This is a genomic window from Achromobacter sp. 01N37 (assembly GCF_056399725.1).
Map to the genome: position 1 here is coordinate 171345 of NZ_JBFTRX010000006.1, position 57332 is coordinate 228676.

The window sequence follows — 57332 nt, forward strand, 5'->3', positions numbered from 1 at the left end:
GGAACATTGTTGTCTCCAGGGTTGTGATGAGTGCGGCGTCTTCACAGGACGCCGTCATTCCCGCGAGGGGTGGGGCCGTTCAGTCAGACCCCAGTTGCAGCTTGTTGGGCTGGCGCTTTTCAATCGACCACTTGAGCAGCGCCGCCGAGCGGTAAATACCGTGCGCGAACTTGCCGTAAGGCAGCGTCAGGAACAGCGCCATCACTACGCCCAGGTGTATCGCCAGCAACAGCGCCATGGCGCTGCCATCCCGGCCTGCCAGCAAGGCCAGCCCCGTGGCGCTGGTCAAGAACAGCAGCAGGATGAAGCCGCGGTCCATGGGCTTTTGCGCGGCGTCGCCTTGCTGCGGGTGACGCTTGATGTTCAGCCACAGCAGGCCGGCCGGCCCGATCAACAGGCCGATGCCGCCCGCCGTGCCCAGCAATACCGGCGCGCTGAAGAACGGATACGGCGCCTGCTGGCCCAGCAGATAGTGATACCCCGTGGCCACGCAGGTGGCGGCAAAACACAGCATGAAGCCGTAGAAGGTGAAGTGATGAAAGCGCCGGCGCCACAAGGTGAAGGCGTCGTCCGCGTTGTTGCAGCCCTTGCCGTGGCCGCCGTCCAGGTAGCGCAGACGCAGCGCGTCGTGCGCCGCTTCGGCCACCGCCGCGCCGGATGCCGCCCCCGGGCTGACGTTGCGCCAGAAGCGCGTAACGCCCACGCCCAACGCCAGCATCGAAAAGCCGAACACCACGCCGAACATCAGCGCCAGCGTGTTGTGCGGGAACACCGCGTAGAAATTGCCGGCCATGGGCTCGTGAAAAAGCCCCCCCGCCATCAGCACAGCCAGCACCAGGAACAGCGCCAGGCCGCCTGCGGTAGCCAGCGACAAGGCCAGGCCGTTGCGCTTGTACAGCGTGCCCAGCGCGGCGGGCCAGGCGTAATCGGTGTAGGTCTGCATGCGGACCTTGGCCATGGCCTGCGGCACGTTCACCGCAAACTCGTGCGGTGGCGCGTACTGGCAGGCGTGCAGACAGGCGCCGCAGTTGTGGCACAGGTTGGCCAGGTAGTTCAGGTCGGCCTTGCCGAATTCCAGGCGGCGCGTCATGGCGGGAAACACCGCACAGAAGCCTTCGCAGTAGCGGCAGGCATTGCAAATCTGCATGACGCGCGCCACTTCGGTTTCATCGCCGGTCAACGCGTCTGCTTGCGGCTTGGCGTTTTTGCCCATCCATCGGACGGGTTGTTCGGTCATGGCGGGTTGGCCGCCGGATTGAGGTTGGGCGTGCCCCTGCGCATCCGCTTGGGAAAACGATTGCGCCTCGCGGGCCAGGGCTTCAAGCTGCTTCATGTGGTGCTCTTCGCAAGGGTCTGTTGGCGCGCAGCGGCGGCGGCGCGGGTGCCGGCAATGCGGCCGAACGCCGTGCCGATGGACATGCCCACGCCTGCCGTGTAGCCCTTGCCCAGCACGTTGCCGGCCATCATTTCGCCGGCCACGAACAGGTTGTTGCTAGGCACATCTTTAAAGCGCACGGCGGCGGTGTCGTCCACCTTCAGGCCCAGATAGGTAAAGGTGATGCCGGGGCGCAGCGCGTAGCCGTAGAACGGCGCCGTGTCGATGGGGCGCGCCCAGTGCGTCTTGGCGGGCGTGACGCCTTCGGTGTGGCAGTCGTCCAGCGCGGTGTGGTCGAACGTGCCGACGCGACAAGACGCGTTGTAGTCGCGCAAAGTCCTCTCGAACGTGGCGGCGTCCAGGCCCAGCTTTTCAGCAAGCTCGGGCAAGGTGTCGGCCTTCACGCCCGGAAACACCGGCGGCATGAAGCGGCCGACGGCCTTGGCGTCGATGATGGAATACGCGATTTGGCCGGGCTGCATCGCGGTCAGCCGGCCCCAGATGGCGTAGCGCTTTGGCCAGAAGTCTTCGCCTTCGTCGTAGAAGCGCACGGCGTCGCGGTTGACCACGACGCCCAGCGACACGCAATCAATGCGCGTACAGATGCCGCCGTCGTACAGCGGCGCGCGCGCGTCGATCGCCACGCAGTGGGATTGCGAGGGGTCGCCAATACTGTCCGCGCCTGCATCCAGCATGAATTTCAGCAGCACGCCCATGTTGAAGCGCGTGCCACGGATCAGGAAATTGTCGGCCGGCCATTCGCCGCGTTCGTTCTGGCCCCAGGCCTCGCGCAACCATTCGCGGTTGGACTCAAAGCCCCCGGCGGCCAGCACACAGGCGCGCGCTTCGATGCGTTCGTCGCCGATGCGCGCGGCCTTGAAGCGGCCGTCTTCCAGTTCCAGCGCATCAACCGGCGCGTTGTAGCGGATCTGCACGCCCAGCGCCTCGGCGCTGCGGTAGTACGCGTTGACCAGCGCTTTGCCGCCACCCATGAAAAACGCATTGGTGCGCGCCACATGCAACGCGCCCGACAACGGCGGCTGGAAGTTCACGCCATGGCGGCGCATCCAGTCGCGGCACGTCGACGATTCGCGGATGACCAGGCGCGCCAGATGCTCATTGGTCAGCCCGCCCGTGACCTTCAGCAGGTCTTGCCAATATTCTTCTTCGGGATACGCGTCGATCAGCACGTCCTGCGGCGCATCGTGCATGCAGCGCAAATTGCGCGTGTGCTGCGAATTGCCGCCACGCCATTCGCGCGGCGCGGCTTCCAGCAGCATCACGCTGGCGCCCGCTTCGCGCGCCATCAGGGCCGCGCACAGCGCCGCATTGCCCCCTCCCACCACCAAGACGTCCACCATGCCATCGTCCCCAATTCAAGAGGCCGACTGTACCCAGCGGGTGGCGCGCGCGATATCAGGCAGGCGTCAACGGGTCTTCACGATTCGTGAAGGGTAACGACCGCCCACTTGCCCTCGCGCGCCAGCGTGCGCGACACATCGGCCAGCACCAGGCGGGCGGCCAGCGCCGCGGGCGAGAGCTCGTCGTCCGACAAACTGGCCAGCAGATTGGGGCGGAACAGGTGCGCGTCTTCAATGCGCGCCATGTGCAGCTGGCCGGGCGCGATGCGCGCGGTGGCCGAGCTGGGCTGGATGGTGGCGGCGTTGCCCAGCTGCACTACGTCCATCAGCAATGACAAGCCATCCACTTCAGCCACCACGCGTGGCGTCTGGCCCAGTTGCTGGAACGCGTTGTTGACCAGCGCCCGCAAGCCATGGCGGCCGCTGGGCAAGACCAGCGGCAAGTGAGCGATGGCAGCCAGCTGCGTAGTGCCGCCCGACGCGCCGCCCGATGCGCCCCCCGATGTCGCCCCCGATGTAACCCCCGATGGCAACCCCGGCATGTCGCGATGCGCGCAGAGAAACAAGGGTTCGTCCAGCAAAGGCATCACGCTCCAACGGCGCGCGGATTCGGTGTGGAACACGATGGCCAGATCCAGCAGGCGGCCGTTGAGCATGTCGCTTAAATGGCCCGACAGCGCCTCGACCAGATGCAGCCGGATGTCGGGATAGCGCTCGTTCATGGCTTGCAGGAACGGCGCCCCCAGAATAGCGGCGGTGGTGGATGGCAGGCCCACGCTGACGTGGCCGGCCAGCCGCGCCTGCTGCGCGGCCTGCACGGCGTCATCGGCATGGCGCAGGGCCAGTTGCGCCTGGCGAAAGAACGCCAGGCCCGCATCGGTGGGCACCACGCCGCTGGCGCTGCGCTGCAACAGCCGCGTCGACAACTCGCCTTCCAGGCGGCTGATCTGCTGGCTGAGCGCGGACGTGACCATGCCGATGGACATGGCCGCCCGGCCGATGCTGCCCGCCTCAACGACGCGAACGAAGTAACGCAGTTGGCGCAGTTCCATGGCGGGCTCGGTGTTGCCGTTACGGCGCGGGCGGAATCGTCAGGCCGCGCACGACGGCCGGGCGGGCGACAAAGGCTTCCAGCACGCGGGCCACGTTCTTGAACTGCGAGAACTCGACGAGGTCACCCGCGCCATAGAAGCCGACCAGGTTGCGCACCCACGGCAGGATGGCGATGTCGGCGATGGTGTATTCGTCGCCCATGACCCAGTCGCGGCCTTCCAGGCGCTTGTCCAGCACGCCCAGCAGGCGCTTGGATTCGGCGGCGTAACGGTCGCGCGGACGCTTGTCTTCGTAGTCCTTGCCGGCGAACTTATGGAAGAAGCCCAGTTGGCCGAACATGGGGCCGATGCCGCCCATCTGGAACATCACCCATTGCAGCGTCTCGTAGCGCCCGGCCGTGTCAGCGGGAATGAACTGGCCCGTCTTGCTGGCCAGATAGATCAGGATGGCGCCCGACTCGAACAGCGCCAACGGCTTGCCGTCGGGGCCATTGGGGTCAAGGATGGCCGGAATCTTGTTGTTCGGGCTCAGCGACAGGAACTCGGGCGAAAACTGGTCTTGCGTATCGAAACTGACCCGGTGCACCTCGTACGGCAGCCCCATTTCTTCCAGCAGGATCGACACTTTCACGCCATTGGGCGTGGGCAGCGAATACAGCTGAAGGCGGTCGGGATGCTGGGCGGGCCACTTCTTGGTGATGTCGAACGAGGCAAGGGAGGTCATGCGGGGTTTCTCCAGGGGAGGCGGGAATTTGTGGCGTCAATCCTAGCGCAAATGCCCCACATCTCGATGAAATTCCGGGTCGGCGGGCGGGGTGAATGGCGGGCGGCGCCCCAGGGCGGCAGCCGGTTTCAGCGGGCGTTAGCGAGTTTCAACGGTCTTCACCGGACAAACACGCGGCGCAGCACCCACCGCGCCGCCGCCACGGCCAGGGCAATGGGCAGCACCAGGCGCCATTGCGCCAGAAACAATTCGCGGGTGGCCTCGCCGGACGCCCAGGTATTGCCGAACACCACCGGCGCGGGCGGGGCCAGGTACAGGGCGAGCAGCGCCGCGATGAACGTCAAGCCTAACCGCCAGGCCGGGTTCAGGCGGGGTGCGGAGAATCGCTCGGCCACCACCAGCACCAGCAGGCCGGCCAGCCCCGCCAGCACGGCGTCGGCGTAGAAGTCGCGCGGCGAGTAAATGTAGGGCGCATCGGGCACCGCCCAGCCGTAGTTGCCTGTTGTCAGCAACGAGGTCAGGCAGGCGCCAAAGAGCGCGGCCGCGCCCGCCAGCAGCAGGAAGTCGCAAACGCGGAGCAGGAGTTTCGGCATGAGACGCATGGGATAAGGGCGATGGAGTGCGGGCGGGGAAGGCGGCGGGGCGGGCCACAAGGGCCGGAGCATGCCACAGCTTGTGGCGACGCGCAGAAGGATGCAACGGCAAGGGCGACCAAGCGTCTAACGAAGAGGACAGCGAAGAAGCCAGCGAAGAAGCCAGCGAAGGAGTCAATGAAGGCGTCAGCGAAGCAGCCAGCGAAGGACTAGACAACGCGTTCAACGAAGGTTCACCCCGCTTCGCGCGCCTCGGGCTACAGTGTTCGGCGTTCCCTGCCTCCCTGCCCGCCATGCGCCCGCCCCGCTTACGCCATTCGCTGCTTGCCCTGACCTTGGCCATCGCCCTGCCCGCGCCGGCCTCTGCAGCCGCGCTGACGGACCAGCGCTATGGCCCCGACGCCGCGCAGATCGCCGACGTCTACCTGCCCGACGCCCCGCGCGCGCGTCCCGCCCCCATCCTTGTCATCGTGCATGGCGGGTCATGGAAGAACGGCGACAAGGCCGCGGCGGAAGTCGTCGACAACAAGCTCGCCCATTGGCTGCCCCAGGGCTACGCCATCGTGTCGGTCAACACGCGGCTCATGCCGCAGGCACGCCCCGAAGCGCAAGCCGAAGACCTGGGGCGCGCCATCGCCTGGATCACCCAACAGGCCCCAAGCTGGCAGGCGGACGCCAGCAACGTGATCGTCATGGGCCATTCATCGGGCGGGCATCTGCTGGCGCTGCTGGCCGCCGACGACGCCATGCGGCAACGCACCGGCGCGCCGCTCTGGCGAGCCAGCGTCATCCTGGATGGCGCTGGGTTTGATCTGCTGGACGTTATGCCCCGCCCACACGCCCCGTTCTACGACGAGGCCTTCGGCACCGACCCCGCGCGCTGGGCCGTGGCCTCGCCCGCCGCGCAACTGCGCGGCGGTCAACCGCCCGCGCTATTCGTCTGCTCGACCTTGCGCCCCGACCCTTGCCGGCGGGCGCAACGCTACGCGGATTTGCTGACCGCGCAAGGCGGCCAGGCCGAGCTCGTTGGCGTGGCGCGCAACCACGCGCAGATCAACGCGGACGTGGGCGCGGACAACGACGAAACCCGCGCGATCAGCGCATTCATCGATGCGCGGCTGGCGCGGTAGTGCGTTCGTGACACAATCGGGCTCGCCGACATAACCGGCCCCCTGGCACCGCCCTCCGCAGCTTCCATGACACCTTCGATGCAGCACCGCTTGACTCCGTTATTCCTGGCCGCCGCCGCCCTGCTGACGCCGATTGGCGCGCAGGCCGACACCGCCGCGGAACCACCCGCCGGCATGGCGCAATACGGCGCAGGGCCGCACGGCCAGACCCTGACGCTGACGCTGCTGAACAACCACGATGCCGCCCCCGCCCCCAACACGCCCTACCGTTTGTTCCTGACGGGCAAGCAGGAATCCATCCACAACACGCCCAGCCAGGACGGCATCCTGCATGGCGTGACCGATGCCGACGGGCGCACCGCCTGGGTCTGGACAGACAAGCCGCACAACCCCGACGACTTCACGCTGATCCGCCGCGTGGGCGACGGGGCGTGGGGCCATTTCTTCCAGCTGCACTCCTCCAGCCGCGAAAGGGAACCCGTACCCGCCTGGCCCTACGTTCTGACCATGCATCAGCGCTGGGGCGAGCAATGGGTAGACCTGGGCTACACCACGCGCCAAGGCGCGACCGCGTACTTCAGCCACGACGTGCCGGCCGTGCCGATATCGTTGTCGATTGAATCCGACGTCACCGACAACCGGAAGTGCTTCGACGAGCTGGACGCCATCAACCGCAAGTTCAGTCAGAACGATGCGGAAGGCGCGCAGCAGTTGATCAACACCATGCATTGCGCGGAGACACCCCTGCAGCAAATAAACGTGGCGCATCTGCTGCTGATGACCGGCCGCAAGGACGCGGCGCAAGCATGGCTGCTGCGTGCGCGGGCGTGGCGCTTCCCGGAATCGCTCAAACCCGTCGACACCGCCTTGTTGCGCGACCGGCTGGAACTTGAGCAGTTGCTGGGCATGCCGGACCTGGCGCTGGCCGATGCAGAAACGCTGCAACAACGCCAGAACAAGCGCGGGCGCGGCGCCCAAGCTGACGGCACCGACTGGGCCAACAACGTCGCGTACTACCTGGCGGATTTTCCCGACTATCTGCCGCAAGCCGAAGCCCAGGCGCGGCAGTCGATCCGGGTGCGGGGGCCTAACGCGTACAACCAAGGCACGCTGGGCTGGATCTTGAGCTTGCGCGGCGATGCCGACGAAGGCCTGCGTCTGCTGCACACGTCGTATCGCGACTTGTCGCGCAACGAGGAACTCGTGGCCGACTATGGCCTGGCGCTTTGGCGTAGCGGCCAGCGGGAGCAGGCCGTGCGGCTGTGGGACGAAGCCCAGGCGCAATGCGTGTGGGGCCGGCGCATGCACGACGCGATGCGCGACGTGCAGTACCCGCACCCCTACTTCCAATCGACAGAGTCCGACGCGGTGAAGGCGTATCGGCAACGCTGCGATCCGCCTAGAACGAAACGCAAGACGGTGGCGGGCGGCCCCGCGTAATCGCGGTTTCGGGCTCGCGGTTTCGGGCTCGCGTTCCGGGATCGCTTTTCCGGGATCGCTGGTCCTTGGGCGCGTCTCCGGGATTCTGTACCCGGAGCGCTTGCCCGTCACCGCCTTGCCGTCGCCGTGATTACTTCTCGTCCTTCATCTTTACTTCGCTGGCCGTGTCCGCCTTCAGGCCGCTGGTGTTGATCTTGCCCGGCGGCGGCGCGTCGATCTCGTCCAGGTTGGCGGCGGCCGGCGCGGGGGCCGCCACATCGTCCAGGTTGACGGCATCCGCCACGGGTGCGGCGGGCTTGGCCTTGGGCGGCGCTTTGGGACGCGGCTTGGCCGGCACGCGCGGCTTGGCGACTTCCAGCGGACGCGTGTACAGATTGCCGTCTTGATAAACCAGCATGTAAGGCTTGCCGACGGCGGGCTTCACGGTTTGACGCGCGGTCCACTGGCCATTGGCCACATTGAATGACAGCGGGCCTTCGCAGCTGCGATAGCTGTTTTGCCACTTGGACGATTGCGTGCCCGACACGCGGTACACGTGATAAACGTGGTTGCAGCCCAGCTCCGGAACGTCCAGCGTGATCAGCGTCGCGCCAGGCACTTCGGACACATTGGCCACCATCATGGCCGCGCCCTTGACCTCAAGCTCCATCACCTTTTTCTGGCCATACAGCTTGATGTCGTAGGAATCGTTGTAGTACTTGCGCAGCGCCGCGCGCTCGCCATTCACGGTGAACACCTGCTGCTCTTTGGCCAGCACTTCACCGAAATCCAGGCCCATCTTGCCCGAGCCGGTGCTGACGCACCCCGTCAGCGCCAATACAGCCGTGACGGAAACTATTGCGCCAAATGAACGGCTGACATCGGACCTGATTGCCAATTTCGTTGAAACCCATCCGACGAATGCTGAAGCCATTCACTAACCCCTTGATTTAGCGCGATATTTACCCGAATAGGAACATTCCTGACGGACGTATCATTTATTTCCAAATGATTCGCAATGTTATACTGTAAACCAATCCGTACAGGGCGAGGCTCGAAGCATGAAGAAGGTCTGCGTGGCCGCGGCAATCGCCGCCAGTGTTGGCAGCCTGCCAGCGCACGCCGAGGCGTATCGCCTGGCATATTCCAAAGCCGAAAACATCGAAATATTCATCGACCACGCCACGGGTACGCCCTGGTGCGGTCCTCACCTTGATCTGCGCGCCGTGTACGGCGCCGCCCCAGACGCCGCCGCATTGGGCCGTTTGCTGCCCAAGATCGGCGTGCTGCTCAGCAAGCAATGCCCCCAAGCCGTCGACCTGCGCTGGACCAGCGTCAACAACGCCGGCGCACGCGTGGCCGACGGCACCAGCACGAAGGCCAATGGCTGGGCGATGCAGGTGGCGGCGGCTGCGGTAGCGCCCGTGGCTGCGGCTCCGGTGGCTGCGGCTCCCGTCGCACCTGCTCCCGTTGCACCTGCTCCCGTTGCACCAGCTCCTGCTGCCGCGGCGACCGCTCCCGCGATTGCCGCCCCGGCCGTCACCGCCCCTGAAGCGGCGCCCGCAATTGCTCCCACGGCTGTGTCGCCGCAAGCGCCGGCGCCCGTCGCCGCTGCGCCGCTAGCCGCAGCGCCTGCGCAAGTGGAAACGCCAGCGCCCACGGCATCCGTTCAAGCTCCCGCCAGCGTCGCGCCCATCGCGCAAGCGCCGGTGGCGCCGGCCCCAGTTTTTGAAGCGCAACCTGCCGCGGCCCCGACTCCGGCCCCGACTCCGGCCCCGACTCCGACTCCGACTCCGACTCCGGCCCCAGCTCCAGCCCCTGCCGCCGCTGAACCCGCCGCGCCGGCGCTGGCGGCTGCCCCTGCCCCTGCCCCTGCCCCCGCTACGGCCCCAGCCCCGGCTCCAGCCCCGGCTCCAGCGCCTGCGCCCGCCCCCGCCGTCCAAACCGCCTTTGCGGTCAGCGGCTGGACGCCACCGTCGCCCGCCGCCGCGTTGGCCAGCACCCAGATGCTGAAGACCATGGCGGATCAGAACGGCTGCAAGGTCGTCTCGACCTTCCGCCTGGGCGAAGGCGCGCAATACATCACGTTGAAATCCGACGGCTTGACCTGCGGCCCCGACGGCTACGCCACGGGCAAGGGCCGGTTGCGCCTGGAACGTTCCGACGGCGCGCGCATCGGGCAGAGCAATGACGTGTGGGTCGTGTCGGGCATTCCGTTCACATCACCCGTCGCCGCTGCGCGCCTGGCCTATGTCAACGACGAAGGCACGCTGTGGTTCCACCTGGACAGCGACCCCGCCAGCCGCTCGCACTACCTGATGCGCGCCGAACGCATGTCGTACGGCAGCGGCCTGGACGTGTGGCGCGTCAGCCGCATCGATGTCGTCACCGAAAGCGCGAACGTGTTCCGCAATGCCACTGACATCAAGGTTGCCGTGGACGGCGCGCTGCGCGTGCTGGAACGCACCGCACTGCCCGACGCCGGCAATGCCCGCATCGTGTTCTCGGACGACTTCCAGCAAGGCGCCATTGGCGACCAGATGGAGCACTTGCTCTACGTGATCACCGCCGACCGCCCGACCGACTGGCGCACCGGCAAGCCGCGCGGCGAATGGCGCTACAACCTGCAATACGCGCAGAACTACCTGTTCAAACGCGACGAAATGCTGGCCCGTAAAAAGCGCGAAGAATTGATGCGCCTGGCCAACAAGGAACGCGACCACCTGCGCCAATACCAGAACCTGGTGGAGCAGGCCAAGAGCGATCCCAAGGGCATCCTGGGACGCATGCAACGCGACGTGCACTACGACTTGCTGACCGGCGGCGACTACCGTTCGCTGATGGCCGGCCGCAAGGCGGCGGTGCGCATGGTCGTTCACGTGGACGATCACAAAGACAACGACGCCATCGCCGACTGGCCCTACGAAATGCGCCTGCCCGGCCAGAAGGCCATGAAGGAAGGCTGGTATCTGGTGCCGGGTGAAATCACGCTGGACGCCAAGCGCCAGGACGACAAGGGCCTGCCGCTGACCCTGCTGACGCTGGGCCAGGCCGCGCCCGTCGCGTGCCAAAAGGAAGGCTGCGCCGACCTGAACGACCCGCTGGTGGGCGCCCGCATGATGCTGGGCCTGCCGGACTGGACGCCTGAAAAGGCCCAGGCCGTGATCGACCAAGCGACCCAACCCTAACCGCCAGACGAGCAACGCAATGATCAAACAAAAGAATGGCCTGATCGCAGGCGGTGTCGTGGTGGTGCTGGTTGCTGCCTGGTGGGGCTTGGGCGCGTATGCGTCCGGCAAGGCGGAAGACGAAATCGTGGCGCTGCTGGACAAGACCGGCCAACGCGACATGGTGCGCTGGGAAAGCATTTCGGCGTCGCCCTTCGGGTCCGCCAAGTTGAAGCAGGTGACGATCGGCCCGGCCGGATCACCCATCGCGCTGATCGACACCGTGAAGATCAGCGGCCTGCGCAACACCGCCGACCGCCGCAGCGGCGACGTCACGATTGAAGGCGCCGCGCTGCCCAACGGCTACAGCGTGCTGAGCCAGACGGATCTGGCCCGCCAAGGCGGCAAGCTGGACCTGCCGCCCGCCAACCTGCGCGTGCGCTGGGACTATGACCGCGACGATGACGACGCCGAAGTTCATCTGAACCTGGAACAGCCCGACGCGCTTAGCGCGGAACTGTCGCTGAACCTGGACCGCGTCAACGCCGCGGTGGCCATGGCCGAAGACGGCTCGGCGCTGGCCGCCGCAGGCATGATGGGTTTGATGGGCATGGGCCGCCTTGACCGCACGCTGGCCCCGCTGGCCGAAATGCGCATCAAGACGGGCAGCCTGTCGGTGAAGGACGACGGCCACGTCAAACGCAGCATTGAACTCTTCAAGCGCTACAACCTGACCGCCACGCCCGGCGACGGCAACCCCGACAAACAGCGCGCCAAGCAATTCGACAAACTGGTCAGCGACAGCAAGAAGCGCTGCTATGACCAAAAGTCGTTCGCCGGTTTCAAAGACAACGACGACGCCTGCAAGGCCGCCGCCAATTTCGCCAGCGGCGACAAGCGTTCGATCACGCTGACGCTGAACCCGCGCAATGGCGTATCGATGGCGGAATTGCTGTCAAACGCGAACAATCAGGCCAAGGCATTTGCGCTGCTGGCGCCTGCGCTTGAGAACTGAGCCGCGCCTATAATCTCCTGCATACGCTGCGCACGACGCGCCTGCTGAGGGGCAGCCGCAGGAGACCTCCATGACATTCACGTTGAAGCATTTGCTTGCCCTGCTTGCCACCGCTGTGTTGCTCAGCGGCTGCGCGCCCGGTAACGGCGGCCCGCCCCACCCGGGCGCGGTCAATCCGTACAGCAGTGGCGGCTTTAATGACGCCGGGCCAAACTACCCGGATACCGGCCGCTGACCTCACCGCGCCCCGCCTGCCACGTGCAGCCGGGGCGCGGAACGCATAACAGCTTTGCGCGCCACGCGCATCCCGCCCAGCCTTTGAAATCCTAGACTACCTGCACATCACAGGCGTCAAGGAGAAGGCTTTGCAGCCGCTGTTATCAAACGTGAAAGTGCTGGACCTGAGCCGGATTCTGGCCGGCCCCTGGGCCAGCCAGATCCTGGCCGATCTGGGCGCGGACGTCATCAAGGTCGAGCGGCCAGGCCTGGGCGACGACACCCGGTCATGGGGCCCGCCGTTCCTGAAAGACGAACAGGGCCAGGACACCACCGACGGTGCCTATTTCATCGCCACCAATCGTGGCAAACGCTCCATCACGCTGGACTTGCAGACGCCCGAAGGCCAGGCGCTGGTCAAGGAGCTGTGCCGTGACGCGGACGTCGTGCTCGAAAACTACAAGGTCGGCACCCTGGCCCGCATGGGCCTGGATTACGAATCGCTGTCCAAAATAAACCCGCGTCTGGTGTATTGCTCGGTCACGGGTTTTGGCCAGACGGGCCCGCGTGCAGCAGAACCCGCCTACGACTTTCTGATCCAGGCCATGGGCGGCCTGATGAGCGTCACGGGCGAACGCGACGACAAGCCCGGCGGCGGGCCGCAAAAGGTGGGCGTGCCGATTGTGGACCTGACCACGGGCGTCTACGCCGCGCTAGGCATCGTTGCCGCGCTGCTGCGCCGTTCGCAAACGGGCCAAGGCGAACACATCGACGTCGCCATGCTGGACGTGCAGGTCGGCCTGCTGGCCAACCAGGCGATGAACTTTCTGTTGGGCAATCGCGTGCCGCGCCGCACGGGTACCGCGCATCCCAACATTCAGCCTCAACGCACCTTCGCCTGCGCCGATGGAGACATTGTGATCGTCGTGGGTAATGACGCGCAGTTCGCCACGCTGTGCCGTTTGCTTGGCCAGGATGCGCTGGCGCAAGACCCGCGCTATGTCACCAACAGCCAACGCGTGAAGAACCAGGCCACGCTGGACCCCATCCTGGACGCAATCTTTGCCGCGCAACCGCGCGCGCACTGGCTGGCGGCGCTGAAGCAGGCGGGCGTGCCGGCGGGGTCGATCAATACGGTGCCGGAAGTGTTTGAAGATCCGCAGGTCGTGCACCGCGCCATGCTGCGCCGGCTGCCGCATCCCGCTGCCGGTTCGGTGCCGCAAGTGATGAACCCCTTGCGCTTCGCGTCATCGGATTTGCGCGTGGATCGCGCGCCGCCGCTGTTGGGCGAACACACAGAACAAGTGCTGGAGGAACTGGGCATGAGCGCCGAGCAGATCCAGGATTTCCGCGACCGCAAGATCATATAAATCAAACGGAGATTGCCTTATGAGCTACCCGGAAAATCTCGCCGGCCCCTACACCGCGCTCGACGTCACGATAGACGGCGGCGTCGCCATCATCCTGCTTGCCAACCCGCCGGTGAACGCGTTGAGCACCGAGATGATGAACGAACTGTCGTGGGTGCTGGACCGCATCTCTGAAACCCCTGAGGTCCGCGCCGTAGTGCTGTCGGGGCAAGGCAAAACATTCTGCGCGGGCGCCGACTTAAAGACCCGTGCCGCCACCATCAAAGGGCCGGGTGATCTTCCGCAGCACTCGCGCCGTACCCGCGAGTGCTTTCACGCCATCCGCGAATGCACCAAGCCCGTCATCGGCGCCATCAACGGCGCGGCGCTTGGCGCGGGCCTGGCCATCGTGGCGTCGTGCGACATCCTGCTGGCCGCCAACACGGCGGTGGTGGGCCTGCCGGAAATCAATGTGGGCCTGCTGGGCGGGGGCCGCCACGGCATGCGGCTGTTCAGCCATTCGCGTCTGCGCAGAATGATGCTGACCGGTTTGCGAATCGATGGCGACGAACTCTACCGGCTGGGCATCGTTGAAGCCTCCGTTCCCGCCGACGCACTGATGGACCGCGCCATGGAACTGGCGCGCGAACTGGCGTCCAAGAGTCCGCTGGCAAGCGCGCTGGCCAAGCAGACGTTGAACGCCATCGAAGACATGAGCCTGCGCGACGGCTACCGGTACGAGCAGGACATGACGGCCGCCATCGCCAAAACCGAAGACGCCCAGGAAGCGCGCCGTGCGTTCCTGGAAAAGCGCGCGCCGGTCTTTCAGGGCCGCTAAGGAGACAACATGACCCGTGCGCTAGAAGGCGTAAAAGTCCTGGACCTGAGCCGCGTGTTCTCCGGCCCGTGGGCCGCGCAAATGTTGGCTGACTTTGGCGCTGACGTGATCAAGGTGGAACGCCCGGGGCGCGGTGACGACGTCCGGCATCAAGGCTATCCCATGCCCGGCCGCAACGGCGAACCCAGCCCGCAAACGTCGTCTTTCGTGGCGATGAACCGCGGCAAAAAATCATTGACGATCGATATCTCGCGGCCCGAAGGCCAGGCGCTGGTACGCCGGCTGGCGCAGACCGCCGACATCGTGATCGAAAATTTCAAAGCGGGCGACCTGCGCCGGTATGGGCTGGACTACGCGTCGCTGTCGGCGTTGAATCCCCGGCTGGTGTATTGCTCGATCACCGGCTTTGGCCAAACGGGGCCGTACAGCCACCTGCCCGGCTACGACCCGATCTTTCAGTCCATGAGCGGCCTGATGAGCGTCACCGGCGTGCCCGATGGCGAGCCGGGTGCGGGGCCGGTGAAGGCCGGCTATTCCGTGTCGGACTTGACCGCGGGCTTCTATGCGGTGGCCGCCATCCTTGCTGCCTTGCATCACAGGAATCAGATTTCGGGGGTGGGTCAGCATATTGATCTGGCGCTGCTGGACGCACAGATTGCCGCCATTTCGCATATCGGCATGAACTATCTGGCCAGCGGAAAACTGCCTGCGCGCATGGGCTCGGCGTCACAGATCACCGCACCTTTTCGCGCGTTCGCATGCAGCGATGGCCATCTGATGGTGGCGGTGGGCAACGACTCACAGTTCCGCAGCTTCTGCAAAGTCATCGGGCTGCCCGAGCTGGCCGAGGACGCGCGCTTCCTGACCAACCCCTTGCGCGCCGCGGCGCAAGCCGAGCTGTCACGCCTGATCGAACCGGCGATGCGCCTGCGCACCGCCCACGCGTGGAACGAAGCGCTGGCCGCCGCCAACGTGCCTTGCGGCCCCATCTACACGATGGACCAGGTGTTTGAAGACCCGCAGGTGCGGCATCGCAAGGTGCTGGGCAGCGTTGACCACCCCGAGCTTGGCGCCATGCCGGTTATCAACAACCCCATTCATTTTTCCAACACGCCCATCACGCCGGGCCTGCCCCCGCCGCTGCTGGGCGAACACACGGCGGCGGTGCTGCGCGCGGAATTGGGCTTGTCCGACGACGAGATCGCCCGCCTGCACGCGGAGGGCATCGTATGAACGCCGTTGACCACGACCTTATCGAAGCCATTCGCGACAGCGCACGCGACTTGCTTTCCAGGCGCGATCAGCGCCAAAGAAAGCGGGCCGCGCGCGCCGCAGACCGGGACTACTGGCAAGAGATCGCCACGGCCGGCTGGGTAGGCATGAGCGTGCCAGAAGCGCTTGGCGGCCTGGGCTTGGGCTGGCACGCGATGGCGGCCGTAATGGAAGAAGCGGGACGCGCGCAATTGCCCGAGCCGCTGGTGGGCGCGGGAGTGCTCGCCACCGCCCTGCTGACGCGCATTGATCCGGCGCCGGGCTCAACGCTGCGCGATCAGCTGCTGCAAGACCTTTGCGCCGGCACACGCATCATCGGCGTGGCCTGGCAAGAAACCGAAGGCCAGTTGGAAGCCGGCGAGGCGGCGGGCGCGTTTGGCGTCAGCGTCACGGCGCGAGAAGGCGCATACGTGCTGAACGGAGAAAAGCGCCACGTCATTCCCGGTGCGGGCGTGGACGGTTGGCTGGTGACGGCCGACGGCGAACACGGCACCGCGCTGTTCTATGTGGAAGCCGGCACCCCCGGCATCACGGCACACATGCACACGCGCGCCGACGGCACGCCGGCCTGCCACCTGAGCATTGAGTCCGCCACGGTGCCCGCCGACGCGCTTGTGGCGCGCCATGACGTGCTGGACGCGGTTGACCACGCGTTGGACTACGGCCGGTTGATGCAGTCTGCAGAATTGATCGGGGTGGCGCGGCAGGTGCTGGCCGACACCGTGGCCTACCTGAACACGCGCCAGCAATTCGGCAAACCCTTGTCGTCGTTTCAAGCGTTGCAGCACCGCGTGGTCGACGCCGCAACGCAAATTGAACTGGCGGCAAGCAGCCTGCAAGACGCGCTGAACGCGTTGGCTGACACGCCCGACGCCATCACCGTGCGTAAGGTCGCGGCCAGCCGCGTCAAGGCGCGCGCGGCGCGTGCCGGGCTGGAGGCGTCGCGGCTGGCTGTCCAGCTTCACGGCGCCATCGGCTACACGGAAGAATGCGATGTCAGCCTGCACTTCCGTAGCGCCCTGCACTTGTCCGCCTGGTTGGGCAACGCCACCGCCCACCGCCAGCGCTATGGCGCATTGGCGGACGACCCCGCCCCGCTGGCGGATGACGCAGACGAACCGGACAACGCGGCCGAGCCCTTTCCCCGGGATGCCGACTGGAATGGCATGCCCGAAGCGGACTTCCGCGCGCTGTTGCGCCGCTTCTTCCGCGCGCACTATCCGGCGCACCTGCGTCACGTTCCCTGGCGGCTGCATTGGGACGAGATCAAGGCGTGGTACTTAACGCTGTCGCGCCAGGGTTGGATCGCCCCGTCCTGGCCCCGCGAACACGGCGGGATGGCGCTATCGCCCGCCCGCCAGATTGCATTCATCGAAGAGGCCGAACGCTACGGCGTGGCGCGCGCACCGGATCAAGGCCTGGTGATGCTCGGCCCGATCCTGATCCGCTACGGCACCGACGAACAGCGCGCCCGATTTCTGCCGGGCATTCTGTCGGGCGAGGCCGTGTGGGCGCAGGGGTATTCGGAACCCAACGCCGGTTCCGATCTGGCGTCGTTGCGTTGCGAAGCGGTGACAGACGGCGATGCGCTGATCGTGACCGGGCAAAAGACCTGGTCAACGCTGGCGCAAGACGCCACCCACATGTTCATGCTTGTCCGCACCGACAAGAGCGTGAAGAAGCAGGCGGGCATCAGCTTCCTGCTGGTGGATCTGAACCGTCCCGGCATCAGCCGCCGGCCGATTCGAACCTTGTCCGGGCATGAAGAATTCTGCGAAGTGTTCTTTGATCAGGTCCGCGTGCCGCGTGCGAACGTCGTGGGCGAACTGAATGCCGGATGGGGCATCGCCAAGGCGCTGCTGGGGTTTGAACGGCTGTTTACCGGCAGCCCCAAGCACGCCAACCATGCGTTGCAGCAACTCTTCAGCATCGCGCGGCAACGCGGCCTGCTGGCTGACCCTGCATTCACGGACCGGCTGGCCGAGCTTCGGCTGGACAGCGCTGACCTGACCGCCATGTACCGCGTGTTCGCCGATCTGGCCCGTGCGGGGCGGCCGCTGCCACCTGAGCTATCGCTATTGAAAATCTGGGCCACCGAAACCCACGAACGGCTGGGTGCGCTGCTGATCCAGATTGCCGAAGAATACGGCGGCGCCGACATGCGGCTGGGCTACGGCAACAGCGGCGTCCAGCCGCTGGCGCCGTACATCAACGCGCTGGCCGCCACCATCTTCAGCGGCACCAACGAGATTCAACGAAACATCTACGCCAAACAGGTTCTGGGCCTGGACGGCGCATAACAACATGGCGCCGGCCAGACCCGGCGCGACCTGGAGAGAGACCATGCACAAAGCACCCGCACTGACGGTGGCGGCAATATTGATGGGCGCCGCGCTGCTGCCCGCGGCTCAGGCCGCCCAACCCTGGCCCAGCCAGCCTATCCGCATGATCGTGCCCTATCCGCCCGGCGGCTCGGTGGACAATCTGGCCCGGCTGCTGGCGCCCGCGCTGGGGCAACGGCTGGGCCAGACCATCGTCATTGAAAACAAGGCCGGCGCCAGCGGCACCATCGGCGTGGACGCCACCGTGCGCGCCACCCCCGACGGCAGCACCTTCGGCTTTGGCGTGCCGGGCGCCATTACCGGATTGCCTCACGTCATGAAGGTGCCGTACGACGTGGGCAGCATCCAGTATGTGTCGCTGGTGGCCCGCATTCCGCAGGTCATCATGGTCAACCCGGCGCTGCCCGACACGACGCTGGCCGCGTTCGTCAATGACGCCAAACAGCATCCCGGCAAGATCAACTATGGTTCCGCCGGCAACGTCACCACGCCGCATCTGGGCGGCGAATTGCTCAAGCAGCAAACCGGCATCGACATCATGCATGTGCCGTACAAGGGCGCAGCGCCCGCGGTGACGGCGCTGCTGTCCAACGAGGTGCAGATGTTCCCGGGCGATGCGTCGGCCGCGCTGGGCTTCATCAAGGCGGGCAAGCTGCGCGCCTTGGCCGTGGCCAGCCCCGAACGCTTCGAAGGCCTGCCTGATGTGCCGACCACCCGCGAAGCCGGCTTTCCCGGCGTGATCGTGGAATCGAACTACGGCATCATTGCGCCCACCGGCACGCCCCGCGACATCGTGGACAAGATGGCGGACGCCATCGCCCAATCCCTGGCGGACCCGGTGCTGCGCAAGAAGATGATCGACCAAGGAGCCATCCCGGCGGCTACCACGCCTGACCAGTACCGCACGCTGATGGAAACGGAATCAAAGAAATGGGGCGAGGTCATCCGGCGCGGCAAGCTGGGGCTGGAATGATCCATTCCCGTACGCTTTGCCGTACGCTTATGCCGTTGCTTGCGCCCCTAACCGTGAACTGCCGAACATGCCTTCTGCCAAAGCCACTGGCCTGAGCCTGGACCTGACCGCCGATCTGCACAAATGGAGGGCGTTTCTGGCTATTGCGGAGCTGGGCAGCATCACACGCGCCGCGCTCTACCTGGACCAGGATCAATCGGTGCTCAGCCGCCGCATCAACGCATTAGAGCGTGAATGCAATGCGCGGCTGTTCAACCGGACAGGGCGCGGCGTGCATTTATCCGAAGTCGGAGAACGCCTGTTTCCGCTGGTGCAGACGCTGCTCAATGACGCCGAGCGGCTCGAGCTGGAACTCAACGGCCAGGCGCGTGAACCGGCGGGGGAAGTGACGCTGGGGCTGCTGCCGTCGACGGCGCACCCGCTTATCCGCCGCCTGTTTTCGCGGCTGCGCAAGCAGTTCCCGAAGGTGCACCTGAAGATTCTGGAGGGTTCCAGCGGCCAGATCGAAGAGTGGCTGACCGACAGCCGCGTCGACATCGCCATCCTGTACCGGTATGGCGACAAATGCCCGCCCGGCGAACAGGCATTGGCCTATGTGGATTCCTACCTGGTGGGCGCGGCGGGCGACACGCGCACGCAATCCGGCGAGGTCACGTTCGACCAGCTCAATGGCTTGCCCTTCATTCTGCCGGGCGCCCCCAACGGCCTGCGCAATGCGCTGGATGGCTTGGCGCGGGCGCGCAAGATCACCATTGCGCCGCTGATCGAGGCGGACTCGCTGCCGTTGATGAAGTCCATCGTCGAGCACGAAAAGATGTACACCGTGCTGCCCCTGCATGCCGTCTGGCAAGAGGTGCAGGAAGGCCGGCTCAGCATCGCCGCGCTGCGCGATCCCACCATGGGCCGCATCATCTCGATGGCGTTTTCACGTTCGAAAGGGCCCGGGCGCACCGTCATGGAAGTGGCGGCGCAGATTGAAACGCTGGTGCGCGAGATCGGCGGCGAAGGCGTGTGGCACGCGAGTCCGTGATGACGGACCCGGGGGTTCAGCCTGCGCTTAGCCTGACCGTATCCAAGGCGCAGCCTGCCGCCGGCAGACTACGCAAAACCGTATAGCCGCGCCGGGTTGTCCACCCATACTTTCTTGCGCAACCCCTCATTGCCCAACCAGTCATATGCCACGTCCACCAGGGCGTCCGCCGACGGCGCGGATGCGCCCATCCGAACGAACGGCCAATCTGATCCCCACAACACCTGGTCTGGATTCGCGGTGGTATAGGCGTCGTGGATGAACCGCGCGTTCTCGTAGCCTGGCGCGGCGCCCACCCGGCACAGCGTCAGTTTCATCCAGATGCGGCCCTCTGCCAGCAGACGGTGCAACAGTTGAAAAGCCGGGTCTTGCTCACCGCGCGCCGGCACCACGCTGCCCAGGTGATCAATGACGATGGGCACGTCCAGCGCCGCCAACGCGGGCAGATGCTGCACATAGGCATCGCAAGGCGCCCATAGCTGAGCGTGCAGGCCAAACTGCTTCATGCGCGGCGCCAGCGCCGCCAGCTGGCCAAAGCCCACGCTGCCGGGGAAAAGATTGCCGGCCGGATCGCGCGCTTCCAGAAACCGCAAGCCGCGCACGCCGCCGTCCACCATCGCCTGCAACTGCGCATCCGTCACCGACGGATCGGCCACCGCAATGCCGCGCAGCCGATCTCCCCCCTGCGCCAGCGCATCCAGCAGCGCTGCGGGGTTCACGCCGTAGGGCGCGGGCTGCACCAGCACGCCGCGCGCCGCCCCTAGCGTGTCCAGCATGCGCAGGTAGCGATCCACCGGCGCGTCCGGTGCGGCGTAAGACGATGGATGCTGCAAGGGAAACCGGTCATACGGCCCGAACACATGGCAGTGCGTGTCGCAGGCCAGGGCAGGCAAGGCGTGTTGCGGCGCCACCGGCATGCGCGGCATTTCCGCGTTCATGACGGCTCCTTGCGCGCCAACGGCGCCATGGTGCTCAATGCCGGCTGATCTTGTTCGCGCGGCGTATCCAGCGGCGCGGGTGCGTCGTCCGGCATGGGAATCTCGTGCGCGTTCAAGGTCATGGACACCATCGTGTAGTAGCCGATCACGGCCGTCAGTTCAACGACGCCCACCGCCGCCCACCGCTCAACGGCTTGCGCGTAAAGGGCAGGCTCGACCTGCCCCGTTTCTTGCAGCTGGCGTGCAAACTCGTACACCACTTCGTCATCACGGGTATCGAACACGGGCAGCGCGCGCGCCTGAATGGCATCCAGCACGGCGTCAGAAATACCGGCGGCACGCGCGGCCTGCGCATGGATATACCATTCGATCTGGCTGTTCCAGCGGCGCGCCGTGACCACGATGGCCAGTTCGCTGACGCGCGACGGCAGGCTCGTGCCAAAGCGCAGCAAAGCGCCCAACGCCTGCCAGCGCTCGGCCAGCTCAGGGTTGTGCAACGCCGCACGCAAGGGGCCGACCAGACGGCCGCGCGGCCCCGAGACGATCTTCTCGTACACACGCTTCTGGTCATCAGTCATGCTGTCGGGAGAAGGCAGCGGGATACGGCTCATCATCGTCCTCAGTTCAAGGGGTTTCGTCGGGTTGGCTGCGCACGACCGACGGGCGTTCGGAGAAATTCCGATGCCATGCCGCCAGCGCGTCATGCCCATCGCGCCAGGCGATGTCTGGAAAACGATAGTCCATGTACGACAGCGCGCATCCGATAGCGATCAGGCCCAGATCAAACGGCGTAGACACCAACGCAGAAGCCTCGGCGTCCAAGGCCGCCAGCACCGACCGCACCTTCAGCGCAAAAGCATCCAGCCAGGCCGCCGTCTGCTTTTCCACAGGCTTGTTGCGCTCTTGCCGATACAGCAGCAAGGCATCCAGGAAGCCGTCGCCCAGCGCCTGGCGGCGTTCCGCCACCAGCCGCGCGTGCGGCTCCCGAGGCAACAGGCGTCCGCCCGTCAGGCCGTCCAGATAGGCGCAGATCACCCGCGAGTCATACACCGGCGTGCCATCGTCCAGCACCAGCGTTGGCAATTTGATCAAGGGGTTATCCGGAATCAGATCCAGATTGGGCTTGTCCATTGCCACCGGCGTACGCGCGAGCGTCACGCGGTCTTCCATGCCCGTTTCGTACAACACAATCATCACCTTGCGCACAAAGGGCGACCGTGGCGACCAATGCAGTTTCATCGTTCAGCTCCTGATTCGTTGAGTCTAATCCTGACGGGTTCAATGCCCCTGCGCAGGCCGCACGGCGGGGTCGTTCGCTGCGTCCGGGACAAGCATCTGGAACAGATCGCTGGTATGCGCATACCAGCCCGCCCCATGCATGCGGCCCAGCAAGCGCAAGGCGGGCGTGTCCACGTAGAAGCGGTCGCGGTTCAACAGCGCATCATCGCGCAGGTACATGCCCACCACGCGCGCCAGCACGATCACCCGCTGCGGCGCAGCCTCGATCACTTGCCAGACCTTGCACTCCAGCGCGGCGGGACTTTGCGCGATGCGCGGCGGCGCCACTGTTTTCGACGGCTCGGTCGTGAGGCCGGCACGCACCAATTCGTTGACATCGGCGTGATAGTCCAGGCTGGTGCGATTCATCTGTTCGGCAAGCTCGGCGGACACCAGATTGATCACGAATTCACGTGTGTCCAGAATGTTGCGCGACGTGTCCTTCAACTGCCCGCCCCGGGGGCCGATGCCCAGCGCCACAATCGGCGGATCGCTGCTGACCACATTGAAGAACGAGAAGGGTGCGGCGTTGATATCGCCGGTGGCCGACTGGCTGACCACCCACGCGATGGGGCGCGGCACGACCACGCTGGACAGCAGCTTGAACGCATCGGCCGCGGCCAACTGGCTGAAGTCAAAGTTCATCGTGGCATCGCCTTGCACGTCGTAACGGGAAAGATCAGCGTCATTTTGCCAGCAGCCCCAAGGAGCCCAGCAACTGCTGCATGTCGGCGCGGTCGCGGCGCACATAGGCGTCGGCATCTGCCGGTGACAGCGCCATCAGCTCGATCGCTTGTTCCTGCATGACGCGGCGATAGTCGGGGTCGCTGTTCACGGCTTTGACCGCGTCGCTTAAGCGCTGCACGACGTCGGGCGGCGTACCGGCGGGGGCCGCCAGGCTGTACCACGTGGCCGCCTGTGCGCCAGAGATGCCGGCTTCTTCCAGCGTGGGCACGTCCGGCAACAAGGCCGAACGTTTGTCGGCCGCATAAGCCAGCGCCTTCAACCGGCCCTGGCGGATGAACGGCAAGCTGGCCGACAGGTTCAGCATGGCCAGGTCAATCTGGCCGCCCACCGCATCATTGATCGCGGGCGACGCGCCCGCGTAGGGAATATGGTTCAGCTGGATGTGCGCCTTTTGCTGGAACAGTTCTGCGCCCAGATGGGTAGCGCCACCCACCCCGGCCGAACCGTAGCTCAGCTTGCCCGGCTCGGCGCGGGCGCGTTCGACCAGCGCCGCAACACTGCCGATGCCGCGCGACGGATTTACCACCAGCATGATCGGCTGCACCGCCACCACCGAGCAAAACGCGAACCCTTCCACGCCGTCATAAGGCGTCTTCTGCATCAACGGCGTGACGACATGGCCAGCGGAGGTGCCCAGCAACAGCGTGTAGCCATCCGGCTTGGCGCGCGCCACAAAACCCGTGCCGATGGACGCGCCGCCGCCCGGCTTGTTTTCCACCACCACAGGCTGGCCCAGCAGCTTTTCCAGCGCACGCCCCAGGCTGCGCGCCACGACATCAGCCGGGCCGCCCGCGGCATACGGATTGATCAGCGTCAGCGGATGGTCAGGGTAAGAGGCCGCCTGGGCCATGGGCGTGAACGCACACGTGGCCAGGGCCGCCGCAAGCAGGGATCGGATTATCGAAGTCATTGGAGTTCCCGTCGAAGTCATCGCGCGAAGCATGGCAAACGCCGCCCGCATTCAATCTGCACGGGCCCCAGACTGCTTGATCACCTGCGCCCATTTCGCCGTGTCGGTCTGAATCTGCGCGGCGAACGCTTCAGGCGTGCTGTGCGTGGTCTGGATGCCGTAAGCGGCCATGCGTTCGACCATCTGCGGCGATGTCATGACCGCCTTGATGTCCTGATTCAGCTTGTCGATAACGGCGCGAGATGTGCCGGCGGGCGCCAGCACGCCTGACCACAAGCTGACCTCGTAGGATTCAAAACCGGGCGATTCTGAAATCGACGGCACGTCCGGCAACGCCGGCAACCGTTTCCGGCTGGTCACGCCCAGCGCATGCACCTTGCCCTGCTTGACCTGTTCGATAAAGTTGGACGACGTATCGATCATCATCGAGATACGCCCAGCCAGAAAATCATTGATGGCGCCCGACGTGCCCTTGTACGGGATATGGCGGATATCAACGCCTGCCGTCGACTTGAACATTTCGCCCGCCAGATGGCTGGTGGTGCCATTGCCCGACGAACTGAACGTGAGTTCACCCGGCCGCTGCTTGGCCAGCGCCGCCAACTCTGCGACCGAGTTGACCTTTAACTCCGGGTTCACGACCAGCAGATTCGACGTCAGATTCGTCATCGAAATCGGCGCAAAGCTTTTCTGCGGGTCGTAGCGCAGCTTGGCGTACAGGGACGGGTTGATCGTCAACACGCCCATCGTCGAATACAGCAAGGTGTAGCCATCAGGCGCCGCGCTGGCCACGGCCTCGGCCCCGATCGACCCGCCCGCGCCGCCCCGGTTTTCCACCACGACAGCCTGCCCGAGCTTTTCTCCTAAGCCCTGCGCCAGCGCGCGGGCCATCAAGTCGGTGGCGCCCCCTGCGGGAAAGGGCACGATCATCCTGACCGGATGATCGGGATAGGGGCCGGCCAGGGCCGGCGTCAACGGGGCCAGCCCTATACCCAGCCCCATACCCAGGCTGACCCACACCAGCGCACTTGCGATCTTCATGCTGTCTCCAAACCTTATTTCTTGTGTTTGGAGCATGGTAGGCGCAGCGCCTGGGCGGCGCTATGCGCCGAATCGCATATCTGTTTTGTCGGGCACGGTTCGCGCCAGACGTTCCGAGATCAATCCGCGCCGCGAATGGCCGCAATCAGCGCATTCAATTCCGCATCGCGATCCGGCTCGTTCGCGCTGACATAGCGCGGCTCGGGGTACGCGGCCAGTTGCACCACCACCAGCGCATGGCGGCGGTCGATGTAGATGCGCTGGCCGGAATGGCCCATCGCCATCATCGCGCCGTCTTCGCGCAGCCACCAGCTGTAGCCGTAGCCCGTCAGCCCCAGCGCCTGGCGGCTGGCGGCATGGAAGGCTTCCGGCACGGTGTGCGCCACCGTGGCCGCCTGGTCGATCCAGCCTTCCGGCAGCACGCGCTGGCCGTTGACAACGCCGTCGTCCAGCACGAACTGCCCCACCCGCCCCAGATCACGCAGCGTCATGCCTGCGCGGCTGCCGCCAATTTCCTGGCCATTCTCGGATTCCAGCGTGTAGAAGGCGTCGAACTCCATGCCATAGGGCTGCCAGATCTTGCGCGACAAGTAATCCGCCAGCGTGCTGCCGGTGGCCGCGGAAATCAGCGCGCCCAATAGATACGTGTCGCCGGTGTTGTAGTGCCAGACGTCGCCCGGCACATGCAGGCTTTGGCAGGCGCGCAGCAAGGCCAGCACGCCGCCGGGCGCTTTATCGGCCAGCGATTTGCTGTAGCGGTTCACGTCCGACTGTTTGTCGGTGTAGTCCTCGGTCCAGGCCATGCCCGAACACATCGTCATCAGATGGCGCACCGTTACGTGTTCGTAGGCGCACCCTTGCATGGCGGGCAGGTAACGCGTGACGGGGTCGTCGATGCTGCCGATGGCGCCGTCCTGCACGGCCGCGCCGACCAGCAGCGCGGTAACGGACTTGATGGTGGACATCGTCGACCAGCGGTCATGCGGTTGCAGACCCAAGCCGTATTGCTCCAGCACCACGCGCCCGTCACGAATCGCCAGCAGGCCGGCGACGTTGTTGCGGTCCATGAATTCAGGCACGCCGCGTTGCACGCCGTCGGTGACGTATCGCACTTGGGCTTCCGGGCCGCGCGCCAGTTCACGCGTGACCGGGCCGCGCGCCACGGTGCGCGTGGCGAACAGCTGGTCAACGATGCGATAGCCGTAGGACTGCAAGCAAGGCGGCCACAGCAGAAAGTCTTCACTGCGCGGCAGGTGGACGGTGGGCTGGGCGATGGCGGCGGGCGGTAGGGAAAGGTCGGTCATGAGTCAGGCTCAATGCAATGCCGCGCCGCCAGTGGGGCGGCGCGCGAAAAGGAAGGGTCAGATCAATCGTTCTGGATGCCCAGGCGCTTGATGATGGGCCCCCACGTGGCGGCCTCGCGCTGCATGGCTTCGGCCACGGCCGGGCCGCCGAAGCTGGCGGGCGGCAACATGTAGATCTGCGCCATCTGCGCACGCGCCTCGGGGTCGGCCCAGAACTTCTGCGTGGCTTCGGTCAGGCGGGCCAGCACGGCGGGCGGCGTGCCTTTGGGCGCCATCAAGCCATACCAGCCATCACTGGGAAAATCGCGGGCGCCCACTTCGTAGATCGTCGGCACATCAGGCAGCTCGGCCACGCGCTGGCTGCCAAAAACCACCAATGGCACCGCCTTGCCGGTCTTGATCTGCGGGATGGCGCCCGTCAACGCGTCCGCCGTCAGGTCGATTTGCCCGCCAACCAAATCCATCATGGCCGGCGCCGCGCCCTTGTACGGCACATGCGACATATCCAGGCCAAAATGCTGCGCCAGGAATGCCACGTTCAGATGCGTTGAATTGCCCATGCCAGCCGAGCCATAGTTCAGTACGCCGGGCTTGCTCTTGGCCACCTTGACCAGGTCGTCGACGCTTTTGATGCCGGTGGCCGCATTCGTGACCAGCACCTGCGAGGTGCCGGCGATCATCGTCACCGGATCAAAGTCGCGCACCGGGTTGTACGCCAGGGTCTTGTACGAGAACGGGTTCAACGACATGTTCGACGTGCTGCCAAACAGCAGCGAATAGCCATCCGCCGGCTGCTTGGCCACAAACGCCGCAGCGATGCTGCCGTTGGCGCCGGGCTTGTTCTCGACAATCACCGTGCCGCCGATGGCCTTGCCGACGTAGCTGGCCCAGGCGCGCGCCAACGCATCTGCCGCGCCGCCGGCCGATACCGGCACCACCACCGACACCGGCTTCACCGGGTAGTCCGCCTGCGCGGCGAACGGAGCGAGCGCAGCGCCCGCCACGCTTGCAGCGGCCAGCCAGCGGCGCAGCGAAGCACGGGGAAAGAGGGGCGATGCAGCAACAGAGGGGAATAGCGACGGGACCATGGCGGCTCACTGGAAAGCGGGTGCCGGCTAGCGGCGGAGGTGCAGCGATCTTAGGAGCGCCACCAATTGCCGTCCAATGCATAATCGGCTTACTTTCCATAATCAAAATGAATAATTTGGGCAAGCCCGCATGAACCTTCAGCAGCTGGACCACTTCCTGGCCGTGGTGGAAACGCAGTCTTTCAGCCGCGCCGCCGACAAACTGCATCTGACCCAACCCGCGCTTAGCCGCAGCATCCAGGCGCTGGAAGAAGAACTCGGCGGCCCGCTGCTGGAACGCGGCAAGAACAAGACGCTGACATCGCTGGGTGAACTGGCGTTGGCGCGCGCGCGCCGCGTACGGGTCGAGCTGGCCGAGCTGCGGCGCAGCGCAAAGATACTTGCCGATGTGGAAGGCGGCACGCTGCGGCTGGGCCTGGGGCCCGCGCCCACCGCCATGCTATCCGTGCACCTGTTGCAGCACATGATGCAGCGCTATCCCGCCATCAAGGTGCAGTTAAGTGGCGGCACGGCCGACATGCAGTTGCAGGAATTGCGCGACGGCGATGTCGATGCGCTGATCTTGCACCGCACACAAGTGCCGCCGGATGACGACCTGACGCTGGACCTGTTTCCGCCCACGCCGCTGGGCTTTGTCTGCCGCGCAGGCCACCCGCTACAGCACGTGCACGAGCTCAGCTTCGCCGAGCTGCGCAAGTATCCGCTGGCCGCCAGCGGCCGCGCGATGAGCCACGACGTGCTGCATCGTCTGAACGAATACTTCGGCAACCGCACGCACTTTCATGACGCCATCCAATATCAGTCCAACGACGTGAACGCCCTGGTGGAAGTGGTGCGCCGCAGTGACGCGGTGTTCTTTGGCGTGCTGCAAGTGGCGCGTGAGTGGTTGGAACGCGGTGAGCTCGTACCGCTGCATCTGTCGCCGCCGCTGGCGCTGAGTTCGCAATTCATGTTCGTCACGCTGGATGGCAAGACGCCACCGCCCGCGCTGGAAAAAGTCCGCGACTGGTGCGCGGCGCAGATGGCGGGCACGCCTTGACGGCGTAGCGCCAGCGAATTTTGTTTTTGCAGTCAGACTGCATTTACCGCAGCGCTATCCTCGTGCGCAACGGTCAACGCAGTTCGTCCAGCATCAGTCGTCCGACCACGCGCCCGACTTCAGCAGCGGTTCTAGGATGCCAGCGGTGTACACCCGCGCCACGTTTTGCAGGAACGCGGTGAAGTCGGTCTTTGCGGCATGGTCGGCACGGTCGGAAATCACACGCATCACCGCAAACGGGATGCCGAATTCATAGCAGATCTGCGCCATCGCCGCGCCTTCCATTTCCACGCACAACGCATCGGGCAAACGCTTGCGCAGCGCCTGCGCGTCGTCGTTGTGGCTGACGAACACATCGCCGGTGGCGATCAGGCCGTGGTGGACGCGGGGTTTGGCGAGCGTCTCGCCAGCCTGTATGACAGGCATGTCGCGCCGGCTCGCAAAGCGTGCCGCGCTGTCATACAGCTGCTGGCTCAAGGCCGCATCCGCGTCAAACTGCACGCGCCCCAGCAAGGGAATCTCGTGCTGATCAAACAACGGCCGCGCGTCCATGTCGTGCTGCATCAAGGTGCTGGCGACCACCACGTCGCCCACGTCCACGTCCGCATGCAAGCCCCCCGCAAGCCCCGTGAAGATCACGCGCGACACCTGGAATTCCCGGATGACGATCGTTGCCGTCGCAGCCGCCGCCACCTTGCCGATGCGGCTGAGCGCGATCACGCAGGGCGTGCCCCACAATGTGCCCACATGAAAATCGCGCATGGCGATGCGGTGTACGGCCGCGCCCGGGTCCATCGCGGCGAGCAGGTCGGCGATTTCTTCGTGCAAGGCGCCCAGAATGGCGAGACGTTCCATGATGTCCTTCGATGCTGAATGGCGTAGCGGCGCGACGTCGAACCCGCCGGTCGCGCCCAGCGCGCAACATACTCCAAAAGCAGGAGCGCCGCGCGGCAGCATCGCTACTCGTCTACCCCAGCGCACCGCGGACGGCTTCGCTACCCATCTACCCCAGCGCGCCGCGGACGACTTCGCTACCCCGTGTACCCCAGCGCACCGCGGACGGCTTCGCTACCCCGTGTACCCCAGCGCAGCGCTTGCCGCCGCCGCTTCTTTTTTCACCGCCGCCACCACCTTGCCGCCCGGCGACACGTCGAAGCCGCCGGTCGCGCCCAGCGCCGTCAACACCGCGCAGGGCCGGCCGGTGTGGTCATACAGGGGCGCGGACACCGCGCTGATCCCGCGCAGATTCGTGTCCTTCACCGTCGCGCAACCCGCCGCGCGCACGTCGCGCCGCAATACGCCGATGGGATCATCGCGGTCCAGCAAAGCGCGCAAATCCTGCGGTGCGTCCGCCAGTTCCGCCAACGCCATCTGCTGCACCGGCGCTTCATCCAAGGCACCCAAAAACGCGCGCCCCGTCGCCGACCATAGCATCGACAGCACCGACCCCACGCGCACGTTCACGGTAATCGGCAGGCCCGGTTCTTCGAAGCGAACGATGGTCGGCCCCTTATTGCCCATCACCGCGATGAAGCACGTGACGGCCAAGCTTTCGCGCAGCCGGATCAGCGCAGGTTCGCTGATTCGTAATGGATCGGCCTGACGCATGGCGGCCACGCCCACGAACAGCGCTTCCAGGCCCAGGTGGTATTGCTGCGTCGCGACCTCCTGATCCACCAGCCCTTCAGCCATCAGACTCATCAGATAGCGGTGCACTTTGGCGGGGCTTTCGCCGACGTGGGCCGCCAGCGCCGTCAGGCTTGCGCGGCCACCCATGCGGGCCAAGCCCTTCAACACCACCATGCCGGTCTCGGCCGCCTGGACCCGTTGACGGCGGGCGCGCGGGCTGGCGGAAGATTCCAGATCGGAATCGGCAGCAGACGTTTCGGACGGCGGGACGGCTTTGCTCATATCGGGGTGCGGCTCCAGGCAGAGATGGGGTCACTGGCTGGCGCGGCGCGCTGCCAGGGACGGAGCAAGGTTAACCCTTCTTGAAAAATTACGCATTGCGTATATGATTTACGCAAAAGAAGGGATGCCATCAGGCTATCCCAATGAGGAGACAGCCTATGCGCACCTTGAAGCACCCCATCCTGACCGCCCTCTTGGCCCTGCCCTTGCTGGCCTGTGCCGGCGCGTCCGCCCAGCAAGCCCCGTCCGCGTATCCGTCCAAGCCCGTGCGCTGGATCGTGCCTTACGCCGCCGGCGGCGGCTCGGATTTCCTGGCGCGCAGCATCGGCCAGGGCCTGACGGGCCGCCTGAACCAGCCGGTCGTGATCGAGAACAAGCCGGGCGGCAACACCGCCATCGCCGCATCCGAAACCGCCCGCGCGCCCGCCGACGGCTACACCATGCTGTCTGCCGACAACGGCACCCTGGTGTTCAACCCGGCGCTGTACAAGAAGCTGTCCTACGACCCCGCGAAAGACCTGGCCCCCGTCACGCTGATGGGCCGCTTCCCGATGATTCTTGTCGTCGGGCCCGCCATGAAGGTCAACACGGTGCAAGAGTTCCTGGCCGAAGCCAAGTCGCGCAAAGACGGACTGGACTACGGTTCGGCCGGCGCCGGCAGCCCGCACCACCTGGCGATGGAACTGCTGAAAGTGGAAAGCGGCCTGACCATGACGCACGTGCCCTACCGCGGCGCATCGCCCGCGCTGGCGGACGTGGCCGGCGGCCAGATTCCCGCGATGATGGTGGACCAGGCCGCGGGCGCCGGCTTCATCAACGGCGGCAAGGTCCGCGCGCTGGCCGTGGCCAACCCGACCCGTCTGGCGCAATTGCCTGACGTGCCCACCTTCGCCGAGATCGGCCTGAAGAACGTGGAAGCTGCCGCGCAAGTGGGCGTGGTGGTGCCGGCCGGCACGCCGCAAGCGGTGATCGACACGCTGAACAAGCAGGTCGTCGCCACCATCAATGACCCCGCCACGCGCCAACGCCTGATCGAGTTCGGCATCGAACCCGTCGGCAACACGCCCGCCCAATATGCGGAACTGCTGACGGGCGAACGCGCCCGCTGGCAAAAGCTGATCAGCGATCTGCACATCACGCTGGACTAAGCGCTTTCGGCCTGCCTCGTCCGCGGGGCAGGCCTGCTGCAACACGAATACACGGAAGGATTTCATGAGCCAATCGCCCTCCTCCTCGCGCCCGTCGGGCTGTCCCATCGACCACGCGGCGCTTGCCGCGATGCAAAGCCCCACCGGCTGTCCGGTCAGCGCGCGCGCGGCCGAGTTCGACCCCTTTGGCGACGGCTATCAGCAAGATCCGCCCGAGTACGTGCGCTGGGCGCGCGACCAGGAACCCGTGTTCTACAGCCCCAAACTGGGCTATTGGGTGGTCACGCGTTACGAAGACATCAAGGCCATCTTTCGCGACAACATCACCTTCAGCCCGTCGATCGCGCTGGAAAAAATCACCCCCACAGGACCCGAAGCCAACGCCGTGCTGGCGTCTTATGGCTACGCCATGAACCGCACGCTGGTGAACGAAGACGAACCCGCCCACATGCCGCGCCGCCGCGTGCTGATGGACCCGTTCACCCCCGAAGAATTGAAGCACCACGAACCCATGGTGCGCCGCCTGACCCGCGAGTACGTCGACCGCTTCATCAACGACGGCCGCGCCGACCTTGTCGACCAGATGCTGTGGGAAGTGCCGCTGACCGTGGCGCTGCATTTCCTGGGCGTGCCGGAAGAAGACATGGACCTGCTGCGCCAATATTCCATCGCGCACACGGTCAACACCTGGGGCCGCCCGCAGCCCGAAGAACAGGTTGCGGTGGCGCATGCCGTCGGCAACTTCTGGCAGCTGGCCGGCAAGATCCTGGACAAGATGCGCCAGGACCCGTCCGGCCCCGGCTGGATGCAGTACGGCCTGCGCAAACAACAGACGCACCCGGATGTCGTCACCGATTCCTACCTGCATTCCATGATGATGGCCGGCATCGTCGCCGCCCACGAAACCACCGCCAACGCCGCGGCCAACGCCATCAAGCTGCTGCTGCAACACCCCGACGCCTGGCGCGAAATCTGCGAAGACCCTGACCTGATCCCCAACGCCGTCGAAGAATGCCTGCGCCACAACGGCTCGGTCGCCGCCTGGCGCCGGCTGGCCACGCGCGACGTCGAGATCGCCGGCGTGCCGATTCCGGCGGGGTCAAAACTGCTGATCGTCACCTCATCCGCCAACCACGACGAAGGCCAATTTGCCGACGCCGACCTCTTCGACATCCGCCGTGAAAACGCCAGCGACCAGCTCACCTTTGGCTATGGCTCACACCAATGCATGGGCAAGAACCTGGCCCGCATGGAAATGCAGATCTTCCTGGAAGAACTCACGCGCCGGCTGCCGCATCTGAAGCTGTCGGAACAGGCATTTACGTATGTGCCGAACACGTCGTTTCGCGGGCCGGAACATTTGTGGGTGGAATGGGATGCGACTAAGAACCCTGAACTGGCATCGCCCGAACTGCTGAACGATCAACACCCGGTACGTATCGGCGAACCGTCATCCCATGCCATCACGCGGCCCGTGATCGTGCAAAGCGCCGTCGAAGCCGCTGACGGCATCGTGCGCTTGCGCTTGGTGTCGCCCGATGGAAAGCCCCTGCCCCGCTGGACGCCGGGTTCGCATATTGATGTGGAGTGCGGCGATACCGGTTTGTCGCGCCAGTACTCACTGTGCGGCGATCCGGCGGACGCCGGCGCATTTGAAATTGCGGTGCTGAAGGAAACAGAAGGCCGAGGCGGCTCTGCGTGGATGCACGCAAACGCGGTTGCCGGTGCGCGCCTGCGCATCCGTGGTCCGCGCAATCACTTCCGGATGAACGAAGCCGCCGGCAAGCTGATCCTGATTGCAGGGGGAATTGGCATCACCCCCATCAGCGCCATGGCGCGGCGCGCGAAGGAGCTGGGCTTGGATTACCAGCTGCACTACAGCGGCCGGTCGCGCGTCTGCATGGCGATGCTGGAGGAGTTAACGGCCCTGCACGGGGACCGCATGCATGCCCACGTAAAAGACGAAGGCACGCGCGCCGACTATGCCGCGCTGCTGTCCCAGCCCGACGCCAGCACGCAGATTTACGCGTGCGGGCCGCAAGGCTTGCTGGATGCGCTGGCCGGATGTTGCGCGTCGTGGCCAGAGGATGCGTTGCGAGTCGAGCACTTCCATTCCACCCTAGGCACGTTGGACCCGTCGAAGGAACAGGCGTTTGAAGTGGTGCTGAAGGATTCCGGCATCGTTCTGAACGTACCCGCAGATCAGACCTTACTGACGGCGCTGCGCGGCGCAAATATCGACGTGCAAAGCGATTGCGAGGAAGGGCTTTGCGGGTCGTGCGAAGTGCGAGTGCTGGAAGGCCAGATTGATCATCGAGATGTGGTGCTGACACGCGCAGAGCGGGATGCGAACAACAAGATGATGGCGTGCTGTTCGCGTGCGTGCGGAGGTGGGAAAGTGGTGTTGGAGCTTTGAAGTTCCAAGGTTCCGCTTTTTAACCAGCCGCCATCCGATCCTGCGTGGATACCATCCATACAGAATCGGATGGCGACGTTTTATCTAGTTCTGTTGTCTCATCCACTAGTTAACCTCACGCCCATCGCGCGGCGGCGATGACCTTAACGCAGTCCTCCGACTAGTACAAAAAGCGGTGTACATCCCTTCAGCAGGGAAACCACTTGGACGGCAAACGCACGAGCGCCGTGATAGCGTGCCTCACGCGGGCATCATCCCAGCCAGCAGCAGAGGTATCGCAAGACTCGATCTGTGGGGACCTGAACATGGTGAAGAATCTGGCCATCTTCTTTGACGGCACGTGGAACGAACCCAACGACCGCACGAACGCCTACGAGCTTTACAAAGCCGCACCCGAAACCAGCACGCAGGAAACCCTGTACATCGAAGGCGTCGGCACGCAGGGCCAAGGCCTGTGGACCGCCGTCGACAAGTTCTTGGGCGGCGCATTCGGCGCGGGGCTATCCGCCAACATTCGCCACGGCTATCAATGGCTTTGCCAACGCCAGGAACCCGGCGATCACATATTTCTATTCGGCTTCAGCCGTGGCGCATACTCGGCTCGCAGCTTGGCCGGCATGGTCCGTAAATGCGGCCTGCTCAAAAATCCCACCGACGACAACGTCACTGAAGCCTACGCGCTATACCGCGACGACTGCCTGCCCTCGTCCATCGACGCCCTCTCGTTTCGCGCGCAATTCTCGCGCGAGACCGACCTGCACTTTGTCGGCGTCTGGGACACCGTGGGCAGCTTAGGGATTCCCGTCGGCGGAATTTCGTTTCCCGGATTCTCGAAGTTCTATAACTTTCACGACACCGAGCTGAGCAATCACGTTCATCACGCGTATCACGCGATTGCTACGAACGAGTATCGAGAACCGTACTTTCCGACGTTGTGGACTCGGCTTGCGACATCGGAACCGCGGCCGGCGGACAGGCCGGTTGAGCAGCGCTGGTTTATTGGCGCGCACTCGGATATCGGTGGCGGGTATCGGGACGGGAGCTTGCAGACGTTACCGGCAGCATGGCTACAGGAAAAGGCTAGGCAGGTGGGGCTAGAAGCAGGGGTTGTGCAGCGGATATCTACGGACTACGACCAGTGCGAACCGCATGATTCGTACAAGGAGTTCACGGAGAAGGTGCTGATTCATGTGAAGAAACGGCCAAGGGTTTGGGATGGGGAGACGGTGTTGAATTTGACGGTGGATGAACGGATGGCGAAGCGCGTCGAACAACACCCTCTGTACATGAAAGACTATCCTGATTTCAAAGCTGCGTTGGCGGAACTTCCTGTGGGGCGGGCCTGAGCCGTGCTTTAAGGTGTCAGACTCCAAAAAAACCCAAAAAAAAACCCCGACGATCTCTCGCCGGGGAGTCCCTGCACACACAACACCGTTTACTCAGTTCGCATACACCTTGATCTGATCGCTCTTCAGCACATCCGGCGTCAAGCTCTTGTCGATCCACTCCATCGACGTGTCCGCCACGCCCGGGGTGACTAGCTCTGCCGGCACGATGGTGATGTCGGCCAGCACCTTGAACGGGTACTTGTCGCTCTTTTTCGTCACGCCGAACAACTGCGCTTCCAGGCCTTGGCCGTCGGCGCGGTGCATTTTGACTTCGCGGCCGTAGCCTTTGAAGGTCACGTCATGCATGGCGGCGGCCACTTGTTCCGGGGTGGGCCAGGCGCCGTTGTTGTCTTTGATGGCTTTCTCGTAGCCGGCTTTCAACCCCTGGATGGCTTGCACCATGTGGTAGACCGAGTAGATCGGATAGGCGCCCGTCTTGTCGTGGAATTTCTTTACGAAAGCCTGGTGCTGCGGATCGTCCTTGGTTTCCGGATGCAGGAAGTAGTGGTCGCCGCGCGCGCCGACGTAGACGCCTTCGGGCAAGGCATTGCCCAAGCGCTCCAGCGAGCTTTCGGCCAGCGACAGCACGAAGGTGGAGTTCTTGAACAGGTTGCGTTGCGAGGCCTGGCGCACGAAGTTGTCCAGGTCGCCGCCCCACGACGTGGACACGATGACGTCCGGGCGCAGCGCTTGCAGACGGCTGATTTCGGTGGAGAAGTCGGCGGCGCCGAACTTGGGGAACATCTCGGCCACGACCTTGACGTCGGGCTTGAACTTCTTCAGCGCGGCCAGGAAGATGTCGCGCGAATCGCGGCCCCAGGCGTAGTCCTGGTTGACGATGGCAATCGTCTTGAAGTCGGGTTTGACCTTCATCAGGTACAGCACCTGCGCGACCATTTCAGTGGTGGCGTTGGCCTGTGTGCGGACGACGTATTTGTACTTCTTGCCTTCCAGGGCCTTTTCCGTGCCGCAGTCCCACAGCACGTTCAGCACCTTCAGGTCTTCGGCGACGGGGGCCACGATGTTGCAGTGGCCGCTGGAGATGGCCGAAAGCATCACGCGCGTGCCGCCTTCGGCCAAGCGGCGATATTCGGACAGCAGTTTTTCGCCGCCGCCGCCTTCGTCGATGTAGCTGGGAACGAGCTTGACGCCGTCGATGCCGCCTGCGGCATTGATGTCCTGGATCAGGATCTCGGCCGCGTCGCGGGCGGGTACGCCGAACACCGAGGCCGAGCCCGACAGGAACGTCGAGATGCCAATGTTCAGTTCTTTGGGCTTGTCAGCGGCGCTGGCCAGCGCCGTGAAGCCTGACAGCAGGGTGGCGCCTAACAGGGCAGCCAGTCTTGAAGTTTTCATGGTCTTGTCTCCAGTGTTGTAGTCGGGTCTATGCCCTTAGAAAACGATGGCGTCGCGCAGGCTGCCGCCGGTGGCGAGGTGATCGAACCCCTCGTTGATCTGGTCCAGCGAAAACGATTTGCCCATCATCCGGTCCACCGGCAACTGGCCGGCTTTGTACAGGTCGATGTAGCGGGTGATGTCGATGGCCGGCACGCCCGAGCCCAAGTAGCTGCCGCGTATGTCGCGCTCTTCGCCCACCATCTGCGACAGCGACAACGGGAAGCTGAACTTCGGGTTGGGCAAGCCCGACGTGACGGTGGCGCCGCCGCGGCGAGTGAGTTTATAGGCGGTCTCGAACGCAGGCACGGCGCCCGCCATGTCAAAGCCGTAGTCCACGCGGCCACCTGCCAGGTCGAAGAGATCGTCGTCGGATTTGATCTGCTTGGGGTTCACGACATGCGTGGCACCGAGTTCGCGGGCCAGCGCCAGCTTCTCGTCGCTGAGATCAACGGCGACGACGCGGCGCGCGCCGGCGGCCACGGCGGCCAGCAAGGCGGACAAGCCCACGCCGCCCAGGCCCACGATGGCGGCGGTGTCACCCGCTTTGATGCGCGCACGATTCAGCACGGCGCCCGCGCCGGTCAGCACCGCGCAGCCGAACAACGCGGCTTCGCGATGGCTGAGTTCAACGTTGACCTTGACGCAAGACCGGCGCGACACCACCGCGTATTCCGCGAAGCAGGACACGCCCGTATGGTGGTTGATGTATTCGTCGCCGATGTGCAGACGGCGGTCGCCGCCCAGCAGCGTGCCTTGGGTGTTGGCGGCGGCGCCTGGCTCGCACAGCGCGGGCCGGCCTTCCATGCAGGGGTTGCAGCAGCCGCAGCTTGGCACGAACACCATCGCCACGTGGTCACCGGGTTTCAGGTCGGTAACGCCAGGGCCCGTTTCCACGACCTCGCCGGACGACTCATGCCCCAGCACAATTGGCACGCCACGCGGGCGGTCGCCGTTGATGACTGACAAGTCCGAATGGCACAGGCCAGCCGCCTTGATCCGCACCAGCACCTCGCCCGTACCGGGCGGGTCGAGTTCGATCTCGGTGATGGTCAATGGCCGGGTCTGGGCGTACGGGCCTTCCACCCCTACGTTGCGCAACAACGCCGCTTTGATTTTCATGCGCCTGACATCCTGGTAGGTCAAAGACGGCCGGCGCGCGCCGGCCGATCCGAATCAATCAGACGGTGCGCCCGCCGTCCACCGGGAACTCAACGCCGGTGATGAATTCCGCCGCGTCGCTCGCCAGGAACAACGCTGCCGCCGCCACATCCGACGGCTGGCAGAAGCGGCCCAGCGGAATCGTGGAGACGAACTTGGCGCGGTTCTCCGGCGTATCCGGCAGACCCATGAACAGCTCGAACATGCCGGTAATGCCCATCACGGGGCAGATGGCGTTCACGCGGATGCCGTCCGGGCCCAGTTCCACCGCCATGGATTTCGACAGCACGTTTACCGCGCCTTTGGACGCGTTGTACCAGCTGAGGCCGGGGCGCGGACGGATGCCGGCGGTGGACCCGATGTTCAGAATCACGCCGCGCTTCTGCTTGCGCATCACGGGCACCACGGCTTGCGCCATGTGATAAATCGACTTCACGTTGATGTCGAACATGCGATCGAACATGGCCTCGTCCACGTCCAGCATCGGCTGGTTCTTGTGGGTGATGGCCGCGTTGTTGACGACGATGTCGACCGAGCCGAACGTGTCCTGGCAAACGCGCACGACGTTGTCGATGTCGGCGCGGCTGGACACGTCGGCCTTCACGGCCACGGCCGCAGCGCCTACTTCGGCCGCCACGCGGTCGGCGGCTTCCTTGTTGATGTCGGCGATGACGACCTTCGCGCCTTCCTTCGCGTACAGCTTGACGATGCCTTCGCCGAAACCGCTGCCCCCGCCCGTGACGATGGCGACCTTACCTTGCAACTGACTCATGACTGGACTCCGGAAATTGCGCGGCGATCACTCGCCATAGAATTGGATCAACGTTTTGGTCGTGCTCATTTCTTCCAGGGCGATGAAGCCCTTCTCGCGCCCGTGGCCGCTTTTCTTCACGCCGCCAAACGGCAGTTCCACGCCGCCGCCCGCGCCAAAGCCGTTGATGTAGACCTGGCCGCATTTGATGCCGCGTGCAACACGCTGCTGGCGTCCGCCGTTCTCGGTCCAGACCGCGCCCAGCAGGCCGTAGTCGGTGGCGTTGGCCAGCCGGATGGCGTCGGCTTCGGTGTCAAACGGCAGCGCCACCAGCACCGGCCCGAAGATCTCTTCGGTCAGCAAGGTGCTGTCATGCGACGGCGCGGCAAACAGCGTCGGTTTGACGAAGTAGCCGCCTGCGGGCACGCCATCGGCAATCGTGCCCTCGGCCGCGACCTTCAAGCCGTCAGCCAGACCCTTGGCGATGTAGCGGTTGACGCGGTCAAACTGCGCCTTGTTGACGACGGGGCCGCAGGTCAGGTCCATGTCCGGCGTGCCGGCGCGCACCTTCGAGAATTCCTCGGCCAGCGCGTTCATGAACTCGGCATAGATGCCCTTTTGCACCAGCAGGCGGCTGCCCGCCGTGCAGGTCTGGCCGGCGTTGTGCACGATGCCCTTCACAATGGCGGGAATGGCCAGCTTGAACTTGGCGTCGTCGAACACAATGTGCGCCGACTTGCCGCCCAGCTCCAGCACGCACTTGACCGCGTTGACGGCGGCCGCTTGCTGGATCAGCACGCCCACTTCGTTCGACCCGGTGAAGGTGATGAAGTTGATATCCGAATGGCGCGACAGGCTGGCGCCCGCCTCTTCGCCCAGGCCCGTCACGATGTTCAATGCGCCTGCGGGAAAGCCCACTTCCAGCGCCAGTTCCGCCACGCGGATGATCGACAGGCACGCGTCTTCGGCGGGCTTGACGACGCTGGCGTTGCCCATGGCCAAAGCCGGCGCCACGCTGCGGCCAAACATCTGCGCCGGGTAGTTCCACGGAATGATGTGGGCGGTAACGCCCAGCGGTTCGCGGATCAGCTGAACCGAATAGTCTTTCTGAAACGGAATCGTCTGGCCATGCACCTTGTCGGCTGCGCCGCCGTAGAACTCGAAGTAGCGCGCCAGCACGGTGATGTCGGCGCGTGCGGTGGACATGGGCTTGCCCGTGTCGCGCGATTCCAGTTGCGCCAGCTCTTCGTGGTGCGCCAGCACGGATTCACCCAGACGCAGCAGCAGGCGGCCGCGGTCCAGCGCCGTCATGCGGCCCCAGTCGCCTTCCAACGCGGCGCGCGCGGCTTTAACGGCGGCGTCCACGTCGGCCTCCTGGCCGCGCGGAATGGTGGTGAACACGTCGCCGTTGACGGGCGACACCACGTCAATGCTGCGGCCGTCTTGGGCGTCGACCTTGCGGCCGTCGATAATCATCTGCGTCATGGAATGTCTCCGGGAATTCAATTCAAGGTGATCGAGCCGCGCTCAATCGTCCAGATCTGGTCAGGGATATCGCCCAATAGCTTCACGTTGGATTCGGTGATCACGACGCACAGCTCGGGTTGCAGTTCTTTCAGCCGCCCAAGCGCTTCGGTGTAGTCACGCGCAAGCTTGGGGGCCAGACCCTGGAAGGGTTCGTCCAGCATCAGCAGGCGGGTGCCCACCATGATGGCGCGCGCCAGCGCCACCATCTTTCCCTGGCCGCCCGACAGCGCCGAACCCGAGCGGCCCAGCATGGGCTCCAGCTGCGGCACCACCTTCAGCACCGTGGTGATGCGCGCGGCGATGTCGGCCTTGGACTGGCCCTGCACTTCGCAGGGCAGGTTCAGGTTTTCTTCCACGGTCATGGTCGGGAAGATGACGCGGTCTTCCGGCGCGTAGCCCACTTTCAGCGCGGCGCGCTTGTGGCCGGGCATGGCGGTCAGGTCGGCGCCGTCAAAGGCGATCTTGCCCGACTTGATCTTGGTCAGGCCCATGATGGTGCGCAACAGCGTGGTCTTGCCCGCGCCGTTGCGGCCGACGATGCCGATGGTTTTAGAGGATTCGAAACTTGCGCTGACGTCGCGCAGGATGCGGTTTCCCGCCAGGTCGACGTTGATGGCCGATAGATTCAACATGGTTCAGGCCCCCAGCACTTCGCTTTTGATCTGCGGGTTATTCAAGACTTCGCTGGGCGAGCCGTCGGCGGCCACCTTGCCCGCAATCCAGGCCGCTACCCGCGTGGCGTAGCGCGACACAATGTCCACATCGTGCTCGACGAACCAGCTGGTCACGCGGCGTTCATCCAGCGCGTGCATCACGGTTTCCATCAGCGCGAATTTGTCTTCGGACGCCACGCCGCTGGTGGGCTCGTCCATGATCAGCAGCTTGGGCCGCAAAGCCAGCGCCATCGCCACATCCAGCAGCTTGCGCTTGCCTTCGGGCAGTTCGATGGACGCTTCATCGGCTTCGGGCAACAGGCCCACCAGGTCCAGCGTGGCGTCCACTTCGCGTTCGTCGATGGTGCTTTCCAGCGAGCGGAACCAGCTCAGTTCCTTGTTGCGGCGCGCGGCGGCAATCTGCACGCATTCGCGCACGGTGTGTTCCGTGAACAGCTGCGGCAACTGGAACGAACGGCCCAGCCCCAGGCGCACGATCTTGCGCGGCGCCATGGCCGTGACGTCGCGCCCGTCGAAGTACACCTTGCCCTTGGACGGCGCCAGGTAGCCTGTGCAGATGTTGATGAAGGTGGTCTTGCCCGCGCCGTTCTGGCCAATGACGGCCAGCCGTTCGCCTTCGTGCAATTCGAAGTTGATGTTGTCCGCCGCCACCACGCCGCCGAACGCCAGATACAGGTCAGTCGTTTGAATCAGAGGTTTCATCTTCAGTTCCTTACCGGCACGCGGGATTGCAGCGTGGCGTTGGCGCGCGCCTGAGCGCGTGCGCGGTCACGCTTCTGCGTGGCGATGCGTTTCATGATCTGGCCCACAAAGCCGGTGGGGAACATGAAGATCACCAGGATCAGCGTGAGGCCCAGCAGGAACTGCCACAGGCCGGGAAAGTACGCGGCCGACACCAGCTTCACCGATTCAAACCCCACCGCACCCAGGAACGCGCCCGCCGCGTGGCCGGCGCCGCCCAGAATGGTGATGAACACGAATTCACCCGAGCGCAGCCACGAGCCGATTTCCGGCGTGACCAGGCCCTGCATCAGCGCCAGGATGGCGCCCGAAAAGCCCACCACCACAGCGGACAGCAAGTAACCCTTCCACATGATGAAGTACGCGGAAAAGCCCAGATATTCGATGCGCGTTTCGTTCGTCTTGATGGCCGACAGGGCTTGCCCGCTGCCCGACCGGAAGTAGCGCTGCACCCACCACGCCAGCACCATCGACAACACCAGCGTCACCACCAGCAGCGCGCGTTCAAACGATTCGCGCTCCATCACGATGCCGGCCATGGTTGGGCGCACGATGCGCAGGCCGTCGGAGCCGCCCGTCAAGGTGTAGAGCTTGCCCAGCAGTGCGAACAGCACCATGCTCAGCGCCAGGTTCAGCATGCCGAAGAAGATGCCGCGATACCGCACGACGAAAAGACCAATGACGATGGCAGCCAGGAAGCTGGCGACGACGCCTGCCAGGATCAGCACCAGCGCATCGGCGCCCGGCATGGCGCGCGCCAGGAAGGCGACGGTGTAGGCCGAGATGCAGGAATACATCGCATGGCCAAACGAAATCTGGCCCGCGCGCGCCATCACCGACACGCCCAGCGCAGCAATCGCGTAGGTCAGGCCGATGACGATCGGGGTGATGGTCCAAGACAAGGTGTAGCCAAGAATAAGCGTGGCAACGGCGGCCACAAGGCTGAGTACGGCAACTTTCATCAGATCCTCCGGGCCTGGGCGACGGTGAACAGGCCGTGCGGCCGAATGATCAGCACCAGCACCATGATGATGTACGGCACCGCCACTTCGAGCTCGGGCGCGGCGTACACGGCGATGGCGCGGATGATGCCGATCAGCAGCGCGGCAATCAGCGCGCCTGTGATCTGCCCCAAGCCAGCGGTGGCGACGACGGCGAACGACAGCACCGTCATGTCCGTGCCTGCGCCCGGCACCAGCGACGTGGTGGGCGCGGCCAATGCGCCGCCCAGCGCGCCAAGGATGGTGGCGATCACAAAGGTGACGTAGCCGATCTTCTTGGCGTTGATGCCCAACGACGTCGCGACTTCGCGGTTGTGCGTGGTGGCCACCGTCTGCTTGCCCAGCTTGGTGTGGCGCAGGAAGAATTCCAGGCACACGTAGGCCAGCACCGCCACCACCGGCACCACGACCAGCTGATAGGTGGTGTAGGTGATGTCGCCAATTTCGATATTGCCCAGCCGGTTCACGACTTCGCTGGCGCTGTAGGGCTGCGCGCCCCAGAGCAGGCGCTGGATGTCTTCCAGCATCAGAAAGCCGCCAAACGTGATCAGCAATTTAAGAATGGGGTCGTAGTTTTGCGCCCGGCGAATCAGCACGAATTCCATGATGCTGCCCAGCGCCAAACCCACAGCGATGGCTGCCACGAACAAAGCGGCGAACAGCAGGAAGGGGGAGTCTGTCTTGGGCGCCAGAAACATGACGAGGCTGGCGGCGGCGTAACCCCCGAAGGCGTAGAACGCGCCATGGGCGACATTCAAGATGCCCATCACGCCGAACACCAGGGTTAACCCCATCGACACCAGGAACAGCAGACTGGCGTATGCCACGCCATCCACCAAGGCGAGAGGCAATAGATCCAAGGTCAAGCGTCTTCTCCCAATACGCTAAGCACCTGCCACCAGGCTCGCGCATTGCCGCGGCAACATCGCGTCCTGCTTGGCGGTGCGGGCGTGTCGCCCAGGACGCGCATGGCGCGCCCTTGTCTCGTTATGGACCTTGCCGTGCCTGTTCGCGATGCGCTGCGTAACGGGCCGGAAGGCGTTTATGTGGAGGAGTCCGAAGGTTGGCTGCCGCCGCTTTTCGTACTCGTCCGATAGTGGAAACGAAGTATAGGGAGGCCCCTTTTCAGCGCCTATTTATCTTTGTGCAAGCCGGGTTTCACAAGCGATAGAGTCGTCTTGAATCACAACCTGCGACTACGGGTTTACCTGAATCACTGCGGCCAGCGGCGCACGCGTCTGGTAGTCAGGGATGATGCGGATCTGCGCTTCGCCGGGCAATTGCACATAACGGCCTAGTCCATCTGGCGCCAACGCGCCGACTGCCATTCGGGCCAGCGCAACGCCCTGGGCGTCGTCGATGGCGATGTGCATTGCGGCCGGGTCCAGGCCGTAGGATTCGCCGGGATGCGGGCTCAGGATGCGGTCGCTGCGCGCTTGGGAAAACAGCGAGACGAAGTCGGCGGCGTCAAAGGCTTTGCCGGTGTGCGCGGGCGGGGCGGCCCATCCGCTTGCCCCTCGCGTCAGGGTCAGCGTGGATGCGGGTGTGGACAAGGTGATGCGCGCGGCCTGATCCGCGTTCCACGCATACAGGCGCGCGGGCTTGCCGGTGTCGTCATGCAGATGGGAATGGCCGCCATGCGCGGCGGGCGACTCCGTGGCTTCGCGCCATTGCCACGCCGACAGCGCGACGCCGGCCGCAAGCAACAGCGGCCAGACGAGGCGTGCGGGAAGGCGTGCGGCGGGCGTCGTCCCGGTAGATGTGGCGGCAGTCGCCGCGGTCGCCGCGGCCGCCGTAGTCGCCGTAGTCGCCGTAGTCGCCGTAGTCGCCGTAGTCGCCGCAGTCGCCACTGTCGACGTGGCAGCCGTCTTCGTCGCGTTCACCGCCGCCTCCACCACAGCAGCAATCCCGTGAACAACGCCAGCAGCGGCAAGGCAACCGTGCTGGTCCAGAACACGGTGCGCATCTGATTGTTCGTAAGTTCGACGCGGCGGTTTTCGTAATGACGGGGCCGGATCGTCAGCAGGGCATCTTCGCCCGCCAGCAGCGTCACCGCGCTGGTGAACAGCGCGCCATTGCCCAGCGTGGCGAAATGGCGGTTGGTGGCGAAGTCGCTATCGCCCGCCACCAAGAGCGTGGGCCGCGCCGATCCGTCACTGCTGGCCGCCTGCGCGTTACGGGTCGCCAGCGCCATCAGGGTGTAGCGCGACGGCGGCTGGCCCGGCAGATGCGCCTGGCTGGACGTCTGCGCCAAAGGCGTCACGACGACGCCCGGCGGCAAGCCATCGCCCGCGGGTTCCAGCCCTGCCGCACCGGGAAAGAAACTTAGCGGCAAGCCACGCGTCATCTTGTGACGGGTGTAGTCGCTGACGGCCGGGCTGCCCGGGTCGTTGCGATAGTGGCTGCCCGGATCTGCCAGCGCCCCCGCCGGGCGCGCGATGCCAAAGTCGCCCAGTAACGCGTCCAGCCCATGGCGCGTGTCCGGCTCCAGCAGCAACAAGGTCTTGCCGCCGTCATGCGTCCACCGGCGCAGCGCCTGCGCATCGTCATCACCAAAGGGCGTGCGCGGCCCGGCCGCCACGACCACCGAGCAACTCGGCAAGGCCTGCGCCAAGTTGCCCGCGTTGACGCTGCGCGTGCCGAAGCCCAGGGTCTGCAAGGCGTTGCGCGCCATCGCCATGCCGTGCTGCTCGTGAACCTCCACGCGTGCGACCAGGTTTTCGTCGTCGCCATGGTCTTCCAGATCGTCCAGCGACGTCAGGCTGTTGAGCATGGCTTCGCGATGGCCTTGCGTGAAGCAGACCGTCTGCGCGCCGCGCTGGCTGATGCGGATCAGCGCATTGGTGAAGTCGGTTTCGGTGCCGCCGTTGATCGTCATCTTGCGATCATCCGAGGCCAGCACTGCGCTGCCCGCAAACTGGATGCCGGCTTCGCGCGCCTCGGCCGGACGCAAGGCCGGGTCCACGCCGCGCACGCGGATCAGCGGGTTGGCGTGTTCGTACTGGCGCAGCAGCTCCAGCGCGTCGACCATGCTTTTGTTGCGCAGGTCGTAGAACCACGTCACGTTCACCGGCTGCTTGATCTGCCGCGCCACCTCGACACTTTCCGGCGCCAGGCTGTAGAGCCGCTGCGCCGTCAGGTCCACGCGGCCCAGATGGCGGGATGTCCACAGGTTCAGCGCCAGCAACAACGCGGCAACCGCCAGCACCGGCAGCCACAGCAGCAGCCGCTTGCCCGCGCGGCGCACGCGCGAAGAGGAATGCGCGCTCATCGCAGCCTCCAGCGCTTGAGGTTGACGGCGGCGATCATCAGCGCCAGCACGGCCACGCTAGCCAGCGTGACCGTGGCCGGGCCGGGCAACACGCCACGGATGAAGTCCACATGCTGCGCCGACAACGACAGCGCTTGAAAGAACGGCGACAACGCGGGAAACGCATCCAGCGCCGCCGGATAGTCGATGAACCACAGCAGCACCAGAATGCCCCAGGTAGCGCTGGCCGCGACAATCTGATTGGTGCAGGCGCTGGACACGGCAATGCCAATCGCCAGGAACAACGCGCCGTACAGGAACACGCCGATGTAGCCGCCCACGATGGGGCCGTAATCGGGCTGGCCGTACCAGGCCAGCGGCAACACGGCGGCGGTCGTGCCCGCCAGCATCAGGGCCAGCATCGTCAAGCCGGCCGCGTACTTGGCGGCCACCAGCGTGGCGTCGGACAACGGCAAGGTCAGCAGCAATTCCAGCGTGCCTTGTCGCGCCTCTTCCGCGAACGCGCGCATGCTGACCAGCGGCATCACCAGAATCAGCAGGATCGTCATGTTGTGAAACGCCGTCACCATCTGGCCGGTGCTGACGAAGAACAGGTTGAAGCTGAACAGGTACCCAGACAACGCCCAGAACACGGCCACCACCACCAGCGCCACGGGCGAGCCGAAGTCGGTGCGCAGTTCTTTCCGGTACAACGCGGCAAAGCCTTTCATGCCCGCCTCCGCATCAAGGGATCGTTGGGCGCCAGGGCCGCCAGCAGCCGGGTTTCGACGGCGTCGTGTAGCGACAGCACGGCGCGCACTTCGGCATGCGCGAGCACGATGCGCAGCACGGCGTCGCAGGTGGCTTGGCTAGCTGCGGTGTCGGAAGCGGTCGTGGAAGCGGCGCCGGAAGCGGCGCCGGTTGCGCCATCAGCCGTCTCCCAACTGATCCGCCACTTGCTCACCCCGCCGTCACCTTCGATGGCGTCCACGCCACGCACGCCCGGGCAGGCCGACAACGCCGCCTGCAACGCCGCGTGGCGCGCAAGCGGCAGCGCCAGCTGCAATTGCACGGCGGCCTGCGCCTGGCCCAGCGCGGTGTCTTCCACCAGCCGGCCTTGGCGCAGAATGACGATGCGCGTGCACAGCGCTTCCACCTCTTGCATCAGGTGGCTGCTGAACACCACGGCGCGCCCTTCGGCGCAACGCCGGATCATCGCGCGCGCCTCCACAATCTGCACCGGGTCCAGGCCGTTGGTGGCCTCGTCCAGCAGCAGCACGGGCGGATCATTCAACACGGCTTGCGCCAGCCCCACGCGCTGGCGCTGGCCTTTGGACAAGCGGCCGATGGCGGAACCCGCCACGCCTTGCAGATCGAAGCCGTCGATCGCGCGCTCGATGGCCTGGCGGCGCGCACGCGCCCCGCCCGCCACCTTCACGCCCGCGCCGAACTCCAGGTACTGCGTCACCGTCAGCGCGTCATACAGCGGCGCGCGTTCCGGCAGATAGCCGATGTCGGCATTGCCACGGCCGGGAGCCGGCTCACGCCCCCGGATCGTGATGCGGCCGCTATCAGGCGTGTAGAACCCGGCCATCAGGCGCAGGGTCGTCGTCTTGCCGCTGCCGTTCGGCCCAAGCAGGCCCACAATTTCCCCGGGCCTGACGGACAGGCTCAGGGAATGCAGAACCTGCCGCGGTCCGAACGACTTGCAGACCTCGTGCAAAACAACAGCCGGCTGCATGGGGCGCCTTGGGTCGGGGTTGCGGGGGGGGTGGCGTGGGTCAGCGGTGGCCGGCGTCAGTCGAAGACTTTCGTCTTGGCGTTCTGCGCATGCTGCTCCGCATCATGGCTATACCAAAGCTGGCCCTGGCGCGCATCGCGGATCTGCTTGAGCCGGTCAATCGCCAGCATCGACGCCGCCGTATTCCAGGTGATGCCCGGGATCACGCCCGCTTCGTTTTCACCGGTATAGATGGCGTCGGCCGCCAGCAGCACCGTGCCGGTGTTCTTCAGCTTCACCTGCAAAGACTGGTGCCCTTGCGTGTGGCCCTTGGTGTCCAGCAGCACGATGGTGCCGTCGCCAAACAGGTCGAAGTCGCCTTCGACCTGGATGAAGTCGTAGTCGCGCGTGGTGTCGAAGTCTTTCATGACATAGGCGGCACGCTGGAATTTTTCGGGCCACCAGGCGGCGCGAAGCTCAGCCTTTTGAACAACGTGCTTGGCCTTGGGGAACATCTTGATGTTGCCGGCGTGGTCCAGATGGAAGTGCGAGTACACGACGTACTTCACGTCGCTGACGTCAAAGCCCGCGGCCTTCAACTGGCGGTCGACCACTTCGTCGCGGCCCTGAATGGAGTTGAACGCGCCGCACAGGCCCTGGCCCCAATAATTGGCGCAGTTGCCATCGGCCGTGGCCTGGTTCATGCCGGTGTCGAACAGCACCAGCCCGCGCGGATGCTGGATCACATACGCCGGCACCGGAATCTTGATCTTCGTGCCCACGTCCACCATGGCGGTCATGAAGCCCTTGTCCAGTTCGATCTTGCCAACCGATAACTGCATCAGCTTGATGTCGGGCGGCGGGTCAGCGGCTTGCGCCCCGGCCGCCATCAACACGGATACGCCCACCGCACCTGCAAACGTCTTCCAGCTCTTGCTCATTGTTGTCTCCTCGGACCAACGGGGGAGCCGCCACCCGAGGGCGACGGCCGATAGCAAGCCACCCGGTGTGTCCCGGGTTTCTTTCGATAGGGTCTGCTGTGCGGGGCTGACTGCGCGGCCGATGGACTCACCGGCCGAGACGGCATCTGACGGCCGTTTTCTCTGAAGCGCACTCTGACGCAGCGCCGAGAGGCTGCCAATTAAGGTTTTATTAAGCTGGGCTTCGTGGCCCGTGAACGGGTAGGAACCCTTAGAAGCCGGAACCCTTAGTCGTCGGAACTCTTAGGAGTCGGAACCCTTAACAGTAGGAACCCTTAACAGTAGGAACCCTTAGCGGTAGGCGCGCTCACACCAGGTCTGCCCCCTTGCGCCGCGTGAACTGCGCCAGTGACCGCAACGCCAGCGCGTGCATGGCGGCCACCGACGGCAGCAGCGTTTCTTCCTTGCGGGTCAGCACGCCGACGATGCGTTCCACCGTGGGTTCGGCCAATGGCACGAACGCCAGGCCGGACCCCACTGAAGGGCGCGCCAGCACCGGCAGCACCGTCACGCCCAGGCCGCTCACCACGCTGGCCAGCAGCGAGGCGCGGTTGGACACGATCATGGCGGGGTCATCAATGCCGCGGCCTAGCTGCCGGTTCTTCAGCGTGTCGAAGGTGGCGTTGCCGATCAGCCGTTCGTCTTCCAGCGCCGACCACGGCACCGGCCCGCGCCGGCGCGCCAGCGCATGCCCCTTGCGGCAGACCAGCCCGAACGCATCGCGCGCCACCGGCGTGAACGCGACCTCGGCCGTGCGCGGCACCTGGCCCGCCACGCCGACTTGCACCTCGCCATTCAGCACCAAGCGATGCACATCCTGCGACGACTCATCCACCGCCCGGATTCGGATGTCTGGATGATTGCGGGCGTACCGCTCCAGCAGCTTCGGCAACCACTCATCCGCCAGCGACGGCATCACCGCCAGCGACACCGGGCCCGTGTTGCCCATGCCCAGCTGGCGCGCGGCATCCAACACGCGGTCATGCGTGGACAACAGCTCGCGAAACAAAGGCGCCACGGCGTGCCCCAGCGGCGTCAGCTGCGCACGCTTGCCGGCTTCAAAGAGCGGCGCGCCCAGTTGTTGTTCCAGGTCTTGCATGGCGGCGGACACCGCCGCTTGCGACCGGTGCGTGCCTTCGGCCGCCAGCCGGAAACTGCCATGGTCGGCCGCCAGCAGAAACTGGCGCAGGTGTTGGATCTTCAGCGGAGCAGGCATGACGCGGCCAAGGTTGAATTCAGGTTTTCCGAAATTAACTTACGTTAATTTGGATTGTCAAAATTCGGCCACCGCTTCAACAATGGCTCCATCGTTATCCACATGTACGGGAGCAATGGAATGGCTTTGCAAGTCCGCAAGATTGTCAGTTATGTCGAGAAGACCCTTATCGAAGGCGGCAAGGCGGCTGAACGCCCGCTGATCATGATCGTGGCCGCCGCCGTGATTCGTAACCCGTGGGCCGGCCTGCCCTTCCAGGAAGACCTGCGCCCGCAGATTCTGGAAAACGCGCCGCCGCTGGGCGAGCTGCTGGTGGAAGAGATCTTGCGGCAGGCAGGGTCGGCCGATCAGATCGAAGCCTATGGCAAGGCCGCGGTGGTGGGCACGGCGGGCGAAGTCGAACACGCGTCCGCGCTGATTCACACGCTGCGCTTTGGCAATGCGTATCGCAATGCCGTGGGCGGCACCAGCTACCTCAGCTTCACCAACATGCGCGGCGGCCCTGGCTGCGTGATTACGGTGCCACTGATGCACAAGCAGGACGAAGGCCTGCGCTCGCACTACCTGACCGTGCAGACCAACATTGCCGACGCGCCGGCTCCGGACGAAATCGTCATCGCGCTGGGCGCCGCCACCTCTGGCCGGCCGCATCACCGCATTGGCAACCGCTATTCCGACTTGCAGGAACTGGCGCAAGAGGCGCAATCGAAATGAGCGCGCCCCGTCGCCGTTCCGGCCGCGGCGCGCCATTAGTGCTGCTGCACGGCGTGGGGCTGGACCACACGCTCTGGGATGATCTTGCGCCGCAGCTCGAAGCCGACTTCGACGTGCTGCGCTATGACCTGCTTGGGCACGGGGCTGCGCCCGGCATCACTGGCACGGCCGACATCCAGGACTTCATCTCGCAGCTGGATGCAGAGCTGGATCAAGCGGGCTGGAAGCACGCCAACGTGCTGGGCTATTCCATGGGCGGCCTGATTGCGGGCGCCTATGCCGCCGCCCGGCCCCAGCGCGTGAAGCGGCTGGTGCTGCTGAGCACGGTATTCCAGCGCACACCAGAAGAGGTGCAAGCGGTGATGGCGCGCCTGGACGCCGCCGCCACGCAGGATGTCGAAGCCGCTGCCGCGGTCTCGTTGCAACGCTGGTTCACGCCCGCGTTCCAGGCGGCGCGGCCCGAGCGGGTGGCCGCCATCGGCCAACGGCTGGTGCAGAACGACCGCGCCAATTTCCTGGCCGCCTACCGCTTGTTCGCCGAAGGCGATCAGATCCTGGCGCACGCCGCGCCCGACATTGCCTGCCCCACGCTCGCGATGACGGGCGAGCACGACGTCGGGTCCACCCCGCGCATGACGCGCGGCCTGGCGCGGGCGCTGCCCGACAGCCGCGCGCGCGTCATCGACGGCCAACGGCATATGCTGCCGGTAGAGGACCCCACCGTCGTCGCCGCAGCGCTGCACGCTTTTTTATTGCCGGCCCGGCAGCCGGCCACCGCTGAATCGTCCGCCTGATAGAGACGATCGGCACGCGCCCCCACGGGCGGAGATGGAGACAACCGCATGCATCGCAGAACTGTTTTGAAGCACCTGGCCCTGGCCGCGGCGGCGCCCCTGGCCTTATCGCTAAGCCGCTACGCTGCCGCACGCGACGCGCCGTTGCGCGTGATCGTGCCCTTCCCGCCCGGTGGCGGCACCGACGTGCTGGGCCGCGTCATCGCCGCGACGTTGGAAAGCGCACTGGACCGCTCCGTGGTCGTGGAAAACAAACCCGGCGCCAGCGGCATGCTGGGCGCCGACTACACCGCCAACGGCGCCAAGGACGGCAGCGTGCTGTTGTTCGCGGGGCTGGTGCCATCGGTGCGCTACTACGCGCGTCCGCCCGAAGAAGTGTTGAAACAGCTGGCGCCCGTCTGCCCGATTGCGCGTTCGCCGTATATGGTGGCCGTGAACAGCGAGCTGCCCGCCAAGACGCTGGCCGAACTGGTCGCCCAGGCCAAGCGCGAGCCCAAGGGGCTGACCTTCGGTTCGCCCGGCAACGCTACACCGCAGCATCTGGCGACCGAGCTGCTGCAAGCCGCCTGCGGCATCGACATGCTGCATGTGCCGTATCGCGGCACCGGTCCCATGATGACGGACCTGCTGGGCGGCCAGATTCAACTGGTGGTGGCCACCGTTGCCGCCGTCGAACCGTATCTGAAAAGCGGCCGGCTGCGCGTGCTGGCCGTGACCAGCCGCGAACGCCTGACGAAATACCCCGACATTCCCACCGTCGCCGAAAGCGGTTACGCCGGTTTCGATGCGCAAATTCAATTCGGCACTTACTGCGCGGCGGGCACGCCGGACGCGACGATTGCCGCGCTGAACCAAGGCATCAACCGCGCGCTGCAAACCGACGCCGTCCACGCCAAGCTGGCCGAACAAGGGTTCCAGCCCACCGGCGGCACGCCCGCGCAGTTGCAACAGGCGTTGCTGTCCGAAATCCGCGACGTGGCCGGGCTGGTACAGGCGGGCAAGGTGCGGGTGGACTTGTAGCGATCTGTAGCGGCCCGTAGCGAAAGGGGGCTTACGCCGGCAGGCTGCGTGATTAGAATTCGGTCTTCTTCGTCCCTGCCCGCCCACGATGCCCCGCCCCCTTTCCTGCTTGACCGGCGCCCTGACCTTGTCCGCCCTGTTGACCGGCATGGCGCAAGCCGCAGGCGGCCCCTGCCCTCAGGCGGCCGACATCGTGCGCACCGTCTATCAAAACCAAGATAAGCCCGACCACGAAGGCCGCATCCGTTTGAAGCAAGGCCACGCCATCGTGACGATATCTGACGCGGACGTGGGCGCGCCCTTCGCGGTGGCGTGCAAGGCCTGGCCGGTCAACCCGGACTTGCTGCTGGTGGCCGTGCCGTTGATGCAAGACACGCCCGACCCCGAAAACGGCCACGAAGGCGACCTGGAAGTGCTGGTGCTGGACCGCCAGACGCTGCAAGTGCGGCAGCGCCGCACGCTGGTGGATCTGATGTCGGATGACGCCGTGCGCATCGACGGCCTGTCGTTCGATACGGCGCGCTACGACGTCACCGCTGACCGCCGCGCCTTCGGTATCCGCATCGAACGCCAAGGCGCTTCCCGCGCCAACCCTTTTGACGAAACCAGCTTGCGGCTCTTCACCGTGGAAGACAACGAATTGCGCCTGGTGCTCGACGGCCTGAGCGTCCAGCGTTCCTCCGGCGAATGGGACACCACCTGCGCGGGCGAATTTAGAGAAAGCGCGGTGAGCCTGGCCATGGGATCGGCGCAAACCAAGGGCTACCGCGACATGGTTGCCACTGACTCGCACGCCACCAGCCGTGCGGTGGTGCAGCAAGACGGCGGCTGTTCTGAAAAGACCGTCAGCCAGGGCAAGACGCGCCACACGCTGCGCTTTGACGGCAAGCGTTATCGAATTCCCAAGGCGTTGCGGTCCATGGACAGCGACACCGCTGGATAAGCTGCTAATTTCATAGCCCTCCTATAGGCAGGACCGGCATAGCTGTCCACTATGTGCGAATTGACGCACTTAGTGGGGGCAACGTGAGTCAGAAACATAGCTTTCGATTCAGCTTTGGCATCGTTGGCGGCATGGAATTCGAAGTGGTCGAGTTCACCCTGGACGAGGGCTTGTCCGAGCCTTTCCGCCTTGAACTCGAACTGGCCAGCCACGACGCCTCGGTGGACTTCGGGCGGGTGCTGGACCAACCTGCTTTACTGACCATCTGGCATCACGACGCACCCGTACGATATGTGCACGGCGTGATTTCCCGCTTCGAGCAAGGCACGACCGGATTTCGCCGCACCCGCTACCGTGCCACCGTCGAACCCTTGCTGGCCCGCGCGGGCTTGTGTTCCGACTGGCGTATTTTTCAGCAACTGTCCGTACCCGAAATCCTGCAAGCCGTGCTCAAAGAGCATGGCATCCTGGACTACGAGCAAACCGTCACCCACGCACATCTGCCACGCGAATACTGCGTGCAAGCCGGCGATACCGATCTGTACTTTATGGAACGCCTGGCCCGTGAAGAAGGCTTCTTCTATGCCTTTCATCACCACGTCAAAGGGCACCGGATGGTCCACAGCGACCGCTTGCACATCCATGGAACCATCGACGGCGACCCGGTGCGCTACCAGCCCGCGCCCGGTGGCGACCAACCCGAACCCGCGCTGCGCCGCTTCTCCTACGCTGAACAGGTACGCACCGCCCGCCAAACCCAACGCGATTACACCTACACCCACCCTCGCTACAGCCAGGAACACAGCCGCGATGGCGTAGACCTGGATCATCAGCATCGTCATTACGAACGTTACGACTACCCAGGCCGCTACAAACGTGACGAAGCCGGTAAACCCTTTACCGAAAACCGTTTGCGCGGCCTGCGGCGTGATGCGCGCATTGCCACCGTCGAGGGCGACGACCCGCGTCTGGTTCCGGGACTGTCGTTTGAATTGCAAGGCCACCCCCGCGACGACCTCAACCAAGGCTGGCGCCCGATACGCATCCGTCATTACGGCGTGCAGCACGCAAGCCAGCAAGAAGACGGCGCCGATGCTCAGCAAGGCACCCGCTACGGCTACACCGCGGAACTCGTCTCCAAACATACGGAATGGCGCGCAGAACCCTTGCCCAAGCCGCGTATCGATGGCCCTCAAATTGCGACGGTGACGGGGCCTAAAGGCGAAGAAATCTATTGCGACAGCTACGGCAGAGTCAAAGTGCAATTCCCCTGGGACCGCCTGGGCCAACACGACGAGCACAGCTCGTGCTGGATCAGGGTGTCGCAAAGCTGGGCCGGCGCGATGTGGGGGCACATGGCCATTCCCCGGATCGGGCAAGAAGTGATCGTGAATTTCCTGGATGGCGACGTCGACCAGGCGGTCATCACCGGCCGCACCCACATGGCGCTGCAACTGCCCCCGTATGAACTGCCGCGCCACAAGACGCGCATGACCATCAAAAGCCAGACCCATAAAGGCGAAGGCTACAACGAGCTGCGCTTCGAAGACGAGCGTGACCAGGAAGAAATCTTCGTCCATGCGCAGCGCGACCAGAACATCCACGTCAATCACGACGAGACCACCTTCGTCGGGCACGACCGTAGCGAAAAGGTGGAGAACGACGAAACGATCGTCATCGGCCGCAACCGCAAAGAAACCGTCTCGAATGATGAACAGGTCGACATCGGCCAAGACCGCCGTCACCGCACCGGTCAGGATGACTTTCTGAACGTGGGCCGCAACCACACCATCCATACCGCCAAAGACCGTACTGAAGAAGTCGGCAATAGCCGCCGCGATAAAACCACCGCCAACCACTGGACCGAAATCGGCGGTTACGCCGAAACCAAGGTTGAAGGCTACGACTTGCTTGAGGCGGGTCAAAAGATCCACCGCAAAACCACGGTGTACGAACTGCAGACTGGCGAGAAGGTGGTGTTCAAAGGCCCGGGAGGAACGATCACCATCGACGGCTCGGGCATCACGCTGGATGGGGTCGAAATAAAGATCAACGGCCCGTTGAGTCACAGCGGAAGCGGAGGCGGCGGCGCGTTCCAGATTCCTGGAATCCCGGCCCTATCGCGCGAAGCCGACGCCGCAGATATTCCATTGTCCGAGTAACGGCGCCCGGTGGGCGTCCAAATTTGGGAGTGAGGCCGACATGCTGATCAGTGCACCCTTCCTGCGCGCCGTGCTGCAAGCCGAAGATGCCGAAAGCAACGCCTATTGGAGCCTGGGCGAGAAAACTGGAAAAGGCGCGTTTCCCGTCAGCCACCAGTTCGGATGGCATGGCGGCGTGCATCTCGTCGCGCCGGGGTCTCCCCAGAATCCCGAACCGGTCCGCGCCATTGCGGATGGTGTCGTGGTCTATGCAAGGCAAAGCAACCCGCCGCCGCAAAACAGCCCGTCAACAGCCCCCGCCAATGATCCCTTGATGTACTACAAGGGCTGGACCAGCAACGGCGTCTTGGTCCTGAAGCACGACACCGAAATCGGTGAAGGCGTCAGCGTCACGTTTTATTCGATCTATCAGCACCTGCATACGCTGGGAAATAAGCCCGGCACAAACCTGCCGCTGAAAATCGGCGATGCCGTATACCGCAAAGAGGCTATCGCGAAAGCCGGGTACATCTACGGCGAACGAGACCGTATCCACTTCGAGATCGTAGCCGATCAGGCCAATGTCGATAGGCTCTTGGGCCGCAGCACAGGGACGCTGAAAACTAACGAAGGCCGTCGCAACTGCGTATGGGGCGATATTCATTTTGTGCTCCCCGCCAATACCCCGCTGTATGAAGTGAATCCGCGGGAACATCGGAACACCTATCTCACTCGCCTGTTCGACTCCACACAACCCCGCAACGCTGACAGCCCCGAGTTCATCGCGTCGCTGTTTGACACCACACCCAAACGGCTGTGGGAGATGAACCGCAAATCTCTGAGTGGCGCCAACCGGCTCGGCGGGGAAAAGAACTGGTTTGACCGGGTGATCGGCGTTCATCAGAAAGTGCACAACAAGCCAGAACCTACCGCGATGGAACGCACCATCTACGTGCCCGGCGTGTACGGCGCACTTACCCATATCGTGCCCGCCGGGTCCAATCCGGAACACTGGGCCACTTGGCACGTCCCGGTCGCTGCCACAACACAATCGGAACTGGTGATCAGCATCAGCGAACAGCGGGGTGCTTTTACCGTGACGGCCCGCAACATGCACGRCAAGGTCGTCGGCATCCTGCAAGGCGCCGCCGAGAAAAGCGAGAGTTCCTACGAGCTTTACAAAACGGCCGTCAACACGTATCCGGGCTGCCCCAGCGCAGGGTTTGAAATGCTGCGCTTTGGCCGTGTGCTGGGCCCGGATGCGCCGGCGCAAAGCGATTTGTATAACGGCCGGCTGCCACATATCCGCAGAATCAGGCTCTCGGATGGCAGCATTTTCCATGTTGATCTGAATGCGGCAGGCGTACGCGTCTGTAGCGATGCGGATTTTCCGCATTGGCAAGGCTGGACATTTATTGATGACGACCTGGATGGGAATAGCCGGTGTGATTCAGGCACGCTGCTGAACCTGATTGAGCCGTTGAAACCCACCGCGCATCCAGCGCCGCAACTAGGCGATTTTGGCGACTTGATCCACAAGGTGGCCGAGGGCGTGCACGCCATGATGCAGTACCAGGACCGTCTGGCACGCGCGACCGCCAAGATTCGCACCGCGCAGGTATCCAAGATGCTGCGCCGCTGTGTGGTGAAGATACCTACGGAATGGTCGCGTGATGATTTTGATCAGCGATGGCGTTGGTTGAAGGTCGACGACCTTGATCAACGTCCGGCGAATGTGTTGAGGACAAGTGAGTGTCTGAGCGACGAGGCGTATGGCAGGCTGAAGCGGCACCACCTGGCGCTGGCGTTTTGGGAGGAGGCGCAGGGGAAGGGGCTGGAACTGGATAAGGTGCATTATCACTTTCATCCGTTGCAGTTTATTGAAGAGTTTAAGAAGTGCGGGTGGCTTAGCGCAAAGGAAATGGTTCAAATGCTCCCAGCAACCGGATTGGGACTTACATACGAAAATGCCATGTCCATTATTACCGAGGGTCAACATCGAAACGACAAATATGTCGTCCCGGCCGGAATGCACAAGGCTCTTAATCTCATCCGCAGAAAATACTATCTGGAAAATCCGCTACGCACCGCCCATTTCTGGGGGCAGATCGTGCAAGAGACAGATGGCTTTCAAACTGTTAGAGAGTATGCAAGTGGTGCAGCCTACGACGAACGTCCGGATCTCGGAAATACGCTTCCAGGGGACGGGCCTCGCTTTCGAGGGAGAGGTGTCATTCAGC

General features: G+C 64.7%; 52 protein-coding genes (2 of these 52 cut by a window edge). 21 read left to right on the top strand and 31 right to left on the bottom strand.

Annotated features, from left to right (window positions below):
- The 6 genes from AC1DSJ_RS16280 to AC1DSJ_RS16305 form a co-directional block, all read right to left on the bottom strand.
- A protein-coding gene (locus tag AC1DSJ_RS16280) for a Bug family tripartite tricarboxylate transporter substrate binding protein (RefSeq protein ID WP_441371629.1) crosses the window boundary here: on the bottom strand, nucleotides 1-7 show its start. It extends 971 nt beyond the left edge of the window; 7 of the gene's 978 nt are visible here — the first part of the coding sequence; the start codon lies at nucleotides 5-7; its stop codon lies off the left edge, out of view.
- Nucleotides 8-79: 72 nt separating this feature from the next.
- The gene (tcuB, locus tag AC1DSJ_RS16285) at nucleotides 80-1333 is read right to left on the bottom strand and encodes a tricarballylate utilization 4Fe-4S protein TcuB (protein WP_054423226.1); all 1254 of its coding nucleotides are present in this window, start codon (nucleotides 1331-1333) and stop codon (nucleotides 80-82) included.
- Nucleotides 1330-2736, bottom strand: coding sequence for an FAD-dependent tricarballylate dehydrogenase TcuA (gene tcuA, locus AC1DSJ_RS16290; protein ID WP_441371630.1), 1407 nt, complete (start codon nucleotides 2734-2736; stop codon nucleotides 1330-1332). Before tcuA ends, tcuB begins: the two co-directional genes overlap by 4 nt.
- A 77-nt stretch (nucleotides 2737-2813) precedes the next feature.
- Nucleotides 2814-3788, bottom strand: a complete 975-nt coding sequence (locus AC1DSJ_RS16295; protein WP_441371631.1) for a LysR family transcriptional regulator — start codon at nucleotides 3786-3788, stop codon at nucleotides 2814-2816.
- Nucleotides 3789-3807: 19 nt separating this feature from the next.
- Complete coding sequence (locus tag AC1DSJ_RS16300; RefSeq protein WP_175170957.1) at nucleotides 3808-4512, bottom strand: glutathione S-transferase N-terminal domain-containing protein; 705 nt, start codon at nucleotides 4510-4512, stop codon at nucleotides 3808-3810.
- Nucleotides 4513-4670: 158 nt separating this feature from the next.
- The gene (locus tag AC1DSJ_RS16305; RefSeq protein WP_342066192.1) at nucleotides 4671-5105 is read right to left on the bottom strand and encodes a hypothetical protein; all 435 of its coding nucleotides are present in this window, start codon (nucleotides 5103-5105) and stop codon (nucleotides 4671-4673) included.
- Nucleotides 5106-5185: 80 nt separating this feature from the next.
- On the opposite strand from AC1DSJ_RS16305, the gene AC1DSJ_RS16310 reads away from it, so the two are divergent.
- Together AC1DSJ_RS16310 and AC1DSJ_RS16315 are read left to right on the top strand one after the other, a co-directional pair.
- Nucleotides 5186-6235 (top strand): alpha/beta hydrolase, encoded by a 1050-nt coding sequence (locus AC1DSJ_RS16310; RefSeq protein WP_441371632.1) that lies wholly within the window; start codon nucleotides 5186-5188, stop codon nucleotides 6233-6235.
- 90 nt (nucleotides 6236-6325) lie between these two features.
- Complete coding sequence (locus AC1DSJ_RS16315; RefSeq protein WP_441371633.1) at nucleotides 6326-7675, top strand: tetratricopeptide repeat protein; 1350 nt, start codon at nucleotides 6326-6328, stop codon at nucleotides 7673-7675.
- Between the two features lie 130 nt (nucleotides 7676-7805).
- On the opposite strand, the gene AC1DSJ_RS16320 is transcribed toward AC1DSJ_RS16315, so the two are convergent.
- Nucleotides 7806-8552, bottom strand: a complete 747-nt coding sequence (locus AC1DSJ_RS16320) for a hypothetical protein (RefSeq protein ID WP_156336548.1) — start codon at nucleotides 8550-8552, stop codon at nucleotides 7806-7808.
- A 163-nt stretch (nucleotides 8553-8715) separates the two neighbouring features.
- Here AC1DSJ_RS16320 and AC1DSJ_RS16325 point away from each other — a divergent pair, with 163 nt between their 5' ends.
- From AC1DSJ_RS16325 to AC1DSJ_RS16365, 9 genes are all read left to right on the top strand, one after another.
- Nucleotides 8716-10842: a hypothetical protein gene (locus AC1DSJ_RS16325; protein WP_441371634.1), complete on the top strand. Its 2127-nt coding sequence runs from the start codon at nucleotides 8716-8718 to the stop codon at nucleotides 10840-10842.
- 19 nt (nucleotides 10843-10861) lie between these two features.
- Nucleotides 10862-11836, top strand: coding sequence for a hypothetical protein (locus tag AC1DSJ_RS16330; RefSeq protein ID WP_175170961.1), 975 nt, complete (start codon nucleotides 10862-10864; stop codon nucleotides 11834-11836).
- A 70-nt stretch (nucleotides 11837-11906) separates the two neighbouring features.
- Complete coding sequence (locus AC1DSJ_RS16335) at nucleotides 11907-12071, top strand: hypothetical protein (protein WP_175170962.1); 165 nt, start codon at nucleotides 11907-11909, stop codon at nucleotides 12069-12071.
- Between the two features lie 130 nt (nucleotides 12072-12201).
- On the top strand, nucleotides 12202-13422 hold the full coding sequence (locus AC1DSJ_RS16340; RefSeq protein WP_427950784.1) for a CaiB/BaiF CoA transferase family protein: 1221 nt from the start codon (nucleotides 12202-12204) through the stop codon (nucleotides 13420-13422).
- 19 nt (nucleotides 13423-13441) lie between these two features.
- Complete coding sequence (locus AC1DSJ_RS16345; protein WP_441371635.1) at nucleotides 13442-14239, top strand: enoyl-CoA hydratase/isomerase family protein; 798 nt, start codon at nucleotides 13442-13444, stop codon at nucleotides 14237-14239.
- A gap of 9 nt (nucleotides 14240-14248) precedes the next feature.
- Nucleotides 14249-15472: a CaiB/BaiF CoA transferase family protein gene (locus AC1DSJ_RS16350; RefSeq protein ID WP_441371636.1), complete on the top strand. Its 1224-nt coding sequence runs from the start codon at nucleotides 14249-14251 to the stop codon at nucleotides 15470-15472.
- On the top strand, nucleotides 15469-17811 hold the full coding sequence (locus AC1DSJ_RS16355; protein ID WP_441371637.1) for an acyl-CoA dehydrogenase family protein: 2343 nt from the start codon (nucleotides 15469-15471) through the stop codon (nucleotides 17809-17811). Before AC1DSJ_RS16350 ends, AC1DSJ_RS16355 begins: the two co-directional genes overlap by 4 nt.
- A gap of 43 nt (nucleotides 17812-17854) precedes the next feature.
- Entirely contained in the window at nucleotides 17855-18826 is a 972-nt protein-coding gene (locus tag AC1DSJ_RS16360) for a tripartite tricarboxylate transporter substrate binding protein (RefSeq protein ID WP_175170966.1), read from the top strand.
- A 67-nt stretch (nucleotides 18827-18893) separates the two neighbouring features.
- Complete coding sequence (locus AC1DSJ_RS16365) at nucleotides 18894-19856, top strand: LysR family transcriptional regulator (protein WP_054423240.1); 963 nt, start codon at nucleotides 18894-18896, stop codon at nucleotides 19854-19856.
- Between the two features lie 68 nt (nucleotides 19857-19924).
- Here the strand turns inward: AC1DSJ_RS16365 and AC1DSJ_RS16370 are convergent, their stop codons facing one another.
- From AC1DSJ_RS16370 to AC1DSJ_RS16405, 8 genes are all read right to left on the bottom strand, one after another.
- Nucleotides 19925-20794 (bottom strand): amidohydrolase family protein, encoded by an 870-nt coding sequence (locus AC1DSJ_RS16370; protein WP_441371638.1) that lies wholly within the window; start codon nucleotides 20792-20794, stop codon nucleotides 19925-19927.
- Entirely contained in the window at nucleotides 20791-21405 is a 615-nt protein-coding gene (locus AC1DSJ_RS16375) for a carboxymuconolactone decarboxylase family protein (RefSeq protein WP_441371700.1), read from the bottom strand. The genes AC1DSJ_RS16370 and AC1DSJ_RS16375 overlap by 4 nt, the downstream gene beginning before the upstream one ends.
- A 13-nt stretch (nucleotides 21406-21418) precedes the next feature.
- Nucleotides 21419-22033, bottom strand: a complete 615-nt coding sequence (locus AC1DSJ_RS16380; protein WP_441371639.1) for a glutathione S-transferase family protein — start codon at nucleotides 22031-22033, stop codon at nucleotides 21419-21421.
- A gap of 39 nt (nucleotides 22034-22072) precedes the next feature.
- Entirely contained in the window at nucleotides 22073-22717 is a 645-nt protein-coding gene (locus AC1DSJ_RS16385; protein WP_054423243.1) for a flavin reductase family protein, read from the bottom strand.
- A gap of 40 nt (nucleotides 22718-22757) precedes the next feature.
- On the bottom strand, nucleotides 22758-23729 hold the full coding sequence (locus tag AC1DSJ_RS16390) for a tripartite tricarboxylate transporter substrate binding protein (protein WP_441371640.1): 972 nt from the start codon (nucleotides 23727-23729) through the stop codon (nucleotides 22758-22760).
- Nucleotides 23730-23780: 51 nt separating this feature from the next.
- Nucleotides 23781-24770, bottom strand: coding sequence for a Bug family tripartite tricarboxylate transporter substrate binding protein (locus tag AC1DSJ_RS16395; protein WP_054423245.1), 990 nt, complete (start codon nucleotides 24768-24770; stop codon nucleotides 23781-23783).
- Between the two features lie 119 nt (nucleotides 24771-24889).
- Complete coding sequence (locus tag AC1DSJ_RS16400; protein ID WP_427950771.1) at nucleotides 24890-26074, bottom strand: serine hydrolase domain-containing protein; 1185 nt, start codon at nucleotides 26072-26074, stop codon at nucleotides 24890-24892.
- Nucleotides 26075-26136: 62 nt separating this feature from the next.
- Nucleotides 26137-27162, bottom strand: a complete 1026-nt coding sequence (locus AC1DSJ_RS16405) for a Bug family tripartite tricarboxylate transporter substrate binding protein (RefSeq protein ID WP_441371641.1) — start codon at nucleotides 27160-27162, stop codon at nucleotides 26137-26139.
- A gap of 130 nt (nucleotides 27163-27292) precedes the next feature.
- On the opposite strand from AC1DSJ_RS16405, the gene AC1DSJ_RS16410 reads away from it, so the two are divergent.
- Nucleotides 27293-28201, top strand: coding sequence for a LysR family transcriptional regulator (locus AC1DSJ_RS16410; protein WP_342066179.1), 909 nt, complete (start codon nucleotides 27293-27295; stop codon nucleotides 28199-28201).
- A 93-nt stretch (nucleotides 28202-28294) separates the two neighbouring features.
- On the opposite strand, the gene AC1DSJ_RS16415 is transcribed toward AC1DSJ_RS16410, so the two are convergent.
- Both AC1DSJ_RS16415 and AC1DSJ_RS16420 read right to left on the bottom strand, forming a co-directional pair.
- The gene (locus tag AC1DSJ_RS16415; RefSeq protein ID WP_441371642.1) at nucleotides 28295-29056 is read right to left on the bottom strand and encodes a 5'-methylthioadenosine/adenosylhomocysteine nucleosidase; all 762 of its coding nucleotides are present in this window, start codon (nucleotides 29054-29056) and stop codon (nucleotides 28295-28297) included.
- Nucleotides 29057-29269: 213 nt separating this feature from the next.
- On the bottom strand, nucleotides 29270-30112 hold the full coding sequence (locus tag AC1DSJ_RS16420; RefSeq protein ID WP_441371643.1) for an IclR family transcriptional regulator: 843 nt from the start codon (nucleotides 30110-30112) through the stop codon (nucleotides 29270-29272).
- A 158-nt stretch (nucleotides 30113-30270) separates the two neighbouring features.
- Between AC1DSJ_RS16420 and AC1DSJ_RS16425 the strand changes: the two genes are divergently transcribed.
- From AC1DSJ_RS16425 to AC1DSJ_RS16435, 3 genes are all read left to right on the top strand, one after another.
- A complete protein-coding gene (locus tag AC1DSJ_RS16425) occupies nucleotides 30271-31260 on the top strand; it encodes a Bug family tripartite tricarboxylate transporter substrate binding protein (protein WP_441371644.1) in 990 nt (329 codons plus the stop codon).
- A gap of 64 nt (nucleotides 31261-31324) precedes the next feature.
- On the top strand, nucleotides 31325-33676 hold the full coding sequence (locus AC1DSJ_RS16430) for a cytochrome P450/oxidoreductase (protein WP_441371645.1): 2352 nt from the start codon (nucleotides 31325-31327) through the stop codon (nucleotides 33674-33676).
- A 305-nt stretch (nucleotides 33677-33981) separates the two neighbouring features.
- Nucleotides 33982-35022: a DUF2235 domain-containing protein gene (locus AC1DSJ_RS16435; protein WP_441371646.1), complete on the top strand. Its 1041-nt coding sequence runs from the start codon at nucleotides 33982-33984 to the stop codon at nucleotides 35020-35022.
- A 93-nt stretch (nucleotides 35023-35115) separates the two neighbouring features.
- Here AC1DSJ_RS16435 and AC1DSJ_RS16440 read toward each other — a convergent pair whose 3' ends face one another.
- The 14 genes from AC1DSJ_RS16440 to AC1DSJ_RS16505 all read right to left on the bottom strand — a co-directional run bounded on the left by AC1DSJ_RS16440 (nucleotide 35116) and on the right by AC1DSJ_RS16505 (nucleotide 49480).
- Nucleotides 35116-36420, bottom strand: a complete 1305-nt coding sequence (locus AC1DSJ_RS16440; RefSeq protein ID WP_175170973.1) for an ABC transporter substrate-binding protein — start codon at nucleotides 36418-36420, stop codon at nucleotides 35116-35118.
- Nucleotides 36421-36456: 36 nt separating this feature from the next.
- A complete protein-coding gene (locus AC1DSJ_RS16445) occupies nucleotides 36457-37581 on the bottom strand; it encodes a zinc-dependent alcohol dehydrogenase family protein (RefSeq protein ID WP_054427594.1) in 1125 nt (374 codons plus the stop codon).
- A gap of 58 nt (nucleotides 37582-37639) precedes the next feature.
- Complete coding sequence (locus AC1DSJ_RS16450) at nucleotides 37640-38392, bottom strand: glucose 1-dehydrogenase (RefSeq protein ID WP_054427593.1); 753 nt, start codon at nucleotides 38390-38392, stop codon at nucleotides 37640-37642.
- A 27-nt stretch (nucleotides 38393-38419) separates the two neighbouring features.
- Nucleotides 38420-39856, bottom strand: a complete 1437-nt coding sequence (locus tag AC1DSJ_RS16455) for an aldehyde dehydrogenase family protein (protein ID WP_441371647.1) — start codon at nucleotides 39854-39856, stop codon at nucleotides 38420-38422.
- Between the two features lie 17 nt (nucleotides 39857-39873).
- On the bottom strand, nucleotides 39874-40530 hold the full coding sequence (locus AC1DSJ_RS16460) for an ABC transporter ATP-binding protein (protein WP_441371648.1): 657 nt from the start codon (nucleotides 40528-40530) through the stop codon (nucleotides 39874-39876).
- A 3-nt stretch (nucleotides 40531-40533) separates the two neighbouring features.
- Entirely contained in the window at nucleotides 40534-41274 is a 741-nt protein-coding gene (locus AC1DSJ_RS16465; protein ID WP_054427590.1) for an ABC transporter ATP-binding protein, read from the bottom strand.
- Nucleotides 41275-41276: 2 nt separating this feature from the next.
- Complete coding sequence (locus AC1DSJ_RS16470) at nucleotides 41277-42275, bottom strand: branched-chain amino acid ABC transporter permease (RefSeq protein ID WP_175170976.1); 999 nt, start codon at nucleotides 42273-42275, stop codon at nucleotides 41277-41279.
- Nucleotides 42275-43180 carry a branched-chain amino acid ABC transporter permease gene (locus AC1DSJ_RS16475; protein ID WP_054427588.1) on the bottom strand — a complete coding sequence of 302 codons (906 nt, stop codon included), beginning with the start codon at nucleotides 43178-43180 and terminating at the stop codon, nucleotides 42275-42277. Before AC1DSJ_RS16475 ends, AC1DSJ_RS16470 begins: the two co-directional genes overlap by 1 nt.
- Nucleotides 43181-43510: 330 nt before the next feature.
- Nucleotides 43511-44020, bottom strand: a complete 510-nt coding sequence (locus AC1DSJ_RS16480; RefSeq protein WP_447578793.1) for an electron transporter SenC — start codon at nucleotides 44018-44020, stop codon at nucleotides 43511-43513.
- Nucleotides 44021-44193: 173 nt separating this feature from the next.
- On the bottom strand, nucleotides 44194-45585 hold the full coding sequence (locus AC1DSJ_RS16485) for a GldG family protein (protein WP_427951033.1): 1392 nt from the start codon (nucleotides 45583-45585) through the stop codon (nucleotides 44194-44196).
- Nucleotides 45582-46295 carry an ABC transporter permease gene (locus tag AC1DSJ_RS16490; RefSeq protein WP_054427586.1) on the bottom strand — a complete coding sequence of 238 codons (714 nt, stop codon included), beginning with the start codon at nucleotides 46293-46295 and terminating at the stop codon, nucleotides 45582-45584. Before AC1DSJ_RS16490 ends, AC1DSJ_RS16485 begins: the two co-directional genes overlap by 4 nt.
- Nucleotides 46292-47305, bottom strand: a complete 1014-nt coding sequence (locus tag AC1DSJ_RS16495) for an ABC transporter ATP-binding protein (protein WP_441371649.1) — start codon at nucleotides 47303-47305, stop codon at nucleotides 46292-46294. Before AC1DSJ_RS16495 ends, AC1DSJ_RS16490 begins: the two co-directional genes overlap by 4 nt.
- 56 nt (nucleotides 47306-47361) lie before the next feature.
- Nucleotides 47362-48225 (bottom strand): N-acyl homoserine lactonase family protein, encoded by an 864-nt coding sequence (locus AC1DSJ_RS16500; RefSeq protein ID WP_054427584.1) that lies wholly within the window; start codon nucleotides 48223-48225, stop codon nucleotides 47362-47364.
- A gap of 346 nt (nucleotides 48226-48571) precedes the next feature.
- Nucleotides 48572-49480 carry a LysR family transcriptional regulator gene (locus AC1DSJ_RS16505; protein ID WP_441371650.1) on the bottom strand — a complete coding sequence of 303 codons (909 nt, stop codon included), beginning with the start codon at nucleotides 49478-49480 and terminating at the stop codon, nucleotides 48572-48574.
- Between the two features lie 120 nt (nucleotides 49481-49600).
- Between AC1DSJ_RS16505 and AC1DSJ_RS16510 the strand changes: the two genes are divergently transcribed.
- From AC1DSJ_RS16510 to AC1DSJ_RS16535, 6 genes are all read left to right on the top strand, one after another.
- Nucleotides 49601-50194, top strand: coding sequence for an amino acid synthesis family protein (locus AC1DSJ_RS16510; RefSeq protein ID WP_054427582.1), 594 nt, complete (start codon nucleotides 49601-49603; stop codon nucleotides 50192-50194).
- Nucleotides 50191-50988, top strand: coding sequence for an alpha/beta fold hydrolase (locus tag AC1DSJ_RS16515; RefSeq protein WP_441371651.1), 798 nt, complete (start codon nucleotides 50191-50193; stop codon nucleotides 50986-50988). Before AC1DSJ_RS16510 ends, AC1DSJ_RS16515 begins: the two co-directional genes overlap by 4 nt.
- A 48-nt stretch (nucleotides 50989-51036) precedes the next feature.
- Nucleotides 51037-52008 (top strand): Bug family tripartite tricarboxylate transporter substrate binding protein, encoded by a 972-nt coding sequence (locus tag AC1DSJ_RS16520; RefSeq protein ID WP_054427580.1) that lies wholly within the window; start codon nucleotides 51037-51039, stop codon nucleotides 52006-52008.
- Nucleotides 52009-52135: 127 nt separating this feature from the next.
- Nucleotides 52136-52951 carry a PA3715 family protein gene (locus tag AC1DSJ_RS16525; protein WP_441371652.1) on the top strand — a complete coding sequence of 272 codons (816 nt, stop codon included), beginning with the start codon at nucleotides 52136-52138 and terminating at the stop codon, nucleotides 52949-52951.
- Between the two features lie 83 nt (nucleotides 52952-53034).
- Entirely contained in the window at nucleotides 53035-55113 is a 2079-nt protein-coding gene (locus AC1DSJ_RS16530; RefSeq protein WP_441371653.1) for a type VI secretion system Vgr family protein, read from the top strand.
- A 40-nt stretch (nucleotides 55114-55153) separates the two neighbouring features.
- Nucleotides 55154-57332 carry the 5' portion of a glycoside hydrolase family 19 protein gene (locus AC1DSJ_RS16535; RefSeq protein ID WP_476760344.1) on the top strand. The gene runs 410 nt beyond the window's last position, so 2179 of the gene's 2589 nt are visible here — the first part of the coding sequence; the start codon lies at nucleotides 55154-55156; its stop codon lies beyond the right edge, outside the window.

Bases quoted from the DNA above. Each gene is read 5' to 3' on its own strand.
- tcuB (WP_054423226.1), bottom strand. From the start codon at position 1,333: ATGAAGCAGCTTGAAGCCCTGGCCCGCGAGGCGCAATCGTTTTCCCAA.
- tcuA (WP_441371630.1), bottom strand. From the start codon at position 2,736: ATGGTGGACGTCTTGGTGGTGGGAGGGGGCAATGCGGCGCTGTGCGCG.
- AC1DSJ_RS16295 (WP_441371631.1), bottom strand. From the start codon at position 3,788: ATGGAACTGCGCCAACTGCGTTACTTCGTTCGCGTCGTTGAGGCGGGC.
- AC1DSJ_RS16300 (WP_175170957.1), bottom strand. From the start codon at position 4,512: ATGACCTCCCTTGCCTCGTTCGACATCACCAAGAAGTGGCCCGCCCAG.
- AC1DSJ_RS16305 (WP_342066192.1), bottom strand. From the start codon at position 5,105: ATGCCGAAACTCCTGCTCCGCGTTTGCGACTTCCTGCTGCTGGCGGGC.
- AC1DSJ_RS16325 (WP_441371634.1), top strand. From the start codon at position 8,716: ATGAAGAAGGTCTGCGTGGCCGCGGCAATCGCCGCCAGTGTTGGCAGC.
- AC1DSJ_RS16330 (WP_175170961.1), top strand. From the start codon at position 10,862: ATGATCAAACAAAAGAATGGCCTGATCGCAGGCGGTGTCGTGGTGGTG.
- AC1DSJ_RS16335 (WP_175170962.1), top strand. From the start codon at position 11,907: ATGACATTCACGTTGAAGCATTTGCTTGCCCTGCTTGCCACCGCTGTG.
- AC1DSJ_RS16345 (WP_441371635.1), top strand. From the start codon at position 13,442: ATGAGCTACCCGGAAAATCTCGCCGGCCCCTACACCGCGCTCGACGTC.
- AC1DSJ_RS16350 (WP_441371636.1), top strand. From the start codon at position 14,249: ATGACCCGTGCGCTAGAAGGCGTAAAAGTCCTGGACCTGAGCCGCGTG.
- AC1DSJ_RS16355 (WP_441371637.1), top strand. From the start codon at position 15,469: ATGAACGCCGTTGACCACGACCTTATCGAAGCCATTCGCGACAGCGCA.
- AC1DSJ_RS16360 (WP_175170966.1), top strand. From the start codon at position 17,855: ATGCACAAAGCACCCGCACTGACGGTGGCGGCAATATTGATGGGCGCC.
- AC1DSJ_RS16365 (WP_054423240.1), top strand. From the start codon at position 18,894: ATGCCTTCTGCCAAAGCCACTGGCCTGAGCCTGGACCTGACCGCCGAT.
- AC1DSJ_RS16370 (WP_441371638.1), bottom strand. From the start codon at position 20,794: ATGAACGCGGAAATGCCGCGCATGCCGGTGGCGCCGCAACACGCCTTG.
- AC1DSJ_RS16375 (WP_441371700.1), bottom strand. From the start codon at position 21,405: ATGAGCCGTATCCCGCTGCCTTCTCCCGACAGCATGACTGATGACCAG.
- AC1DSJ_RS16380 (WP_441371639.1), bottom strand. From the start codon at position 22,033: ATGAAACTGCATTGGTCGCCACGGTCGCCCTTTGTGCGCAAGGTGATG.
- AC1DSJ_RS16385 (WP_054423243.1), bottom strand. From the start codon at position 22,717: ATGAACTTTGACTTCAGCCAGTTGGCCGCGGCCGATGCGTTCAAGCTG.
- AC1DSJ_RS16390 (WP_441371640.1), bottom strand. From the start codon at position 23,729: ATGACTTCGATAATCCGATCCCTGCTTGCGGCGGCCCTGGCCACGTGT.
- AC1DSJ_RS16395 (WP_054423245.1), bottom strand. From the start codon at position 24,770: ATGAAGATCGCAAGTGCGCTGGTGTGGGTCAGCCTGGGTATGGGGCTG.
- AC1DSJ_RS16400 (WP_427950771.1), bottom strand. From the start codon at position 26,074: ATGACCGACCTTTCCCTACCGCCCGCCGCCATCGCCCAGCCCACCGTC.
- AC1DSJ_RS16405 (WP_441371641.1), bottom strand. From the start codon at position 27,162: ATGGTCCCGTCGCTATTCCCCTCTGTTGCTGCATCGCCCCTCTTTCCC.
- AC1DSJ_RS16410 (WP_342066179.1), top strand. From the start codon at position 27,293: ATGAACCTTCAGCAGCTGGACCACTTCCTGGCCGTGGTGGAAACGCAG.
- AC1DSJ_RS16415 (WP_441371642.1), bottom strand. From the start codon at position 29,056: ATGGAACGTCTCGCCATTCTGGGCGCCTTGCACGAAGAAATCGCCGAC.
- AC1DSJ_RS16420 (WP_441371643.1), bottom strand. From the start codon at position 30,112: ATGAGCAAAGCCGTCCCGCCGTCCGAAACGTCTGCTGCCGATTCCGAT.
- AC1DSJ_RS16425 (WP_441371644.1), top strand. From the start codon at position 30,271: ATGCGCACCTTGAAGCACCCCATCCTGACCGCCCTCTTGGCCCTGCCC.
- AC1DSJ_RS16430 (WP_441371645.1), top strand. From the start codon at position 31,325: ATGAGCCAATCGCCCTCCTCCTCGCGCCCGTCGGGCTGTCCCATCGAC.
- AC1DSJ_RS16435 (WP_441371646.1), top strand. From the start codon at position 33,982: ATGGTGAAGAATCTGGCCATCTTCTTTGACGGCACGTGGAACGAACCC.
- AC1DSJ_RS16440 (WP_175170973.1), bottom strand. From the start codon at position 36,420: ATGAAAACTTCAAGACTGGCTGCCCTGTTAGGCGCCACCCTGCTGTCA.
- AC1DSJ_RS16445 (WP_054427594.1), bottom strand. From the start codon at position 37,581: ATGAAAATCAAAGCGGCGTTGTTGCGCAACGTAGGGGTGGAAGGCCCG.
- AC1DSJ_RS16450 (WP_054427593.1), bottom strand. From the start codon at position 38,392: ATGAGTCAGTTGCAAGGTAAGGTCGCCATCGTCACGGGCGGGGGCAGC.
- AC1DSJ_RS16455 (WP_441371647.1), bottom strand. From the start codon at position 39,856: ATGACGCAGATGATTATCGACGGCCGCAAGGTCGACGCCCAAGACGGC.
- AC1DSJ_RS16460 (WP_441371648.1), bottom strand. From the start codon at position 40,530: ATGTTGAATCTATCGGCCATCAACGTCGACCTGGCGGGAAACCGCATC.
- AC1DSJ_RS16465 (WP_054427590.1), bottom strand. From the start codon at position 41,274: ATGAAACCTCTGATTCAAACGACTGACCTGTATCTGGCGTTCGGCGGC.
- AC1DSJ_RS16470 (WP_175170976.1), bottom strand. From the start codon at position 42,275: ATGAAAGTTGCCGTACTCAGCCTTGTGGCCGCCGTTGCCACGCTTATT.
- AC1DSJ_RS16485 (WP_427951033.1), bottom strand. From the start codon at position 45,585: ATGAGCGCGCATTCCTCTTCGCGCGTGCGCCGCGCGGGCAAGCGGCTG.
- AC1DSJ_RS16490 (WP_054427586.1), bottom strand. From the start codon at position 46,295: ATGAAAGGCTTTGCCGCGTTGTACCGGAAAGAACTGCGCACCGACTTC.
- AC1DSJ_RS16495 (WP_441371649.1), bottom strand. From the start codon at position 47,305: ATGCAGCCGGCTGTTGTTTTGCACGAGGTCTGCAAGTCGTTCGGACCG.
- AC1DSJ_RS16500 (WP_054427584.1), bottom strand. From the start codon at position 48,225: ATGAGCAAGAGCTGGAAGACGTTTGCAGGTGCGGTGGGCGTATCCGTG.
- AC1DSJ_RS16505 (WP_441371650.1), bottom strand. From the start codon at position 49,480: ATGCCTGCTCCGCTGAAGATCCAACACCTGCGCCAGTTTCTGCTGGCG.
- AC1DSJ_RS16510 (WP_054427582.1), top strand. From the start codon at position 49,601: ATGGCTTTGCAAGTCCGCAAGATTGTCAGTTATGTCGAGAAGACCCTT.
- AC1DSJ_RS16515 (WP_441371651.1), top strand. From the start codon at position 50,191: ATGAGCGCGCCCCGTCGCCGTTCCGGCCGCGGCGCGCCATTAGTGCTG.
- AC1DSJ_RS16520 (WP_054427580.1), top strand. From the start codon at position 51,037: ATGCATCGCAGAACTGTTTTGAAGCACCTGGCCCTGGCCGCGGCGGCG.